Here is a 57,671-nt window from a genome sequence, read left to right on the forward strand (position 1 = left end):
AGCGGGTATACAGTATTGATCAATCAGGATCCTATCAATGGTGGTAATGAGACGGCGGTAAGTTTTACTTTTACAGCAGCCGAAGTAGGAGCTACATATAATTATTCATTCACCAGCAGTAGCGGAGGTACTCCGGTATCGGGCTCAGGTATTGTTGTATCAGCCGGAGAAACGATCTCCGGAAATGATCTAAGCGGTTTAGGAGATGGCACCATCACTTTAAGTGTTACCCTGACCAATATAAACGGAACAGGAGCACCAGCAACAGATACCGCTTCAAAAGTTACAATTAATATCAGTATCGATGATGTTACTCAGGTGGAGCTCGATGCGGGCACATCACTCTTCACCTTTACGGTAAGTGTAGACGGCGGTGGCAATGCAGCAAATAATATTGGTTTTACATGGAATACAGGGGATGGCTCTGCAAATGTTGCCGGAGGAGATTACGTTCAGGTAGTTGGAGCAAATGGAACAATATTAGCGGGAAGTAACAGCACAACTCTTGATGTCACCGTAAATGGTGATGTCAACACTGAAACGGACGAGACCTTCTTTGTAATTCTAAGCAATCCTGTGAATGCCGTTTTAAACGATAATTTAGGTCAGGGTACCATCATCAATGATGACATTCCTCCAGTCTGTGATGCAGGTGATACACCGCCGGCGCCTACCGGGATTTCAACGCTCTTTTGTGACGTGATAAATCAGGATTTGAATGAATATACCAACAGTACTCCTCCAGCGGGAACAAGTCTGACCTGGAGTGCGAATCCTGATCCACTGGTAACAAATGCTCATATAACAAATACCGTAGTTTCGATACCCGGAACATATTATGGTTTTTTCTATGACGACGTTAACGACTGTGCGAGTCCTTTATTAGAAATCACCCTTGTATTAAATCAGACTCCTGTTTTCGACTCTCTGGTTCCCGATGCTATTTGCGGTTCGGGATCTTTAACATTACAGGCTTTTGCATCCACACCGGATTCCAGCGACCCGGATATAAATTGGTTCGACGCTTCAACCGGGGGAAACCTTGTAGCTACGGGAGATACCTTTGTAACTCCTGTAATTAATACTACAACAACTTATTATGTTGAGGCAACAGCAAATGGTTGCACCTCCGAGCGGGAAGCTGTGACCGCCACTGTGAACAGCGTACCGAATACAGGTGTCCCTTCTAATGGTTCATCCTGTAATGATGCAATCAATGGTCCCACCACGCTGGACTTAGACAACCAACTCGACGGTGAAGATGAGGGATTCTGGACGATTACAACTGATCCATCCGGTGGCGCTATTGTAATCAACGGTCAGAATAGCGTTGATTTTCAAGGGCAACCTGCAGGGGATTATGAATTTACTTTTACCACCACAGGGGCACAGCCGCCCTGCCCAAACGATTTTGTATCAATTACGATTACGGTTACTGATTGTGCTGTGGATAGTGATAATGACGGCCTTACCGATGGGCAGGAAGGTGTCCTCGGGACCGATCCCAACGATCCTGACACCGATGATGATGGGCTTGAAGACGGGGAAGAAGTATTAAATGGTAGTGATCCACTGGATCCATGTGACCCTGTTCTGTCCTTAGATTGTAATCCTGATCCTATAGATCTTGAGATTGTTAAAACAGCAGACCGCACGGAAGCATTATCAGGGGAACAGGTAGTATTTACTATAGAAGTGAACAACCTTACATCAGACCGGGTGATTGATATTGAGGCGGAAGATCTCATCGACATTGATAGTGGTTTTGTCTATGTGTCTCATACCGAGTCTACAGGAACATATGATCCGGGTACAGGTATTTGGCAGATTTCTGAACTCCTCGACAGCGAAAGTGCAACTCTTATCATTATTGTGACTATATCAGAGGATCTGACCACCATCGTAACTTTAAGAAATACGGCTTCGATCAATACATCTGTGCCTCTCGACAATAATCCGGATAATGATAGCTCATTTGTTGAGATAGAGGCAAGTCCGGAAATACCTGATAATTGCGGACTGGAATTTAACCAGTTTTCTCCCAACGGAGATGGTGTGAATGACTTACTTGTTGTCAATTGTATCGAATTATTTCCTAATAATACACTCGAGATATTTGACCGATACGGGAACATGGTATTCAATGCTGCCCGTTATGATAATAGCTGGGACGGAACAGGAAAGAATGGTGATTTACCAAAAGGGACTTATTTCTATGTCCTCACCTTCGGAGAAGAGCAGGAAGTTCTCAAAGGTTGGATTCAAATTATAAGATAATGGGTAGAATGGCTGAGATGACATATAAACGCATTATTTTGTTCAGTCTTATTGGTCTGTGTACTTTGTTCAGCTATTCACAGCTCGAGCCGCAGTACACCCAATACATGTATAACATAGGCAGTTTCAATCCGGCCTACGTAGGTTCAGTTGACAGGGCAGAAATTACAGCATTGTATCGGGCCCAGTGGATAGATATCGATGGTGCTCCTCGTACTTTACGGTTTGGGTCTAATATACCTATGTCTAATGGAAAGAACGGGCTGGGTTTTAATGTGGTAAGTGATCAGTTTGGTCCTACCAGTCAGACCTTTTTTGATGTAGCCTATTCCTTTCAGGTAAACCTGTCCTCTGACACTTATTTGTCATTTGGTGTTGATGCCGGGGGTGGCATATTGGATATCGACTTTACGAAGGGGAATTTCGAGAATCCAAATGAGCCTCTGTTGAACACCACTGTATTTAATAAATTTTACCCTACGGTAGGAGCTGGTTTATTTTTATACGCAGAAGATTGGTATCTGGGTGCATCAGTTCCTAATTTCCTCACTGGCGTCACCAAAGACGAAGAAGTGGAAGCTTTTTTTAATGACAGGGTACAAGTCAATATGATCGGTGGAGTCGTTTTTGAACTGGGAGATAATTTAAAGTTTAAACCAGCATTTTTAGCAAGCTATTTTCAAGGCTTGCCTTTTAGATTTGATTTCTCAGCTAATTTTTTATTTAGTGATATAGTCACAGCCGGCGTAGGCTATCGTATCGACAACGCAGTGAGTGGATTGGCCGGATTCCAGATTTCCAAGGGTGTATTTTTGGGCTACTCTTACGATTATAACACGAACTCCCTGGGCCAGTACAATCAGGGTTCACATGAAGTCATAATGAAGTTTAATCTTGGGGATGGTGGTAATAGGAAAAGACCTGAAAAATCGAAAAGCAGAAAAGGTAAACCAAAACAGATTGATAGTCCGAGATTCTTTTAACTTAATGGATACTAAAGTGAGGCGTTTAATTCTCTTTTTATTTGTTCTATTCTCCCTGGTGTCTGCCGCCCAGGACGGCATGTCCAGAGCTGATATTCTGTTTTACGAATATCGATACCAGTCGGCAATTCAGCAATATCTCAGAGAAATGAGAGAAGGGCCATTGTCGGTAAAGCAATATTTGAATTTAGCAGAGTCCTATCAAAAGATAGGGCAGAATGACCGTGCTACCAGTACCTACTTAGAAGTTTACGAAAAAGACTCCGTTCTGTCGGGTTACCACCTGAATAAAATGTTGCAGAGTATGGGGCAGGCAAGAGGGTTGGAAGAAGTTAAATCCTTTCTAAATTCAAATACCTCCTCTTTCACCCCGGAAGTAAATGAAAATGCCCGGTTTAATTTTGATCTGCAGGCTGAGGTACAGGATAAAGGTGATCTGGCCCAGGTGTTCAATTTAAACGGCAATAGCCCACAAGCCGATTTTGCACCTTCGTTTTACAAAGATCAATTGCTCTTTACCAGTGCCCGCAGCCTTGATTCAAAAAAAACTTATGAACCTTCGGGTGAATCTTATCTGGATATTTTCGTGGCCAGGCTTAATCCCAAAGGTGATATCGTTGCTACAAGACCTTTTAGGGGGATACCGGTTTTCGATTACCATCAGGGGACACCTTATTATTCTGAAGAATTGGACATGGTATTTTATATCCGCTCCAATGAAGAAAACGGGAATCTAGTGTTCGACGAAAACGGAAAAAATGCCTTGTCCATGGGATCCACAGATAGAGGTGGAATTTTTCGATTTCTGTTAAAGGATCTCAGCACTTCTTTTTATTATCCATTCTATGATTCGACTAGCGGCAAACTCTACTTTGCTGCAAATTTTGAGGATAGCCTGGGAGGAACAGATCTCTACTATGTGTATACTAATAACGGGCAGATTATGTCATCACCAGTGAACCTGGGGCCAAGAATAAATACACCGGGAAATGAGATCGCTCCCTATATCTTTGAAGGCAGTATGTACTTTGCCTCAGATGTGTTTTACGGTATGGGTGGAATGGATAACTACAAATCAGAAATACTGGAAGATAACGTTTATAGTATCCCTGTAAACCTGGGAAAAGGATTGAATTCGGAGCAGGACGACTTTGGATTTATCCTTAAAAATTATCAGGATAATAGTCTAATAGGCTATTTCGCATCGAACCGGCCGGGAGGTAAAGGAAATGATGATCTTTATGGGTTTGTTATCGAAGAAAAACCCGGGATAAAGACCTTTACACTTAATGGCAGTGTATTGAATCTGAAAACAAACGACCGGATTCCGGAGGCAGAAATCAGATTGCTCGATCAGGAAGGAAATGTAATCAAGCAGGAGAAAACAGATGAAAAAGGGATATTTAGGATCGAAATTCCCTGGCAGGAAACGATCACCATTCAGGCAACTAAAAATCGACATTCTATCTTTTCCGATTCCTACACCGGAAGTGCTCTTGAGCAGCTTCAGAATACGAACTATAACATGGGTATCGTAAGTATTGACGACCTGGTGGAAGAAACCGAAGATCAGACCGTTTTAAAATTGAATAACTTTTATTTTGATAAAGGACAGAGCACTATTACTCCGGCCATCGCAACAGAACTGGACAAAGTAATTGATGCCGTTTCCCGTTTCCCTCAAATGCAACTCCGTATTGAATCCCATACCGACAGTAGGGGAGGTTCGGCTACCAACTTTAGAATATCTCAGAACAGGGCCGATGCAATTAAAAATTACCTCGAAAGTAACGGAGTGTCTTCTTCCAATATACTGTACTCTATTGGTTACGGGGAAGATAAACTTTTGAACGAATGTACCAACGGGGTTTTCTGTCTGGATACCTTTCACAAAAAGAACGAAAGGCAGCTGATCGTTGTCCTGAATTACGAGTTACTTTTCTAAAATAAGATCATCCAGCAGTAGTATAAGGCAAAGAGTGAGAGGAATAGAATACCTGCATAGGTGAGATATTGTAATCCCTTGCCAGGACGAAATTTTGCCGGCAGGTCTTTGCTCATTACATTTTTCAAATTCATATATCCAACCACCGGGGCCATGACAAATGAAATAAAAGTGGCCAGGGCAACCAGCATGCCCATATTGGCACTAAAAGCAGTTAGGACTATATAATTGACTATTGCCAAACCGATAATTCCTATGGCAAAATACTTTTTCCCCGAATAATCCTTATGCTCAGGAGTGAGGTGCTTTAAAATGTCGAGGCTCACCCTGGCTATGGCGTCATGCGCAGTCATACACGTGCTGAACATTGTGGCAAAGGCTGAAATTGCGATGAAAATATAGGCCCATTTTCCTATGTGTGTAGTAAAGAGTTGTACAACCTGATCGGCAAATGTCACTGCGTTGTCACTAAGTTCGGTCTGGGTTCCATAAAGCGTCATCCAGCCAATAACAAGAAAGAAAATGGCCAGTAAAGCGGTCATGTAGTAACCCGAATTAAATTCCTGCAATGCTTCATTCAGGGGTAGCCGGCGCTTTGTAACTTTTTGTTTCTCGAGAGTCCAAAGACTTATCCAACTACTGGCTTCAACGGCAGTAGGCATCCATCCCACCAGGCCGATCAGAAATAAAATACCAACTTCATTAAATACAGGTGAGGGAGTAAACTCAGGCGCAGGATCTACCTGTCCTTTAAATAATACCAGAATAGTAGTGACCAAAAGTGCCAGGAATAAAATAGAAACAACAAACTTCAGGGATAATTCAAGAAATCGGTATCGCCCTATGATCAGGACAGCAGATATAAAGGTGAAAAGCCCCAATGCAACGGTAGCTACCGATAATTCATCAATTTTAAAAAGGTTGATGAATAATCCGGCGGTTACCACATATAAGGCCGCCAGGATGGTAAAAGTCGTAACAAGGGTAATAATGGTATAAATCCATAAATAGGATTTCCCCCGGTTTTTGTACCCTTCAATCAGGGACGTATTGGTCACCGCAGTATAGCGTATGCCAAATTCAAAGAACGGATACTTCAAAATGTTCGCCAGAATAATAGGAATTACCATTACCCACCCATACTGGGCACCAGCTTTGGTAGACAAAACCAAATGTGAAGTACCAATAGCCATACTGGCAAACAGCAGGCCCGGCCCCAAATTTTTGATCAATGTTTTTACGCTTGGCATAAGCAGTGTGCTGCTCTAAAGTAGGATTTTTTGTGCAATTCTATTCCTTTCTGTGTATTAAGACTCCTTGGAGCGTGGCTGAGTGTTTAGAAGAAGGTCTACAAACACCTTCACCCTGGCAAAGTATTCGCGTACCTGGACTTTTAACCCCTGGGAGCCCTCCAGGTCCTGAGCGTTGTATCCTATAGCGTACAAGCCTTTTTTTTCGGCGAGATACACGGCTCTTTCATTCTGAAATTTTTGTGAGATGACGGTCACACTGTCAAGTCCGAAAACTTCCTTAGCCCGCACCATAGAATCCAAGGTTCGGAATCCTGAGGGATCAAGCATGATGCTATCCTCGGGTATACCTCCTTTAATCAGGTCCTTTTTAAATGTATCCGGTTCGTTGTAATACTTAGTGGCATTATCGCCACTCACAAGAACGCGATCTATCTTTCCGGCTTTATATAGGGAAATAGTTGCGCTTATACGATGCGTGTAGTAGGGATTATTACCCCCGGCAATAAGCCTGCTTGATGTTCCCAGAACAATACCTACTTTGTTTTTAGGTACAGATTGCACATTGTAAAATGTCTTCCCTCTTGCCCCACGATCAATAATGGCGTCACAGATTAGCAAAGTTGATAAAGGGAGGATAAATAAAAGGAGAAAAACAGTGCGCAATCTTTTTTTCATAAAGCGTATTAAGGTTGATAAAGGTAAGGAAATGCGGCAATTGGGCAGCATGGGGGAGAAGAATCTTCCAATAGATTTTTAGTATTATTCATAAACAATAAAAGCGGTACTCTCGTAAGAATACCGCTTTGTCCTGAATTAACCAATAATAACTCTACATCTGAATCATTTCCCTATATTAAAACTTGCACCTACCATAATCATTGACGTAGTCATATCATAAGAAACTTCACTACCTGGGATAGCACCGTAAGGAGGGAAGTTCTCTATGAATTGAGGATTTAATAATGGACCTGAGGTTGCATCCCCACTAGAACCATAATGATAGACGGCATCCAGTGAAATTTTGTCACTCAACTCGTAACTCAATCCAAATTGGAAGGCATTTTTTATAATAGCCGTTGCAGGAACGCTGTAGAAAGCGAGATCACTATTGATTGGGTTGGAGCTATACGTATATCCTAATCGTAAAGGAAGTTTGTTTACCCCCTTGTATTGGATACCTGCTGAGATAATACTGATATTTTCCCATCCAAATCCGGCAACGGAAAAAGTATTGGTCCATCCCCTTTCCTGGAACCCTTCCGTATTTTCATAATCTACCAGTCGGTAGTCAAGAGCAAGATCCACATTGCCCAGTGAATAGCCAAGACCTAGCGAATAGATGGCGGGATAATTGATCTTAAAGTCATTGCTGGATGTTGAATTATCGAGATAGGTATTATCCAGACTGAAATCGTTGAAAACTTGTTTGGTTTTATAGGAAGCACCTGCTTTAAAGCCGGTCGGACTCTGATAAAATAGTCCGAACTGGGCACCAAAACCTATGGCGCTGGCCTTGTCTGCCGACGGATAACCCGCCCCTGTCGGATTGGCTGTTGGATTGGGAATCAACTCCAGGGTAGCAAAATTGAAATTAGGTTCAACTCCTATTGAAAATTCCTCAGATACCTCATAAGCCCAGGTAAATCCAACCTGTAACAGACTGTAATCCGACTCAACCCTGCCGAAGCCTCCCATACTTTGCGGCATATTTATGGGGTTTGAGACACTTTCAGGAAAAGTAACCCCAAAACCACTGATCCCGAAAGCAGAAAGTCCAAAAGTATGCTTGCTTTCAGGTTTGCTCCAGACATATGCAACTGCGGGAAGAGGGGAAACACCCCGATCATCCTCGGTAGTTCCGCTGAAGAAATTCCCTGTTGGTTGTCCGTTGCTGTCAAATTCTGGAACGGTAGAGCTCAGCTCGGGGGAAGAGAAAAACAAACCGATATCGATCTTGAGCTGATTTTCATCAAAGACTGAAATTGCTGCAGGGTTCCATTGCAGTGCTCCGGAGATATCAAGGGGTTGTCCGGTGGCAGCTCCACCCATGGACATATTTACAGAACCCACTCCCTGCATGATGTGTCCGGCTTGCGAAAATGCCGCCGATGCAAGAATGGAAAAGGCGAAAGTAAGCAGATAGTTTTTCATCGAATTGTGAATTTAGCAACCCTTCAATCCACCGTAATAAAACTTCCGTGAATTTGCGGGCTTGTGTTACTTAGATTGGGATAAAGGTATACCTAAGAAAGCCTGGAAATACTGATGAAAATCATAGTTTGGTACTTGTGTAACTTGAGTTACAAAAGCCTTAAAATACTGATAATAAGCATGTTGTAGTTCATGAATCTATCAGATGACAAATAACCTGGATTTTAATGACTCTGGGGGCAGATTCCCGGTAAGTTCAGTAAGTTTTTTGTGGACATTAAAATACTCTATGTCGAATCGATGAGCCTCCCGGGTTCCTTCCAGTTTGCGTTTGATGGTATTAATACCTTCGAGCCGACCTTCCAGGTGTACAATATTCATCAATAACCTGAACTGGGTATCGCTCATGTTCGGCCTGCCGTATTGGGCAATTAAACCACTAAAATATTTTGTATATATCATGGAAAAAATCCAATAAATAGGAATATATCCAAAAGTACAAAGCTTTGTAGTATTAAAAAATTATTTCTTGGAAAGTGTTATCTTGAAAACTCATGCTTGCTTCTAATTACAATCTATGTTCCGATTTTTTCGTCAAATCCGTCAACAACTCCTCGGGGATGGAAAGAATACAAAATACCTGAAATACGCTGTGGGAGAAATTATCCTGGTTGTGATTGGAATTCTCCTTGCTTTACAGATCAATAATTGGAATGAAGATCGGAAAAGCAGAAATTTCGAAGTTGAGATGCTACAACAGATCCGGGTAAATTTATTACAGGATAGAATTGCTTTAAGCCAGATCGCAGAAAATGGGAAAAGGGCCCTGCGAGCTGCTGATTCAATTTTGAGTGTCACTAAAGAGCATGACAGTTTACCATTTTGGTTGGCTCGATTTATGCATTTCAGTCGATTCCAGCCGCTGACCAATGGCTACGAAGTTCTTAAATCTAAAGGACTCGACCAGATTCACAACAAGGAATTGAGATTTAAGCTAGGGACCTACTACGATGATCGCATCAAGTTTATCGGACAGGCTATTAAAGATATCGAATGGGAATTTATGAATGAGTGGTTGCCAATACTGAAAAGGAATGTGGTTAGCTTTACTTTTGGCGAAAGCGCAGTACTTAAGGATTATAGCATCTTTACCACAGAAGGATTAGAAAGAAATAATATTGTGATGAATAAAGATAATTATAGGGGCAGCGTGATGTACATTGAAGAAGGACTCCTGCTAATCGATTCTCTCTTGGAAATTATCGATCAGGAATTAAAAAAGTAGAAGCTTGCAATTTCACGAAGAAAGCAAATAGTGTAATTTATCTGCGGTAGTTCTGGGTATAAAACAAACTAAAGACCCCGAATTTATTTTCTATATTTACGAGAAGTTCTTAAATCCTTTTCAATGCAATACTCAATTAAATATTACAAAACAATCACCTTTCTTATAGTCGCCCTACTTGGTTTTAACCTTGAAGCTCAAGAAGTGCCTGAAGTCATTGGGCATTGGGACCTTGAGGTGCAATTAGGAGACCAATGGGTTCCCTCCTGGCTGGAAGTCAAGCAATCCGGATCAAAAGCCCTGGTGGGGTATTATGTTAGCTATGCGGGAAGTGCCAGACCTATTTCCGAAGTTCATTTTAAAGACAAGCTGGTCAGTTTTAGTATCCCCCCTCAGTGGATCGGATCACAGTATATGATGTTTACAGGAACTGTGAACGGAGATGCCATGGAAGGAAACCTTCTCGATCATACAGGAACGCCGCATGCCTTCAGGGGAGTAAGAGCTCCAAAATTACTTTATGCAGAACCTGAAAAATGGTCAAAACCTAAACCTCTCTTAAAAGAAAATGCCCTGGATGGGTGGATGGTACCTACAGGTAGTGATACCAATCAATGGTTTGTTAAAGACGGCGTATTGACGAGTCCTGCTTCCGGATCTAACCTAATGACTGAGGAAAAATTTATGGACTTTAAACTGCATATTGAATTCCGTTATCCCGAACATTCAAATTCCGGCGTTTACCTCCGCGGGCGTTACGAAGTACAGGTAGAGGACAGTTATGGGAAAGAACCCTCTTCGGTTTATCTGGGAGGGGTATATGGCTTTCTTACACCTAATGAAAATGTGGCTATGAAGCCCGGTGAATGGCAGACTTATGACATTACCCTGGTAGGGAGGCGGGTTACTGTTGTAGCCAATGGCAAAACAATTATCCACAAGCAGATCATTCCTGGGATTACCGGGGGCGCTCTCGATAGTAAGGAAGGTGAACCCGGACCAATATATCTTCAGGGAGATCACGGACCCGTAGAATATCGCAATATCACTATTGCCGTCCCTGAGAAATAAAGTATAAAAGATAAAACAAGAGTATATTAAGTAAATCCGTTATATTCTTACTTATGAAGTACCTACTGGCCTTCTTTATAGTTACCCTGTTTATTCTGAGTTGTAAGGAGGAAAAAGGGTACAGCTCTATTGACCCGGTGAATTGGGAAAAAAGGACGCTTGCACCTTCAGGATCAGATTCGATGATAGTAGGAAGTACATATTTGTCTGTGTATTCTCAAATTTACAGTCAGACCGAACATGTAACGCACGACCTTACCGCAACCGTAAGTATGCGAAATATCAATCGTGCCGATACCGTCTACCTTACCAGAGCTCAGTATTTTGATACCAAAGGAAACCTTATCCGGACGTATTTTAACCGTACCATTTATATTGCTCCCATGGAGACCATAGAAATTGTGATCGATGAGAATGACAAAGAAGGAGGTACCGGAGCGAATTTTCTGTTCGACTGGACAGCGGCTACCGATGTACAGGAACCGCACTTTGAGGCAGTTATGATTTCAACATCAGGCCAGCAGGGACTTTCCTTTGCTTCTCAGGGGATACGCCTGGAATAAAATTAAACCAGGACTATTGTAGAATATTTTCCTTTATTCTCGGGTTGTGAACAATTAGAATAATCGTGTCGGTATTCAGTTTAAATATAAATATATCATGAGACACATCCTGCTTGTTATTTTACTCCTCTTTTTGGGCTGTACCTCTTCTCAGCCTGAATCCTTTGGTACTTTATTAGAAGATAGTCCTTCTATTGAGGGCAAGTCGGCCTACCTTAATTCCCCATTTGTCACGGCCGGCAATCGTGTTTACCTGGTGGGGCATCAGGACGGAAGTTTTCCTGAGTTGGGCTGGCATATACAAAATGAAATGGGTGGCCTGTGGGATCATCCAATTAAGCTAATGGACGGATTTGAGATCGAGCTACAGCTGGAAGAAAAGAAGTTAAGCCTTGATAAAGCCGGTACCTTCACAAATTATCCCTTTGGCAACAGACACTCATTCATTTTTGAGAATGATGGATTAAAGATTGATCGATGGCAGTTTGTACCGGATGATAAGGAAGGGATTCTGGTTCAGTTTGTACTTACTAATGAAACTAATAAAGCCAGGGAACTGGATATAACCTTTACTGGATATGCTGATCTCCGTCCTACATGGTTGGGGGAGAGAACCGGGATGATTGACAGCAAGGACGAGGCTAATTTCAGGGAAAATACGGATACATGGGTCATGAAAGATCTCGAAAATCCATGGTTTGTGGCCTTTGGGGCCGATATTGCCTCAGAATCACAAAAGCAGCTACAAAGTCCTTATGGAGGGCAGGGGGTCAGTGGCAGTCTTACATATCTCTTTTCTCTTGGTGCAGGTGAAATCAGGACAATTACATTTGCCCTTGCAGGGTCCTATGTTTCCGAAGAAGCTACGATCAATACCTATAAATCGCTACATGGCAATTCGATCTCACTCCTGAAAGAAAAACAGGCCAGATATGCCCAAATAGCTGAAATGTCAAAACTGACGATTCCGGACAAGCATTTACAGCAAACTTTTGAATGGCTGAAATACAATTGCGACTGGCTGGTACGCGAAGTGCCTGAGATAGGAAGTGGAATAACCGCTGGTATCCCGGACTACCCCTGGTGGTTTGGTGTAGACAGTGAATACGCCCTCAAGGGCTATATAGCTGTGGGGCAGACGGAAGCTGTATACAACACAACAGCCTTGTTAGACAGCCTCTCGGAGGTGACCAATGGAAATGGTCGAATTGTTCATGAAGTTTCCACTAACGGTGCCGTTTTTAATGAAGGGAATATCAATGAAACTCCACAATTTGCTTCCCTGATCTGGGAAGTCTATCAATGGAACGGAGATAAAGCTTTCCTGAAACGCTACTTTCAAACGATTAAAAAAGGTTTGCATTGGCTGATGTCTGAAAAAGATTCAGACGGCAATGGTTTTCCCGATGGCTTTGGGATGATGGAAATACACGGACTCGACAGTGAGATGATTGATGTGGCAGTTTATACCCAAAGGGCCTTCGCCGATGCTTCAAAAATAGCAGCAGAACTTGAGGAGGCAGATCTGGAGAAAGAATACTCAGAAACAGCGGAGGCGCTCAAAGAAAAGATCAATTCAGAATTCTGGTCAGAAGAATTTAACTCCTATGCCGATTTTATTGGCACAGACCAACAGGCGTTGCATTTAATTGAAGACGCCATTATAAGGGCAGATACGCTTAACAAACCCTGGGCAGTAGAAGAATTAAAAGCCACAAGGAAGGCTATTTTGGAGAATCCATTCCAGGGTACACGGCCTTTTGTATTACATCACAACTGGGTGGTTAATACCCCCATGGAAATGAAGATAGCTGATCCGGACAAGGCACTTCGGGCGCTAGAAACTGCGGAGACCTTTGTTAATCCTTTTGGTGTATTTGTTACAGGCATCGACAGGGACGAATCTGCAGGCTCAGATGATGGTTCCTTTAAAGGATCTAAAATATTCTCCTATACAGGGGCGGTAATGACCTTGCCTACCGGGGTTCAGGCCGTAGCCGAAAACAACTACGGCAGACCGGATAAAGCCCTGAATTACCTTGAACGGATGGCCCGCACCTTTAGCTATGCCCTGCCTGGGAGTATGTATGAAGTATCCCCGGATTATGGGATGATGACGCAGGCATGGAACATCTATAGTTTTGCGATTCCCATCGTTCAGCAGTTTTTTGGAATACAACCTCTTGCCTCTGAAAAGAAAGTAGTAATAAGTCCGCAAATGCCCGAAGCCTGGCCTATGGCATCACTGGAGAACGTGGTCATTGCCGATAATGCTGTTTCTGTCTTTTACGAAACAATTGATAAGGGGTATAAAATTAAGATCACTAAAGAGAAGCCGGGATGGGAAATAATTTTGAAATTGAGGGAAGAAAGCGAAGATAAAGGATTTATGGTTATGACCTCCGAGGTAGAAGCAGAGCTGCAAGATGGAAGTTATCTCTTTCAGACCTTTGAGAATACTCTTGAGGTTACTGTTACTTTTGAACCTTAATTTATATTCGCAGATAACCATCCTAGACACTACATCTACCTCGTGTTTTCTATCTTTATAATCTTTCAAATTAAACTGACAAAGAATGAATTCCTATTTTAAACGCATTTCAACTTATATTTTAATTCTGGTTATAGCTCTTGGAGTTGTAAACTGTTCTGAAAACTTGACACCTGTCCTCAGCTCCCCTGATAATAATATCAGAGTGAGCTTTACACTTACCGATTCGGGAATGCCCGAATACAAAGTTTCCTATCGGGATAAGGCTGTGATTTTACCCTCAACCATGGGGTTCGAATTTAAAGACCAGGCACCGCTGAAAGACAGCTTTCGTATAGCTGAAATCAATTACAAAATGGAAGATGAGACCTGGCCCATGCCCTGGGGAGAACAGGACAGTGTGCGGAATCATTACAATGAGATGAGCATAGTCCTGGAAGAGGTAAAGTCGCCCAACAGGAAATGGAACATCGTTTTCAGGGCCTATGACGACGGGATTGGCTTTCGGTATGAATTTCCTGAACAACCTAATTTTAAAACCGCCCTCATCACCGATGAACATACACAATTTAATCTTAGCGGAGATCACCAGGTGTGGTGGCAACCGGGCGACTGGGATATTTACGAGCACCTCTACAGTCATACCAAATTCTCTGAAATAGATGCATTGGAATATAAGGACAATCCCAATCTGGCTGCAACCTATATTCCCGAAAATGCGGTGAATACGCCTGTAACAATGAAGACAGAAGACGGGGTCTACCTTAGCTTCCACGAAGCTGATTTGACAGACTATTCGGGAATGACACTTAAGGTAGACACTTCAAACAACAGCATGGTCAGTGAATTGGTAGGCTCTGAACGACTTCAGGGGAAGGCCGAGATCACAGCCCCTTTTAACACCCCATGGCGTACCATCCAGATTGCGGACCGGGCCGGTGATCTTATCGAATCAAAACTGGTACTCAATCTCAACGACCCGAATGCCCTTGGAGACGTAAGTTATTTCACTCCCATGAAATACGTGGGAATCTGGTGGGAGATGCATTTGGGCAAATCTACCTGGGACATGGAAGGCAGTCAGAGTATGAACACCTTTACCAATTCAGGCGAGATCAGACCCAACCACGGGGCAACCACGGAAAATGCGATGCGCTATATCGACTTTGCAGCCGAGAACGGAATAAAGGGCTTGTTGGTGGAAGGCTGGAATACAGGCTGGGATAAATGGATCAATACAGAGGACAGGGAAGGCGTCTTCGATTTTATGACACCCTATGTCGATTACGATTTTGACAAAGTAATGGCTTATGCTGAGGAAAAAGGAGTGGAGGTTATCATGCATCACGAAACCTCCGCAGCACCCCTTACCTATGAAAAGCAGATGGATGTGGCCTATAAGTTTATGAAAGACAATGGGATGAATAGTGTGAAGACGGGTTATGTAGGCAAGATCATTCCCAAAGGTGAATACCATCACGGGCAATGGATGGTAAGGCATTACCATAAAGTACTTGAAAAGGCCGCGAAGATGAAAATCGCGATCAACGCACATGAGCCGATTAAAGCCACAGGGAAGCGGAGAACCTATCCCAACGCTATCGCCAGAGAAGGGCTGAGGGGGCAGGAATTCAATGCCTGGGCTGAAGATGGAGGAAATCCTCCTGATCATCTGCCTACAGTAGCATTTACAAGGATGCTGTCTGGACCCATAGATTTTACCCCCGGTATCTTTAATATCAAATTTGAGGAGTACAAACCCGATAACCAGGTGAGCACTACCCTGGCACATCAGCTGGCCTTATATGTAGTGATTTACAGTCCTATCCAGATGCTTGCCGACCTGCCGGAACACTACACTGAGAATGGTAAACCCCACCCGGCCCTGCAATTTATCAGGGATGTTGGGGTCGACTGGAGTGAGAGTAAGGTACTCGATGGGGAGGTAGGAGAATATGTCACCATTGCCAGAAAAGAGCGAGGTAGCGGAAATTGGTTTGTCGGTGGGATTACGGGTAATGAAGGCAGGACAGAAACTATCACCCTGGATTTCCTGGAAACCGGTAAAACCTATGAGGCGATTCTCTATAAAGACGCCCCTGATTCACATTGGGACACCAATCCTCAGGCATATGAAATTGAATCAATGGAAGTAACCTCCGGGGATAAAGTTGAGCTAAGCCTGGCCCCCGGTGGAGGGTTTGCGTTGAGTTTGATAATCAATTAAGCCAAGCGTCCGGCCCAATTGTCACACTTGTTCCTTTTAAATTAATACGGTAATTAGGTTAATAATACACCGAAACTAAATATGATTGCATTCTTACGGCGATTTCGATATAAATTGATCACAAACAGGAAGGTGAGACAATACGTATTATATGCTTTAGGGGAAATTATTTTAGTGATGATCGGTATCCTTTTGGCGGTTCAGGTCAATGATTGGAGCACCTTGAGAAAGGAGCAAAAAGAAGAACAACAACTCCTAAGGCAACTGAAAACAGAGTTTGAAGTAAATAGGATGCAAATAGAGGATAAAATCACATTACACAGGCAAATAGTAAATAGTGGTAAACAGGTTCTAAGACTCGTAGACGGGCAGGATAGGACTTTATCGCTTGATTCACTTTATTCTCACTTAGGCTGGACAATTACGGCGCCTACTTTCGACCCTTCCCTGGGGGTGACCAATGACCTGATTAATTCGGGAAAATTGTATCTGATCAGAAATGACTCACTACGCCATCTGGTTTCGGGATGGAGCGGTTATATTGATTTTGCGACGGAAGAAGAAAAAATATGGTTGAAGATACGTGATGAATTCTACATTCCGTATTTAAAGGAATCTGTTTCTTACAGAAACGTTCTCCACGCGATCCAGCAGGGAGGTCATGCTAGGGCGATTATGAACTTCGGCGGGAAATATGAATTTTCAAACGCAGGTCGATCAAAATTGGCAAATGCTGAATTTCGAGAGTTTACGGTTGTTGAACTAATGGCGCTAGAAGACCAGGTTGCAGAACTTACCAACCTCAATGATTTATCAGTCACTCAAATGACGGTATTGCGGAACATGGCTGATCAAATTCTGGGTTTGATTGAAAAGGATATCAATTAGATTTCGTTGCTAATCATAATTTTAATGCTACGTATTAACGCTAGTTGCTGACTGACGGGAGTAGAATAAAAATAAATATTTCAGAGTCCTAGTTTACTCTTCTTCTCAGACTTTGTGATTCCCGCTAGAATTTGTTAAACATGAAAAAGACCGTTTTCTTTTTTTTTGCTCTGGAAAAGGTGGGTATCTCTTTATCGGCAGCAAAGGCGGGTTACTCCGGTTTTAATGTGACGCATTAAAATTGCCTCTCGATAAAGTGTCTTTTTCTTTGCTTCGTTTCTTTTATTCATGACGCTCTTATTTCCTTTTATAGGTATTCATGAATACTTCGCATTTGGACAAGTAAAAGAAATGAAGGGGAAAGGCGGGAATTACTCGTCCTGTCGGACTTCGTGAGTCCTAATTATTTTATTTTGAGAATAGTCATGAATTTCTTTACTGCATAATTAAAGAGGGTCAAGAATTATCATCAATAATTTGAAATGTATGATTTCTTTTTCCGAGGTGAGCGGTTTTTAAAATTATTTATTTTAAAAAACACATAGTGAAAAAGTCCCCTTTTTACATTCCTTTTTGGGGAAGCAAAAAGGAATAAAATAAAAACTTACATGGCGGAAATTACTTGTCCTGTCGGACTTCGTGAGTCCCGTGGCATCATCTTGAACAAGAAAAAGTCGGCATTTCATGCCGCTTTTACTCGAAAACAAATTGTTATCAGAAAAGTTAAGGTTAGGCGGGAATTAACTCCTTCGTCGTTGAGTCCCGCCCGAACATTTTGAACAAGAAAAAGTCGGCATTTCATGCCGGTTTTTTATTTCAGTCACCTTCGCTCAAGCGAGCTTGGCTTGGCGTCCTGAAATAAAAAAACCAGCGCTTTGCGCTGGCTTTTTCTTGCATCTGTACTCGAGGCGGGACTTGAACCCGCACGGCCATAATGGCCATTGGATTTTAAGTCCAACGTGTCTACCAATTCCACCACTCGAGCATGTCCTCCGTAGCTTTTCAAAGGGGGACAGAACAAAAAAACGCTGGTAAGCAGCGTTTTCGAGCGAAAAACGGGATTCGAACCCGCGACCTCCACCTTGGCAAGGTGGCGCTCTACCAACTGAGCTATTTTCGCATTTATAATGAACGTCACATCCCGTAAAGATGCGGACGCAAATTTAATACAATTCTATAAAACGCAAAGAACTTTAAAGGAAAAAGAACGTTGGGAATGCCAAAGATTTCCTATGAAGACGCTTTCTTGTTTTTGGTGAGCAATCGCTTGATTTCGTTGAGTTTCATAAGCGCTTCTACCGGAGTGAGAGTGTTGATATCCAGGGTAAGGATCTCCTCCTTAATTTCCTCCAGTAATGGATCATCAAGATGGAAAAAACTCAACTGCATCTCAGATGCCGCTGCCTGTAGCTTTCCGGTAAGCTCTTCGCTGGAATGGCTTTGCTCTAGTTTCTTCAGGACTTTATTGGCCCGGTTCAATACTTGTTGTGGCATCCCGGCCATCCTGGCGACATGGATTCCAAAACTATGGGCACTTCCGCCCGGACTAAGTGTCCTTAGGAAAAGAACCCTGTCTTTTAATTCCTTTACGGTTACATTGTAATTTTTAATGCGCTCAAAGGTGGTTGCCATTTCATTGAGTTCGTGATAATGAGTGGCAAAAAGGGTCTTGGCCCTGCTGGGATGTTCGTGTAAATATTCAGAAATTGCCCATGCTATGGATATTCCGTCATAAGTGCTGGTGCCGCGACCTATCTCATCTAACAAGACCAGACTGCGCTCTGAAAGGTTATTGAGTATAGATGCTGTTTCATTCATCTCAACCATAAAGGTAGACTCCCCCTGGGAAATATTATCACTGGCACCTACCCGGGTAAAGATCTTGTCTACTACTCCTATACTGGCGGCTTCTGCAGGCACAAAACTTCCCGTCTGGGCCAGAAGCACAATAAGGGCGGTCTGCCTTAAAATAGCCGATTTTCCACTCATATTGGGCCCCGTTATCATAATGATTTGCTGGGTTTCCCTGTTCAGGATAATGTCATTGGGGATATACAATTCTCCAGGCCGGAGCTGTTTTTCAATAACCGGGTGTCTTCCTTTGGTGATATTCAGTTCTGTGGAATCATTCATAGAAGGAGCCACATAGTGGTTCTCTATGGAAAGCTGTGCAAATCCACAAAGGCAATCGAGATTTGCAATGGTCTGAGCCGTATTCTGTATAGGAGAAATATAGGCCTGCATCCATAAGATAAGTTGTGAGAATAATTGCTGTTCCAGATCGAGGATTCTCTCTTCTGCTCCCAGGATCTTGGCTTCGTATTCTTTTAATTCTTCAGTAATATATCGCTCTGCATTGACCAGCGTCTGTTTTCTGATCCATTCTTCCGGCACCTTGTCTTTATGTGTATTCCTGACCTCAATATAATATCCAAAAACATTATTGGAAGCAATCTTCAGGCTGCTTATCCCCGTTCGCTCGGTTTCCCTGGCCAGCATCTGGTCTAAGTATTCCTTCCCTGAGGAGGCCAATCCACGAAGTTCATCTAGTTCTGCAGAAAACCCCGGGGCAATAGTTGAACCTTTTTGAACGCTCACTGGGGCCTCTTCACATAAGACTTCCTTGATCCTGTTCCTTAATTCTTCACAACTGTCCAGGGCCTCTCCCAGTTGATCAACAGCTTTGTTACCCGTATCGGAAACCAGCTGTTTTATCGGGACAATGGCCTCCATAGAATTCTTAAGCTGTACCGTTTCCCTGGGATTGATCCTGCCCGTGGCAATTTTGGCTACCAGCCGCTCAAGGTCTCCCATTTTCTTAAGACTCTGCTGCAGCCCGTTTAATAGTTTTTCACTCTCTGTAAAAAAGCCTATAACCCGATGCCTGTCTCTTATCTTTTCGAGATCTTTGAGAGGAAAGGCCAGCCAGCGCTTCAACAATCGCCCTCCCATAGGGGACTTAGTCTTATCTATTATATCGAGCAGGGTAACTGCTTCCGGATGAGGGGAGTGATAAAGTTCCAGATTTCGGATCGTAAAGCGGTCCATCCATACATGGTCATTATTCCCTATTCGGACTAATTTATTAATGTGCTGTAATCGTTTGTGCTCGGTTTCCGAGAGATAGTGCAGAACAGCACCGGCAGCTATAATTCCTAGGGTTAAATTTGAAACCCCAAAACCTTTGAGAGACGCTGTTTTAAAATGAGCGCGAAGTGATTCTCTGGCGTAATCCTCCTGATAGACCCAGTCCTCGAGAAAAAAGCTGTGATATTGTGTGCCAAAGGATTCCAAAAAATCTGTTCTGTGTTTTTTTGAAATCAAGACCTCGTTGGGGCCAAAATGCTGAAGAAGTGTATCAATTTCTTCCCGGTTGCCTTCTGCGGTAAGGAATTCCCCTGTGGAGATATCTACGAGAGCTATACCATAAGACCCTGAACCAAAGTGCAGGGCACACAGGAAATTGTTGCTCTTGGAAGTCAGGATATCATCGTTAAGGGCGACTCCCGGAGTTACGAGTTCGGTAACACCCCTTTTTACAATGGTTTTTGTTTGCTTTGGGTCTTCCAGCTGATCGCATATCGCCACACGCTGCCCGGCCTTAACCAATTTAGGCAAATAGGTATTGAGTGAATGGTGGGGGAAACCGGCAAGTTCTGTCCTGTCTCCTCCATTGTTACGCTGGGTGAGTATAATACCCAGTATTCTGGCAGCTTTTACCGCATCTTCTCCGAAGGTCTCGTAAAAATCACCCACACGAAACAATAACAAGGCATCAGGATACTTGGTCTTGATGGTGTTGTATTGTTTCATTAAAGGTGTTACCTTCTTCGGTTTTTTCATGCGAAACTATCGGATTTAGTGAGTTCAACCTATCTTTACAGCAGAAAACGAAGATACCGAATTGCTTCTGGAATTTAAATCGTTGTTGATATTTTGGGATAACTTCAAACCAAAAGCAATCTGCTCAAAAAGATGAAAAGAAAACTCTTAAATAAGGAATTAAATCGCCTCGATGTCAAGGCTTTTAAAGATGCTCCTAAGACACCTTTAATTCTGGTTTTGGAAAATATTAGAAGCCTGCACAACATCGGTTCCGTATTCAGGACTGCTGATGCCTTTCTCCTCGAAAAAATATATCTCTGTGGTATTACAGCCACCCCGCCTCATAAGGACATTCGTAAAACGGCTTTGGGAGCTACCGAAAGTGTGACATGGGAATATGAGAAAGACAGCCTCTCTCTTATAAACAGATTAAAAAAGACACATCATTGTATGGCGGTTGAGCAGGCCGAAGGCGCAGAGCAACTCGATACTTTCATCCCTTTCCCGGACAAGCCTTACGTATTTGTTTTTGGTAATGAAGTGAAAGGGGTCACTCAGGAAGTGGTTAACGCCTGTGATGGAGTACTGGAAATTCCTCAGTTGGGAACCAAACATTCGCTTAACATAGCCGTCAGCGCAGGTGTAGTCACCTGGGATTTCTGGACGAAATTAAATAGGCAGAAGAAAAAGTCTTAGGGTTGCTGAACTCCGGAAATAAAATCAAGGATACGATCCAGTACAAAGTGATAATCCTCAGCACTGTGTACAAAATCGATTGAACTCACATCAAGAATCAGTGTTTTTTGCTCCGGGTAGCTTTTAATAAAATCAAAATACCCCTTGTTGATCTTTTCCAGATAGTCCGGCTCAATCTGCTGTTCATAACTCCTTCCCCTTTTTTTGATGTTTTCCAGTAAACGATCGGTAGTCTGGTATAAATAAATATAGAGATTAGGTTTCCGAACTTCCCTGTACATCAGGCTGAAAACCTTGCGGTACAGCAGATACTCGTCGGGCTGCAAAGTAATCTTCGCAAAAATCAGGCTCTTATAGACGTCGTAATCGCTGACCATAAATTTCTTAAACAGGTCGAATTGAGTAGTATCCTCCGTAAATTGCTGATAGCGATCTGCCATAAAAGACATCTCAAGGGGGAAGGCGTATCTCGCCTGGTCTTCATAAAATTTTGGCAAAAAAGGATTGTCGGCAAAGCGTTCTAAAACAAGTTTTGCCTTGTAGTCTTCCGATATTTTTTGTGCCAGGGTAGTCTTCCCTGCCCCTATATTTCCTTCAATAGTGACAAAATTCAGGGCTGCAAACTTCTCCTCCCACTGGGCGTGTAAACTTATGTTTGTCTTCCGCAACTCCGATTTGTCCCTGCATTCCTGCAGCAGATTTCGAGTGTCTTTTCCCAGTACAGGATGGTAGAATTGCGGCGCTATGTCTGCCAGTGGCCTTAGGACGAATCGCCTTTTTGCGATTCCGGGATGAGGTAAAATCAGCCTGTCATCTTCCTGAATTAAATTGTCGAAGTAAAGAATGTCTATGTCTAGCGTTCTCGACTGATACCCTTCTTCTGATGACCGCTTCCTGCCCAGCAATTGTTCTATTTGAAGTACTTTTTCAAGCAATTCTGCCGGACTCAGCCTCGTTTCCAGTTCAATGCAGATGTTTAGAAAATCGCCGGCTTCAAACCCCCAGGAGGGGGTTTCATAGACCGGGGAGATTTTTTTTACAATCCCCGCTTTTTCCTGAAGCAGAAACAAGCCTTTCTGAAGGAAGTAAACTCTATTCCCTTCATTGCTGCCAAGGGATAAATAAGTTGTGTGAGAGGCCGCCATAACTTTGGCAAATTAATGAAAAAGAAATGGAATAAGGCGTCTATATCATCGCGCTTATTGAGGGATAACCCGCTAAAAATGACATCCGGACACATAGGGGATTCCTATTTCTTTATTTCCTTAAAATATCAGCCACAGACTCAGGGAGATATGCACTTTCACTATCTTTGAGCCTGTTAAACATCAGATATGAAATTTTTACGAAATCTTTTGGCTGCAATCCTCGGAACGCTGATTGCTATGGGAATACTTTTTTTTATGTTTCTCATCTTTATCAGTCTGGCTAATGTTGAAGAGGGTGTGGTTATAAAACGTAATTCAGTCTTAGAACTCGAATTTGAAGATCCTATCAATGACTATACAGGAAGCAATGAAGCCGATCCCTTTGCCGGACTCTTTGAAGAGTCCGTTGGCCTGGATGATATCTTGCACGCCATTGAAGTAGCCAAAAACGATGACAAGATAGAAGGGATAAGTATTAAGAGTCAGTTTGTCATGGCAGGTTGGTCTCAGGTTAAGGCCATCAGGGATGCCCTCCGCGATTTCAGGGAGTCGGGTAAGTTTGTCTATACCTATGCCGATCTCCTCATGCAAAAGGATTATTTCCTGGCAAGTGTGGCCGACAGCGTATTTCTTAACCCGGTGGGAAATCTCGATTTCAGGGGTTTGTCAGCAGAAATTTTATTTTTTAAGGAACTGCAGGAAAAGACAGGAGTAAAAATGGAGGTGGTAAGGCACGGAAAATACAAAAGTGCAGTTGAACCCTTCCTGCAAAATGAAATGAGTGATGAGAACCGGACACAGATCAAAGAGCTGCTCGAATCATTGTGGGGGAGCATGCTTGAAGACATGTCTGCCGATCGTAACTTAAGTATTGAAGATCTAAATGCCATTGCCGATTCGCTTGGAGGAAGAACACCTGAACTGGCTAAAAGGGCAGGCCTGATTGACGAAACCCTTTATTGGGACCAATATGAGGCGAAACTAAAACAGGCCATGGGCAAATCTGATGATCAGGGGATAAATTATGTAGAGCTTTCTGATTATCTGAAAGAGGCCAGGAAAAAATCGATCTATAAAGGCAGTGATCGTATTGCCGTGATTTATGCTCAGGGAGAAATCCTTTACGGGGAAGGCGGCCCTAACTACATAGGGCAGGGCCTGATTAACAGGGCACTCATTCGTGCCCGGGAAGATGATAGGGTAAAAGCAGTTGTACTACGTGTCAATTCTCCAGGGGGGAGTGCGCTTACTTCGGATTTGATCTGGAGAGAAGTTGTCCTCACAAAAAAAGAAAAACCAGTGGTGGTTTCAATGGGTGATGTGGCAGCCTCAGGCGGGTACTATATTGCCGCCGGAGCTGACAAAATCCTCGCTGAACCCACTACCATCACAGGTTCTATTGGCGTATTCGGAACCATTCCCAATATTAGTGAACTGGCCGGCGACATAGGTATTAACGCCGAACAGGTGGAAACCAACAGCAATGCAACGGAATACTCCCTTTTCGAGCCCATGACCCCTGAATTCAGAAGTGTTATTACAGAGAGTATTGAAGCAACGTACCAAACCTTCCTGACACGAGTCTCTGAAGGGAGGAACATATCTATGGAGAGAGCAGACAGCCTGGCACAGGGGAGGGTCTGGAGCGGAGCGGAAGCCCTGAGAATCGGTCTGGTTGACGAATTGGGCGGACTGGAAGATGCTATTGAAGAGGCAGCTAATTTGGCAGAAATATCTTCTTACAGCATCCGCAGATATCCCAGGTACAAGTCGAATTTCGAAATGCTCATGGAAGACCTATCAGGGACCAAAACCAGGGTAAAGGAAGATGTTCTTAAAGGGGAACTGGGATCTGAAGCTTACAACCTCTACAAGGAAGTTAAAAGGGCCACCCAACAACGTGGTGTTCAGGCCAGAATGCCATTCAGCATAACCATCAAATAGGCTCATGACGGATAAGGATAGGAAAGTAGCCTACAAGATTTATTTGTACCTGGGAGCACTTTTTATTACCTCTCTCGTTGTATCAAATTTAATCTTTCAGAAGTTCTTTTACTGGAAGCCTTTTGGAGAAGTTTCTGTTTACGGGGCGTCACTCTTTGAAATCTCCGTAGGGATTTTACCCTATCCTATAACCTTCCTGATTACCGATCTCATTTCTGAGGTCTACGGAAAGAAAAAGGCCAATCAGATTGTTACGGCTGGAATATTTGCCTCTTTTTTTTCCATGGGGATTATTCTACTTGCTGAAATGGCACCGGCAATTCCCGAATCACCAATAGGAGATGATCTTTTCAGTAAAGTATTTGCCCTTTCACCCATAGCAGTTCTCGCCTCCATGATCGCCTATCTTTGTGCGCAGTACGTGGATATTGCTATCTATCACTTCTGGAAACGTATAACTAAGGGAAGGTATCTGTGGGTTAGGAATAACTTTTCAACTTTTCTCTCACAGTTCATAGACACCTTCACCGTAGTTGGTTTATTGTGTGTATTCGGAGTGCTACCCTGGTCCCTGTTTACAGGTCTTGTTATCAGTGGTTTTCTTTTTAAGGTTTTTATAGCACTTATCGACACCCCTTTCCTCTATTTTTTCGTATATATTTTCAGAAAGCGATTTAATTTAAAAATAGGGGAAGAGATCGTATTGGATATCTGATCCATCTTCCATTCTCAAATCTAAGTTCATGAAGAAAAAAATTGTCAAAATAGTGGCGGGGATCTTTATCCTCTTTCTGGGAATTGCCATCGCCCTTCCATTTTTCCTCGAAGGAAAAATAGGAACCATCATAAAAAATAAAGTAAATAATAGTATAACGGGTTCGTTCGACTTTGCCGATGCCGATCTGAGCCTGATCAGGAGCTTTCCCAATGCTGAATTACGAATTACTGAGGCGGTATTGCTTACGGCTGAACCTTTTGAGGGGGATACGCTTTTTGCTGCGGGTGAAATCGACCTGACGCTATCGATTTTTGAACTTTTTAAAGATGCATCAGAGCCTATTCAGCTGAAGGAGCTAAACCTCAACAAAGCACTGATCAACATAAAATACAATGAAGAGGAACAGGCGAATTACGACATCGCCAGAAGTGCAGAAGGGCAGGGGGATAGCCAGGCTGAGCAAAGTAATTTTACCCTTGATCTCCAGGAGTATACTATTAGTGAGTCCCGACTGGTTTATGAGGATTTGTCCTCAGGCCTTTACGTTGAGGTAACCGATATAGAGCACAGCGGATCGGGAGATCTTTCTCTGAAGGAGTCGAAGCTTCAAACTATTTCCGAGGCACTGGTTAGTTTAAGTATGGACGGGACGAATTATTTAAACGAACAAAAAGTTTCTCTCGAAGCCTTGTTAGGGATAGACCTGGAAACAAACACCTATACCTTTTTGGAAAACGAAGGCTTTATCAATCAACTCCCCCTCATTTTTAATGGCTATGTTCGGGTAGAAGAAGAGTTCAACGAGCTGGACATCAATTTTAAAACACCTTCATCCGACTTTAAGAACTTTCTGGCACTATTTCCGGAAAAATATTCCAAAGATATTGCCGGGGTATCAACATCGGGAGATTTTACTGTTGAAGGCGAGATCAAAGGAAAAATGGACGATACACATATTCCACAATTCAGGGTGAATATCAGTTCAGAGAAAGCTGCTTTTAAATATCCCGATCTGCCCAAAGGAGTTGATAATATTGTGATTTCTACCGAGGTAGTGAATAAGACGGGCCTGGCTGAGGATACCTATGTAAATATAGAAAGGGCCTCCTTTAATATTGATCAGGATCGATTTGCGATGGAAGCCAGAATATCCGAGCTAAGTGGGAATACCAAAGTCAGTGCAAGGATCGATGCCGATATGAATCTGGCCAACCTCGCGAAAGCCTATCCTTATGCTGCTGAACAGGAGTTGAAAGGACTCTTAAAGGCAAATGTTTCCACGGCTTTTGATATGGCGTCTGTAGAAAAGAAACAATACGCAAAGACCCGTTCATCCGGGCAGGTTAAGGTTGATGGATTTGAATACAGCAATGAAGAACTTACAGCTCCCGTTCAATTCAAGACGATAGCGCTCGACTTTAAACCGGAGAGGATCACTCTTAACCGCATGCAGGGCAATTTGGGAAAAACCGATTTCGATGTCTCGGGGACACTCAATAACCTACTGGGTTTTATGTTTAACCAGGAAGAGGTGGAAGGAAATTTCAACCTCAATTCCAATACGTTTTCTCTAAATGACTTCATGGCTGAAAAAGTACAGGAGGAAGGAGTGGAAGGTCAGGTTGCCTCGGCAATTAAAATTCCATCTTTCCTGAATTGTACGATCAATGCAAAGGCACAAACCGTTTTGTATGATAACCTGACATTAAAAAATGTAGAAGGAACACTAAAGATCAAGGATGAAACGGCATCTCTCAGCAATTTCTCTTCCTCCCTTTTCAATGGTAAGTTAACCCTGGACGGTTTGGTCTCCACCAAAACGGAAACTCCCACCTTTGATATGAAGCTGGGTGCAGACCAATTTCAATTGGGTGAAGCCTTTAATAATCTCGACTTGTTAAAAACCCTGGCCCCTATTGCCTCTGCCTTGCAGGGAAAACTCAATTCAAAAATTTCGATCTCAGGTAATTTAAGTCCTGAATTTACCCCTGATCTGGAGAGTATTACCGGGAATATACTTGCCGAAATCCTCGAGACTAAGATCAACAGGGAAAGAGCGAACGTACTCAATGCCGTAGCTTCCCAACTTCAGTTTATCGACCTGGAAAAGCTCAACTTAAGTGGGTTAAAGACTGCCCTTTCTTTTAAAGACGGGATAGTGTCTGTAAAACCTATGACTTTTAATTACCAGGATATCGCCATTACCGTCGACGGAAGTCATAGCTTTGACAGAAAACTGAATTACACGGCAAGACTTGATGTGCCGGCAAAATATCTGGGTTCGGAAGTTAATGGCCTGATCACTAAAATAAATGACAATAGCCTTCAAAACCTGACGTTACCTGTAGGTGTTACCATAGGAGGGGAATACAATAACCCTCAGGTTAAAACTGATCTGACCTCAGGGGTAAAAAACCTTACAGCCAGCCTGGTGGAAGTTCAGAAACAAAAACTCCTCAATCAGGGTAAAGAAAAAGCTTCTACCCTGCTCGAAGGTTTGCTCACTGGCAAGAATAAAACAGACAGCACTGCAATTAAAACAACTTCATCAGAGGGAGTGAAAGAAACGCTGGGGAATATCCTGACATCGGGTACAAAAAGAACTGATACAGTAAATAAGGATTCTGCAGCAACTGCTTCTCCAAACGAGGCTGTTAAAGAGGCGGCTAAATCGGTTTTAGGTGGCCTGCTGAAGAAAAAGAAAAAAGATACCACTTCAGTTCGGAAGGATACTGTTAATTGATGGTAAGGGATACGTAATAGCCCTCGCTTCCCCGGATATTAAAGACTGTATTGTCCTCAAAAAGGAGGTACTGACCTTTAATCCCCATCAGCTTGCCTTGGTATTGAGGTGTCTTTTCCAGATTGAGACTTTTTACTTTTTCGGGATAGCTTAAAACCGGGAATTCTAATTCGGTTTCTTTGTTATTTTCTATAAAATAAGGAGCCGCCTCTGCAGGAATAAAGGGACGTAATCGATTCCGCCAGCTCTCCAGATTTTCATCGTCTACCTTGTTGGTGAGCATTTTTCTCCAATTGGTTTTATCTGCGACATGTTCCTTTAAAGCAACTTCTGTAATTCCAGCCAGGTATCTGTTGGGCACCTCTACAATTTCAATGGCTTCATGCGCTCCCTGGTCGATCCATCGGGTCGGTACCTGTGATTTCCTGGTGACTCCAACTTTTACGTTGCTCGAATTGGCGAGATAAACTATATGGGGTTGTAATTGTACTTTTTTTTCATATTCCAGATCCCTGTCCTCTTTTTCGAGGTGAGCGGTACTTAACTCTGGATGCATAATCCAATCGCCTGCAGAAGGAATCTCATAAAAGCAGCTCCGGCAGAATCCCTGTCTGAAAATAGGCCGTTCCAGACCACAATTAAGACATTGATACTTTAAGAATGTGATTTGCAGATTCTTATTCAGAACCTGATTGACATTGAGGAAATCTGCATCAAATAGTAAATAATACTGAATAGGACTTCCTATTTCAGTTTTCATTTTTCGTAAAACCCCTTCGTACTGCATATGCGCGTATTTGTAGAATATCCGCTAAATTTTGCTACCTTTCCTTTCAGTTTTTTAGCATGCCAAAGATACCGAAAAATGCCTATTCCACTATTTAACTCCATAGCTTCTTGGCTGCTTAAAAAGCGGTATCACCAGATAGAGCTCTTCCTTAAATATCCTGCTGAAGTTCAACAGGAAGTATTAGACCAATTGCTGGAAATAGCTGAAGACACTGAGTTTGGCAAGAAATACGATTTTGAATCCATTGAAAACTACAGAATTTTCAGAGAACGCGTACCCATAGTATCGTACGAGGAAGCAGAACCCTTTATTGAACGAAGCAGGAAGGGGGAACAGAATATATTTTGGCCCACTACTATAAAATGGTTCGCCAAGAGTAGCGGTACCACCAATGCAAAAAGTAAATTTATTCCTGTAAGCACAGAAGCCCTTGAAGACTGCCACTACAAGTCGGGGAAAGACCTTCTTTGTCTCTATTTGAATAACAATGAGAATTCACAGCTTTTTACGGGAAAAAGTCTGCGGTTAGGTGGCAGTAAGGAATTATATGAAGACAACGGGACCTTTTTTGGTGATCTCTCAGCCATTTTGATTGACAACATGCCCTTCTGGGCAGAGTTGAGCAGTACCCCCAGCAACCGGGTGTCTCTGATGAGCGAATGGGAAACGAAAATGAATGCAATCATACAGGAAAGTATACAGGAGAATGTCACCAGCCTGGCAGGAGTGCCATCCTGGATGCTTGTTTTGCTAAATAATGTCCTGGAAGAAACTGGAAAACAACACCTTTTTGAGATTTGGGAAAATCTGGAAGTTTATTTTCATGGGGGGGTAAGTTTTAACCCATACAGAGAACAGTATGATAAGTTGTTACCCCGCAAGAGATTTAAGTATTACGAAATCTACAATGCCTCAGAAGGATTTTTTGCGATTCAGGACAGAAACAACGCCGACGATCTACTCCTGATGCTAGATTATGGGATTTTCTATGAGTTTATCCCGATGGATCAATATGGGACGGAAGGACAGCAGGCAATTCCTCTATGGGAGGTAGAGATTGGTAAAAACTACGCCATCATAATTACGACCAATTCCGGACTATGGCGCTATAAAATAGGGGATACGGTAAGGTTCACTTCTACAGATCCTTTCAGAATAAAGATCACCGGAAGGACAAAACACCATATCAATGTCTTCGGGGAAGAACTCATCATTGAGAATGCTGAAAAGGCCCTGGAACAAATATGCCAGAAGACAGGAGCCCAGATAAAGGATTATACCGTAGCGCCCATTTTTATGTCGGGGAAGGAAAAAGGGGCCCATGAATGGATGATCGAATTCAGGAAGGCTCCCGAAAAACTTACTGTGTTTACGGAATCCCTCGACAGGGCACTCAAAGCCCTGAATTCGGATTACGAAGCCAAGCGCTATAACAATATGACCTTAAACATGCCAAAGGTCCATGTGGCACGCGAAAACCTTTTTTACGACTGGTTAAAATCGAAAGATAAACTGGGAGGACAGCATAAAATCCCCAGATTATCAAACGATAGGGCCTATCTCGATGAGTTGCTACAGATGAATAGTTAGGAAAATTACTACTTCTTACCCTCTATTTTTTGAAGCTACATCGATAAAATACCTACACTCGTCAAAAAAATAGCAGATATTCCTCGATTATACTCAAATTGAGGCTCTTAACTTAACCGACAACTTTAAAATCATGGCAGAAAAACTCGTTATCCTTTCCGATATGTGGGGCACTAAGAGGGGTCTTTGGATCACTTCTTACCTCGGATACCTCCAACAATATTTCGACATTCAGTTTCACGATACTCAGCAACTCGCCGATGTTGATTTGGTTGTTTGTACCTCCGAAAAGCTGTACGATGCATTTAAAAGTGGGGGAAGGGATTACGCGGTGTCACAATTACTCAATAAAGAAAAAGAGCCCTGTCACTATCTTACCTTCTGCGCCGGGGGTACTGTAGCCTGGCTTGCATCTCAAAAGGGGTTGCCTATGAAGTCACTATATGCGGTGTCTCCTACAGAATTACCTATGGATGGGCCTAAGCCAGATTGCCCCGTGAGATTACTCTACGGAGGAAATGACAAGGATATTCCGTCCAGTGATTGGGCTGATAAAAATGGTGTTTCGCTGGAAGTTATGCCACAATACGGGCATGAATTGTATTCAGATGAAATGATCATCCAAAAAGTTTGTTTGTCGCTTCTGGAATCCGCAATTCACAAAAAATTTCAACTTTAGGAGACTGCCTTTAGCTTTTTGATGGTCTCATAGGAAAGTTTTTCCTGAGCATAAGGTTTGGATACCTTGAATTCTGTTTCTTCACTGCTGGGAAGTTCAAACATAGCATCGGTAAACACAGCTTCGCACAGAGAACGAAGGCCCCGGGCTCCAAGCTTGTATTCAATCGCCTTGTCCACAATATAGTCCAGTGCCTGATCTGTGATCTCAAAAGTAATACCGTCCATAGCAAATAATTTCTCATACTGCTTAATGATGGCATTCTTCGGTTCTGTAAGGATGGCCCTGAGGGTTTTCTTGTCTAAAGGATTCATATGGGTGAGGACAGGCAATCGACCTATAATCTCAGGGATAAGGCCGAATTCCTTTAAATCCTTCGGAATAATATACTGCAGTACATTATCCTGGTCAATATGCTCTTCTTTGCGGGAGGCACTGTAACCGATTGCCTGCATATTGAGCCGTTTGGTAATAATACGTTCTATTCCATCAAACGCCCCACCGGCAACAAATAATATATTTTCAGTATTTACTTCAATAAATTTCTGATCCGGATGCTTTCTACCTCCTTTTGGAGGAACATTGACAACGGTTCCTTCAAGTAGCTTTAGTAAGCCCTGTTGTACCCCTTCTCCTGAAACGTCGCGGGTAATGGACGGATTGTCACTTTTACGCGCAATCTTGTCTATTTCATCGATAAAAACGATTCCTCGTTCTGCTTTTTCAAGATTGTAATCTGCCGCTTGCAAAAGCCTTGTCAGGATGCTTTCAACATCTTCTCCTACATAACCGGCTTCGGTAAGTACGGTTGCATCTACAATGGCTAAAGGGACATTGAGCATTTTGGCAATAGTTCTTGCCATCAGGGTTTTACCTGTACCGGTTTGACCCACCATGATAATATTGCTCTTCTGGATTTCAATTTCGTCTTCCTTGGAACTGGGCTGTAAAAGGCGTTTATAATGGTTGTAAACCGCAACGGAAAGAACTTTTTTCGTTCGTCCCTGCCCGATGATAAAAGTGTCGAGAAAATCTTTTATCTCCTTGGGCTTTTTCAGGGTTAGTTCTGAAGAGAGGTCATCGGTTTTAGACTGCTTCGATTCTTCTGCTACTATTCCATGCGCCTGTTCGATACATCGATCACAGATATGAGCATCCAACCCTGCTATGAGCAGGTTAGTTTCCGGCTTTTTACGGCCACAAAAAGAACATTCTAAATTTTCCTTCGCCATTTTTCTTGGTACTATCGGCTATTATAACGAAATAATTCCGTTTTTGGTTTATTTCACAGACTATTGACCCACTTTTACGAAAAAGTGTAAGAATGAGACTTAGGCCTTATCCCTTTCTAATATTTCATCAATCATACCATATGAGAGAGCCTCTTCAGCTTTCATCCAGTAATCCCTGTCACTGTCCTCATAGACCTTATCGAATGGCTGACCCGAATGCTCTGAGATGATATTGTAGAGTTCATCTTTGATCTTAAGTACTTCCTTAGCAGCAATTTCAATATCACTTGCCTGGCCCTGGGCCCCCGACATAGGTTGATGAATCATCACCCTGGAGTGTTTTAGTCCGCTTCGTTTTCCTTTTTCGCCTGCGCAAAGCAGCACAGCTCCCATGGAAGCTGCCATACCTGTGCAAATCGTGGCCACGTCGGGTTTGATGAATTGCATGGTATCGTAGATTCCCAGGCCGGCGTAAACACTTCCCCCGGGGGAATTGATATATATCTGGATGTCCTTTGAAGAATCAGCACTGGCCAGAAACAACAGCTGAGCCTGAACAATGTTCGCTACCTGATCACTTATGCCTGTGCCGAGGAATATAATCCTGTCCATCATAAGCCGCGAAAACACGTCCATGGCAATGGCATTGAGTTGTCGTTCCTCGATAATATTGGGAGTCATATTCACGGGATACATACTGCGAAGAACTTCATCGTAGTACATACTATTTAATCCCTGATCCTTTATTGCGAAATTTTTGAATTCTTTTCCGTAATTCATTTTATCAATATCGTTGTTTAAAAAAAAGGAGCCGAATCATAATCATTCGGCTCCGTAAAGATACTTATTTTTAGTGAAAATTGATGGCGGGAAAATGTATGTCATCAATTTTACAATAGTCTTAACACTCCCACTTAAAAGGCCCTAAACAGAGCAGTCATTCAGCAAACTTACCCGTATACTTCTTTTACAAAGTTCTCGTAAGTTACTTCTTTGACCTTTAAGTTTGCCTTTTCCTTATAAAGGCTGAGGAGTTTCTGACTCATCAATTGTTCAGAAAGGCGTTTAACTTCCTCCTGATTGCTCATTACCCTGCCGGCAATAGCCTCAAGTTCCTCTTCCTGTGGATTCATCTGCCCGTATTGAGCCATTTGCGATTTGATAAATCCTTTGGCGAATTCTTTTAATTCATCATAGGTGATTTCAATATTGTGATCTTTGATAATCTTACCTTCAATCAACTGGTACCTCAATCCCTTTTCTGATTTCTCGTATTCATCATTTGCCTCTTCCTCAGAAAGGGGTTTTTCCCCCGTCATCTGGATCCACTTCTTTAAAAAGGCAGTGGGGAGTTCAAATTTTGTTGTGTCAATGAGTCGTTCCGTAACGTCATTCAGTAGCTTTTGATCCGACTGCTGCTCAAATTGTTTTTCAGCATCTGTTTTAAGACGTTCTTTTAACTCCTTTTCAGAAGTGATGGCATCCTTTCCAAAAAGTTTGTCAAAAAGTTCCTGGTTTAACTCGGCTGGCTCCCTTTCGTTGATCTCCTCGATAGTGAATTCAACTTCGATGTTTAATTTGTCTGCCTTATCCCTGTTAATTCCAAGTGCACCTGAAAGCAGGTAGTCCTCTTTAAATAATCCTTTGGTTTTCAGTATAACTTTATCCCCAGGTTTTTTACCTAAAATGGATTCAAGAGCCTTCTTACTTTTAATTTTATCTAATTCTACAGTGGATTTATGCTCAATTTCTTCTGCCTCGTTGAAAAAAGTTCCTGTTACTTCATCTTTTTTTTCCGCCTCTTTCTTTGAGATTAACTTGCCGAACTGCTTTTGAATTCTCTCCAGCTGTTCCTCTATCATCTTCTTGTCGGCAACGATTTTATACTGGATAACAGGTTTCTTGGTTTTCAGATTGGCATCAAATTCAGGGGCAAGGCCCAGCTCAAATTCGAAGGAAAATTCCTCTTTATCCCAATCGAAGCTATCCTGCTGCTTGGGCAATGGATTTCCCAAAACGTCGAGTTTTTCTTCGTTGAGGTACTTGTTAAGATTGTCCTGTAGCAATTTATTTACTTCATCAACCAATACGGCGCGACCGTATTGTTTTTTGATAAGTCCCATAGGAACTTGTCCTTTCCTGAATCCTGGAATATTCGCCTGTCTGCGATAATCCTTCAGGATCTTTTCAACCTTGTCCTGGTAATCTTCTTTGCTGATATCGACCTTAACTACTGCGTTGAGGTCATCGATCTGCTCCTTGCTAATGTTCATGTATAATTGTGATTTACTTCCCTAAAAGGGAGGCAAAAGTAGTACTTTTTACACTGAGGAACAAGTTTTTAGAAGGTTGTGTACCCAGTCATTTATCTCGACTTCTCAGGGTCCTTTAAAACGGAGAAAAATATGGATTGCAGGAAGGAGAGCAATAAGCTAAACAAGAGTGCCCACCAGATATTATCCACACTAAATCCGCCTACCAACTGATCAGCCAGCAGGATAATAATAGCATTGATAACCAGCAGGAAGAGCCCCAAGGTCAGGATGGTTACAGGTAAGGTAAGTATGACCAGGATAGGCTTGACAATAAAATTGAGCAAACTCAAAACAACGGCCACAATAATGGCAGTGACGTAGGAGTCGACCTGTACACCGCCCAGGAGTTTGGCGAGCAGGACAACGGCTAAGGCGGAAAGTAATACCCTGAGAATTAGTTTCATATTCAAGAGGTTAGATTAATAAAAAAGGCACGCCTTTTTAGCGTGCCCTTAAAATAGTGATTTTATAGTTTATTGCAGATATAGACCTGTAAAATCCAATGGATCTACTCCAGGGAGATTTGAGCCGTATTTTGCATTTATTTCTTCTATAATCAAATTAGCCAGTAAGGCATAACCTCTCGGAGAGGGATGAACTCCATCTAAGGAGAACCCGCCTCCGGTTCCATAAGTAGCCGTAACGGTAGTTCCATCACTTAAAGGGAAGCCGGTTTCGGCAAAAGTGTTTAAAAAGGCATTCGCATCCACAAAGGCAACATCATATACCTGTGCAAGGGCTGATATAGTTTGGTTATAGGATGCCAGAGCCGTGGAAACAGACATTTGCTCTTCCGGAGTCAGTACCCATTTGTCTTCTAGTGGCAGAGATACCCCTTCAACCGAAAATTGTCCGGCTAGTTGTTGCGATAATCCCTGTCCGACAAAAGCGGTAAGAACATCGGTATTAACAGTTCCAATTACAGCACTACTCGGAAAGACGATCAGGTCGTCTTCTGTCGCCTGCCTTACCTGCCCATAAGAGGTCCCCAGTAAATTAGCCACCAGTGGAGCCGCCTGTGGCGGAAGTCCAAATTGAGCGATAAATGCCTCGAAAGTTGGAAGATCAGCAAGCAATGCTCCGGCTATGGTCGCCGATAAATCTGCCAGATTTTCGTCTTTGATGATCACCGGACTGGCTTCTGAATCTGAAAAAACTACGTTTCTTTCAGGTTGCCCTACAGCCGTGAAGATCTGATTGAGAGTTCCGAAAATAGTATTGAGTAATGGTATTTGAGGGCCGAAATCCGGATTTGTCGGATCCAACGGGTTGTGAGGTACCGTTGTAAAATAAGGTATAGAAGTAACATCAGGGATGTTAACTACCACCCCGTCAGCTCCATTGGCCGTCATTGTTTGCAATAAGCCATCATATACACTTGCAAATACATTAGGGTCTGTTATATCATTACCTCCATAGGTAGTTGGATCAAGATTTCCTGCCTGATCTACACCTGCACCACCCGAAGTAGCAAAACTCAGAATATCGTTATTCCCTATCCAGAGGGAAAAGAATGTGGGATTTTGCACTGCTGCATCGCCAATGACTGTCGCAGAGGCTGAAGTTGCAAAGCGGGCGTAATAAGGATTTGCAGCTCCTAAAGGTACGCCGGCAACATTCCCATATCCAGGAGCTGCTAAATGGAAACTCTTAGCTCCCGGCACTCCCATATTGTTAAAGGGACCCGTGAGTGTATTGCTGATCTCTGTTGCACCTTGTCCGGAAACAGGTACAGGTGCAGGAGATCCACTGGCAAAGGATAGAATCAATCTATTGCCTAGGATAGTCTGACCTCCCAGGGTTGCACCACCAAGGTTATCAGCCATAAATGGGATGGTAAAAGCTCCACCTCCGGCCAGGGCAAAATTCTCAGCCAGCATATTGGGAAAGGACGCAGTTTGCCCGTCGATGAAAAGTGCGGCGTCTGAATATCCGGCAGTAAGAGAATTCCCTACGGCTACATAATTTGAAAAATCGGCAGATCCACTGGTATAATTAACTGGATCTGGCGGAGGCGTTGTTGTCATAGTAGTGTCGTCATCACTACAGGAGATCAAAAGAACACCGGTGAAGGCAAGGAGGGCGAAAAACTTTTTCATGAAAGAATTTTTGAGTTGATAGTACAAATTGAATGTCAGTGGTCTCAAAATTAATATAAATTATGACACACGCAATTTTACCCCCTTATAAATGGGGTTCTTGCAGAAAAAATACCCGGATATTATCGATTTAAAAATAAGAGAGAATATTTTAAAAACTCCCTGGGGTTTTCCGCATGCAACCAATGACCCGCATCCGATACAGTTTCGAGAATGGCAGAGGGGAAGTGTTGTTTGATCATAGGCAGGTCCTCGTCAGAGATATACTCAGATTTGCTGCCCCTTAAAAATAAAGTGGGCCCATCAAAGGATTTGGTACCAGAAATTGAATCTCCGATTTCTTCCATCCTTTCCGCCAATACGTCCAGATTAAACCGAAAAGCTAGTCGTCCTTTTTCAACCCAGTGAAGGCTTTTTAATAAAAACTGCCTAATTCCCCAATCGTGCAGGTGTTTTGCCAGAAGGAAGTCGGCCTCACTCCTTGATTTTACCTTTTCTAATGGCAGGGCCTTTAGGGCATCCATGATGTATTGATGATGGGGAGGGTAGTATTTTGGAGAAATATCTGCTACGAGAAGGTGGGCTACCCTTTCCGGATTGTTGCATGCAAATTCCATGACCGTTTTACCCCCCATGGAATGACCCAGCAGTATCGCTTTCTCGATTTTATGGTGGTCCATATAGTTGCCGAGATCCCCGGCAAGCAGACTGTAGTCGAATTCATCAGACCAAAAACTCTTCCCGTGATTGCGCTGGTCAATCAGGTGTACTTCATACCCTCTTTCTGCGAATTGGCTCCCCAGGGTTTTCCAATTATCAGACATACCCAGAAAGCCGTGTAAAATCAGAAAAGGGTCTCCTTCTCCTATTATGTTAGAATGTAAGACAGGCATCATTTCAGGCGGTGTAAATACATGTTGACTACATTTTCCAGACCCAGGTAAATCGACTCGCATATAAGGGCATGGCCAATAGAGACTTCCTTGAGATGAGCTATACCTTTGCTGAAATATGCGATGTTTTCCAGGCTTAGATCGTGCCCTGCATTAATGTCCAAACCAAGGGAATGAGCCACTATGGCTGCTTCAGCATAAGGTTTGATCGCCTTCTCCGGATCTTTAGGATACATTTTGGCGTATTCTTCCGTGTAGAGCTCAATGCGATCTGTACCGGTCTTTGCTGCTCCTTCCACCATAGCCGGATCCGGATCCACAAAAATGGAAGTACGAATTCCTTTTTTCTTAAAGGTATCGATCATTTCCTTCAGGTAGGTTTTGTGCTTTAAGGTATCCCAGCCGGCGTTGGAGGTAATCGCATCCACAGCATCCGGGACAAGGGTAACCTGTGCGGGACATACTTCGAGTACCATCTCGGTGAATTTGGGATTGGGGTTCCCCTCGATGTTGAATTCTGTTTTTAATACCTTTTTAAGGGCGTAAACATCGGCGTACCTGATATGGCGTTCATCAGGTCTGGGATGCACAGTAATCCCATCTGCCCCAAATTCTTCTATGTCCTTTGCCACTGAGATAAGATCGGGAATATTCCCGCCCCTTGCATTTCTCAAAGTGGCAATTTTGTTAATATTTACACTGAGTTTCGTCATTTGGACTATATCATCGTTCATTCGTCGCAAAAATACAAATTAGGCATACCTTTTGATCTTTTTAATTATTAATTTGCGGTAATTTAAAGATCATGTCTATAGAATCACATATCATCCATTCAATCCCTGTATTTGACGTTCAGGAACTGCTGTCAGAACCTATTCATTTTTTTAAGAATAGTACCTACTCCCATGTGGCTATCACTGAAGACCAGAAATTATTGGGTTTGTTATCAGAAAATGATCTCGAAGCATTTGAGGAAGATCAGAAAATCTCCAGTTTTAAAACAAATCTGGAATCCTTCTTTGCTTTAAGAGAAACTTCCTGGCTTGATGTTCTTGAACTTTTTTCCAGAAATGAAGCCAACCTTCTTCCGGTACTGGATGAAGAAGCTCATGTGATGGGATACTACGATCTTCACGATTTTGTGGGGGTATTTATCGACACCCCCTTTTTTAAAGAACCGGGAGCTATTCTGGTCGTGGCTAAAGGGATTAAAGACTATTCATTCAGTGAGATCGCACAGATTGTCGAAAGCAATAACACGAAACTCATCGGTGCTTTTATTACCGATTCCAGGAATGAGGTGGTGCAGATAACCATTAAAATAGGCATGAATAACTTTAATGAAGTAGTGAACACTTTTCGCCGATATAACTACTCCATACTCTTTGGTAACAAAGCCGATCAATTTCTTGAAGACCTCAAAGAACGTTCAGATTATCTGGACAAATTTCTCAATGTATGAGGGTAGCCATTTATGGTCAGGCCTTTAAGGAAAACGGACTCAATTACGTCTTTGAGCTGCTCGAAGAACTAAAATTACTCAAGACCGAAATTTTCATAGAAGAAGATTTTTATAAACTCCTGCGTGTAGAAGATCCAGATTTATCCTGCCAGACATTTGATCACAATCACGGCCTGGATAAGGATTTCGAGCTTTTTGTAAGTTTCGGGGGTGATGGAACCATTCTGCGGGCGGTAACCTATGTCGGGGATCTTGGTATTCCCATTGTAGGTGTGAATACAGGGCGTCTGGGATTTCTCTCTACCTACAAAAAAGAAAATGTCAGGCGATTGATACACGATTTTATCAAAGGAGACTACATTGTAGTTGAACGCAGTTTGGTGTCTGTAAAATCCGTGCCTGAAATAGAGGAATTTAAAGAGCTCAATTTTGCTCTCAATGAGGTTACGGTGAGCAGGAAGGATACCACCTCCATGATCACAATTGAAACACATCTCAATGATGAATACCTCACATCTTACTGGGCCGATGGCCTGATTATCTCTACCCCTACAGGTTCTACGGGATATTCCCTGAGTTGCGGAGGACCGGTGATGACACCCACCGCACAGTCATTGGTGATTACTCCCATTGCACCACACAACCTAAATGCCAGGCCCCTGGTGATTTCGGATGACACTGAAATCAGGATCAAGGTCTCAGGCAGGGAAGATCAGCATATGGTTTCTCTCGATTCCAGACTGGCTACCATAGATAATGGTAAGGAATTAGTGATAAAAAAGACCGACTTCAGTATTAAAATGATAGAATACGCTTCCGAAAGTTTTTTAAAGACCATTCGGAACAAGTTATTGTGGGGTCAGGACAAACGCAATTGATCCTGAAAACAATAATTACAACATTTCCCTGTTTATTGAGAAAGCGAAAGTTCTTGAGTTCATCCAGACAATATAGCCTTAAGGAGTATATTTGCCCATTTTTGATGAAAATGAAAGCAATTCCTTATATCATCTTCCTTCTGCTGTTTATGCAGGCCAGGGCCCAAACCTATGAAGTTGGTTTTATGGGCGGTGGGCTGAATAATATCGGGGATGTGGGGAGCATGAATTTCATTTCTCCAACAGGACCGGCATTTGGAGGAGTATTTAAGTGGAACAAAAGTAAAAGATACGCCTGGCGTGCCAGCGCCTTGTATGGCAGTTTCACCGCAGATGACTCAAAATCGGACATGGCATCCAGACAACAGAGGGGCTATGTTTTGGATCATAATCTTTTGGAGATATCGGCCGGACTCGAGCTCAATTTCGTAGAGTACAACCTTCATTCACTTTCTCAGGCGTTTACACCTTACCTTTATTCAGGAATTGCGTATTTTCGCTATGATTTTAATTATTTTGATGCAGGATCATTGCAGGAAACCGGGCAAAAAGATGGTTCATTTGCCATTCCTATGACCGTAGGGGCGAAGATCAGGTTAAATCAATTCCTGATTCTCGGTGCCGAAGTAGGAGCACGGTATACCTTTACTGATAACCTGGATGCGAGTAACCCAACGGGATCAAATTTTGAGCAATTCCGTTTTGGGAACATTTTAAGTGACGATTGGTACGTTTTTTCAGGTATTACCCTCACCTACACCTTTGGTAGGGTAGTCTGTTCCGATTGTTTCGAGTAAAAAGTAGGATGAACACTATAGAAGAATTAAAAAAGGGCCCTTTGCCCAGGCATCTGGCTATCATCATGGATGGTAATGGCCGGTGGGCCAAACAACGTGGTAAATTGCGTATTTTCGGTCATGAAAATGGCGTTAAAGCCGTGAGAGAGACGGTGGAAAACTGCGCTAAAATTGGTATCGACTATCTCACCCTCTATGCCTTTTCAACTGAAAATTGGCAACGTCCTAAAAAGGAAGTTGACACCTTAATGAAACTTCTTGTCTCTTCTTTAAAAAGAGAACTTAAAACCCTCGACAAAAACAATATCAGGCTTAATGCCATAGGAAACATCTCCTCATTACCCTCTAAGGCGTATACAGAATTACAGGAAGTGATTGAAAAAACTTCTAAAAACACTGCTATGGTGCTTACACTTGCACTGAGTTACGGAGCGCGGGAAGAAATCAAACATGCAGTACGGGAAATTAGCACCAAAGTTAAAAATAATATAATTTCGCCGGAGAATATTGATGATGCCATTATTAATGGTCATCTTTACACGCATAATTTACCAGATGTAGACTTGCTTGTCCGAACCAGTGGAGAACACCGGATAAGCAATTTTTTACTTTGGCAAATTGCTTATGCCGAATTGTATTTTATGGAAGTATTCTGGCCCGATTTCCGGGTGGAACATTTAGCAGAAGCACTAAAGAATTACCAGAACAGAGAACGACGATTTGGAAAAACAAGCGAACAACTTAACTAGTAGTGTGAACGGACTCATATTGCGAATCTTCCTTACTACCTTCCTTTTTCTTTTAACCACAAGTTCAGTACTGTCGCAGGATATTCCTTATGATAATGGGAAGAAGTACGTTCTTAAAGGACTGGAAATTACCGGCTTGCAAAGTTATAATGAGCAGACCGTAAAAACATATACCGGACTCAGGGAAGGTCAGATCATTACCGTGCCCGGGGATGAGATTAGTGACGTCCTTAAAAAGCTCTGGGGCCTGGAATTGTTCAGTGACATTGCCTTTTATATCACTAACATCGAAGGGGAGGATATCTACCTCGAACTCAATATTAAAGAAAGACCTACACTTTCCAAGGTCACCATCTACGGTGTTAAAAAAAGAAAAGTGGATGAAATTATCGATGACACGGATCTTAAGAAAGGGAAGAAAATTACGGAAAGCCTAATTGCCAACACCAGGAATTATCTTCAGAACAAGTATAAAAAACAGGGCTATCTCAATGCCAGGGCTACCATTGTAACCTCACAGGACACCTCTGAAACCAATGCGGAAAGCATGGTGATAAACGTAAGCAAGGGGAATAAAGTAAAAATTTCCAATATTGTTTTTGAGGGGAATGAGGAAATATCTGATGGGAAATTGCGTAAATCTTTAAAAAATACCAAGCGTAAGAAACTCGGAAGGTTTTGGAAGAAATCGAAATATATTCCGGAAGATTACAAGGAAGATCTCTCCTCTCTGATCGACAAATATGCGGAAAACGGTTTTCGCGATGCGCGTGTAATATCAGATACGATTGAGAAGGTGGATGATGAAAATATTAAGATCACCATCAATGTAGAAGAAGGGAATAAATACTACTTCGGGGATATCAACTTTGTCGGAAACACCGTATATACCGATCGCCAGCTATCTCAGGTTCTGGGAATAAAGAAGGGATCTACTTATAATGGTGTCTTGCTCAGGGAGCGAATTGCAGATGAGACCAAGCCCGATGCCAATGATCTTACCAACCTGTATCAGAACAATGGCTATTTATTTTCTCAGATCAACCCGGTGGAAGTTTCAGCAGAAAATGACACAATCAACTTTGAGATACGAATCATTGAAGGGAAAGAGACCTTCTTAAATCACGTTACAGTAACCGGGAATGATAAGACCAATGACCATGTGATTTTCAGGGAGATCAGAACACGCCCCGGACAGAAATACAGCAAGGAAAATATTATCAGAAGTGTCCGCGAACTCGGGCAATTAGGATTCTTTGATGCAGAACAAATTGCCCCCGACATTCAAAACCCCGATCCTAATTCCGGAACGGTAGACCTGGCGTACAGCCTGGTAGAATCAGGATCGAGCCAGATAGAACTACAGGGAGGTTATGGCGGTGGAGGATTCATTGGAACACTGGGACTTTCATTCAGTAATTTCTCTATTCAGAACCTTTTTAATGGAGAAGCATATAAACCGGTGCCAATGGGGGATGGTCAGACATTTGCCCTCAGATTACAAGCTAGTAGAACTTTCAGGGTCTACAGCCTGAACTTTTCAGAGCCCTGGTTAGGGGGTAAAAAGCCGGTTAGATTCAATATGTCGCTTTCCAGAACTCAGCAGTTCCTGGCGTCATTCGGGACTAACGGTAGAGTAGAAGTAGATAAAGATCAGCAATTTTCGATCACAGGTGTTTCTCTTGGGCTTGCCAAGAGGGTGCAGTGGCCTGACGACTTTTTTACACTTTCCCATTCCCTGAGTTACCAGCTATACGACTTCAGGAATTACAGAACAGGCCTCTTTAATTTCGGAAACGGGCAGTCGAATTCACTTGCTTACACCTTTGGAATTTCAAGGAGCTCTGCAGGTCCGGGCCGAATCTATCCTATTACGGGGTCGATCTTTGAGGTAACCGCAAAGTTTACACCCCCGTATTCACTCTTTAGCAATAAGGATTTTGCTGCCTTAAAAGAAAGAAGCGAAGAGCTTACAGAATTACAAACTGATAGGAACCGTGCCGGTAGCGACCTTACAACCGCTGAAAGAAATGAATTGGAAAGCGTGGATCAGGAGCGATTTCGTTGGCTTGAATACTACAAGATTAAATTCAAAGGCGACTGGTATACCAGATTGGTAGATAAATTAGTACTCAGGACCAATGTTGAATTTGGATTCCTCGGGAATTACAACAGTGATGTAGGCCAGGTACCTTTTGAAAGATTCTTCCTGGGGGGCGACGGACTTGGTCGGAACTTTACCCTTGATGGCCGTGAGACTATACAGTTAAGGGGATACGAAAATAACTCCCTTACCCCTGTTGATCCTATTACCTTCGACCAGGAAGGTGGAATTGTCTATAACAAATACTCCCTAGAGCTCAGATATCCTCTAACCCTGAAGCCTTCTGCCTCCATTTACGGCTTAACTTTTTTGGAAGCAGGAAACTCATTTAACAATTTTAATGAGTTTAATCCGTTTCAACTTAAAAGATCGGCCGGAGTGGGCTTAAGAATATTTATGCCTGCCTTTGGTTTACTGGGGATAGATTTTGGCTACGGATTTGACGAAGACCTGAGACCACAATCTGCGGGTAATGGTCCGAGTGGATGGCAGACACATTTTATCATAGGTCAGCAATTCTAGAATTTTAACTTCCCGGAACAAAAGGTAAAGCACTCATTCTAAAAGTTTTAGTAATTTTGGCACGATATTTTCTATGTACTAAACCTGAGTAACATGAAGACAAAAGTTCTTTTAATAACTGTAGTGTTTCTGACCACATTGAATTCCTTCGCCCAACGCGGAGTAAGGATAGGATACGTGGACATGGAATATATCCTGGAAAATGTAGAAGAATACAGGGAAGCCAATGAGCAACTTGAGAATAAAGTGCAAAGGTGGAAACTGGAGATTGAGGAAAAGAAGGGGGTAATAGACCAGATGAAGAATGATCTGATGGCAGAAAAAGTACTGCTTACTGATGAGTTGATAGCAGAGCGAACTGAGGAAATTCAGATTCTTGAAAGGGAAATGCTCGAATATCAGCAGGACAGATTCGGACCGAACGGAGATCTGGTGCTACAAAAGCGAAGGTTGATTCAACCTATCCAGGACCAGGTGTTCAATGAAGTACAGGCGATAGGAGCTAATAAAAAGTACGATTTTATTTTCGATAAATCTGCGGATGTCGTAATGTTGTACTCCGAAAAAAGGCACGATATCAGCGAATTAGTGTTGAGAGGTATCGCCAGAACAAGGAGGGTTAGCAAGCCCAATAAAGCAGCTGAAAAAGCCCGATTGGCAGCATTTGAAAAAGCAGCAGCAGAGGAAGATGAAGAAATGACCGATGCGCTTAAAGAGCGACTTGAGAAAGCTGAGGAAGCCGAAAATATCCGAAAGCAATCAGCAGAGGAAAAAAGGGCAGAGCAGTTAAAACTTCGGGAAGAACGCCGGAAGGCATATGAAGAACGCAGAAAGAAATTATTAGAAGAACGCGAGGCCAAACGCAAAGAAAAAGAAGCCGAAAGAGCTAAGCAAACTGAAAAGAAAAAAGACACAATAGATCAATAAATTAGAATTCAATAATAACACTCAAATAGTAAATTTAAAGTCATGAAACACGTGAAGAAAGTAGCAGTAGCCCTTGTATTGTTCGTTGCCGCTACAGGGTTTGTAAATGCACAGAGCTCAGTAGCTCACATCAATGTAACCGAACTTTTATCGGAAATGCCGGAGATGAAGGCAGCCCAGGCTGAATTAAAGAAATTACAGGAGACCTACAAGGCCGATATAGAAAGCTCAATGACCGAGTTGCGAAACAAGTATACACAGTATCAAAGTGAGGCATCGGCAAAAACCAAAGAAGAAAACGAAAAAAGAGCCGTTGAACTTCAGGGATTTGAAAGGAATATTGGAGAAGCCCAGCAAGCAGCTCAACAGGAACTTGCCAAAAAACAGGCCGAATTGTTCCAGCCAATTTCCGAAAAAGCCATGGCCGCTATTGAAAAAGTAGCTGCTGCACAAGGAATAGAATACGTAATGGATTCTACCCAGGGAGGCGGACTTATAGTAGCAAAGGGTAAAGACCTGCTGCCGGAAGTTAAACAGGAATTGGGATTTTAATCTGAAATAAATCCTTATAAAAAACCGTCCTCACAAGGACGGTTTTTTTATTTTTATACACCTTTACATTAAAATAAAAACGCATTGGATCGCAGGCCGATTGGAATTTTTGACTCGGGAGTTGGTGGGATTTCCATCTGGAAAGAGCTCAGAAACAAGATGCCATTTGAAGATACTATCTATCTGGCCGACAGTAAGAATGCACCTTACGGGGAAAAATCACCAGAAGTCATCCTCGAACTCAGTATCAAGAATACTGAATTGCTTTTACAAAATCATTGTAAACTCATCGTCGTAGCCTGCAACACCGCTACTACTAATGCAATAGACCACCTCAGAAAGAATTATACTGTTCCCTTTATTGGGATAGAACCTGCTATCAAACCGGCCGCCCTGCAATCCGTTTCTGGAAAGGTAGGGGTGCTGGCAACCCGGGGTACCCTCACCAGTGCTTTATTTCACAGTACGGCTAAAAATCACGCAGCAAATATTGAAATTCTTGAGCAGGTGGGTACCGGACTCGTGGAACTAATTGAGAAAGGGCAGGCACATTCCCAGGAAGTGAGGAACTTATTGAGAAAGTATATTCAAACCATGACAGCAGCAGGAATAGATCATCTCGTGTTGGGATGTACTCATTATCCTTTTCTGATTCCTATCCTGAAGGATGAACTGCCTGCACATGTAAAGATCATCGATTGCGGCGAAGCCGTGGCTAAACAAACACAAAAGGTATTAGAGCAACATAAATTGTTGAATACAGGTAAGAGAGAACCCTCATACAAATTCTTCAGCAATACCGATGCTGAATTGTTATCCCGGTTTTTAAAAGATGAACAAGGGGAGTTGGAAATTGAGTATCTCGACTTTTAACGTCGTTTATAGGTAAGGTAGCTAAAGGATACTTTGTGCTTCACATCAGACGGATGGAATTCTTCTCTTAGGAGTTCCCATTCTTTCAGGTCGATTTCAGGAAAATAGGTATCTGCTTCATACTTCCCGTGCACGCGTGTAAGCTCAATCATATCTGCGTATTCCATGGCCTGGGTGTAAATCTCTCCTCCTCCAATAATATAAGCCTCTTTATCTTTATCCACCACCGTAAGGGCTTCCTTCAAAGAATGGACAATTTTACAGTTCCCGTACGAAGTGGAATAGGATAAATCCCGGGTGATGATGATATGAAATCTGTTGGGAAGGGGCTTTGGAAAACTTTCAAAAGTTTTTCTGCCCATTATAATAGGATGACCGGTAGTGATGGCTTTAAATCGTTTAAAATCATCAGGTAAATGCCACAGAAGTTGGTTGTCCTTTCCCAGCTCGTTGTTTTCCGCCGCTGCTGCAATTATGATAAGAGTACTCAATCCACTTTTTTTTTTGGAGGTCCGGGATGGGGAAATTCTTTTTCCAACTGTTTTTGAAGCTCCGCTATTTTTTCTTTTTGTTTGAGAACCAGCTTCTCACGCTGTTCCCTTTCCCAGTCGCGTCCCATAAACGTACTAAGGATAAATACATTGACCAGATGAACTAAAAGGAGCAGGCTCCAAAACCCTATAGCCCAGTAGGCCCAATCATAGGCTTCTCCGTACTTAAAAACTTTGTTCATCAATACAAGTCCCACGCTGCCAATCAGGAACCAGACAAAATGACGATACAGATTCTTTTTCTGCCTTATTCGTTCCTGGGCGTATTCGATTTGCTCGTGTTGTTCGAGGTCTATTCCGGAGCCCTTTTTCGTTTTGGAGAACATCTGAATCCTTATCTTTAACTACAAAGATAGATGAAATCGGATTTTAAGAGCCTGCGAATTAAAAGTAAAATCTTCAAATATTTCGTAGACAAGGGATCCACTGTATATCCTCAATGTATACCTTAAAAAATACCAAATAATGGACATAAATAAAATCCGGAAATCATTCCCGCTTGTAAAACAATCTCTTTATGCGAACACAGCGGCTATAGGGTTGATGTCTGAAGAACTCCAGGAATGGAGGCAAGAACACGATCTCGATTTTTTAATCGGAGGGAGTGAGATGAAAATGGATAGTTTTCATATGATCTCCGGCGTCAGGGATACACTTGGAGAATTCCTTGGATGTGATCGCAACAGAATTTCACTTAGCCCTAATTTTTCCCTGGCATTAAATACAGTACTTGAAGGTTTGCCAAAAGAAAATAATGTCCTCTTGTTACAGAGCGATTACCCATCTGTGAACTGGCCTTTTGAGAGCAGGGACTTTAATTTGACCTATGCAAAAATCGATGATAAAGTAGAAAGCCATATTGAGGAGCAACTGAAGAATGGAAAAATCGACGTTTTTGCTTTTAGCCTTGTGCAGTGGGAGAATGGGTTAATGATTTCGAGTGAATTTATCAGGTACATAAGAGAACAGTATCCCGATCTGTTGATGATAGCTGATGGAACTCAGTATTGCGGAGCTTTTGATTTTAACTTCGATGATTCAGGGCTCGACATCCTGGGCGGCAGTGGTTATAAATGGCTGTTGGCGGGGACGGGGAACGGGTATATGTTATTTTCCGAACGGGCCTCGGAACGTCTTTCCCTAAAATCGGTTGGTTTTAATTCAGTGAATGGGAATATAGAGGCGAAAAATGATATTCGACTTGCCAAACGATTAGAACCCGGCCATCTGGACAGTACGTGTTTCGGGAGTCTCGATTTTTCGATTAAAAAACTCATGGAATGGGATATCAAGGTCATTGAAAAGCACAACAAAGCTTTGATAGAGAAGGCCAGGGAATCACTGCTTGGGCTCAACTTGCTGGAGGAAGCGGTTGCAAAGCGTAAGACTCATGGTGCCATCCTGAATATCAGGGGAGGAGATAAGCTGTTTTCTTATTTAAGCGATAATAATGTATGTTGTTCCCAGCGTGGTGGAGGAATCCGACTTAGTTTTCATCTATACAACTCAGAATCTGATTTAAACACCATTGTGGATATCCTGAAATCAGCCCCATCTTCCTTAGGTTCTTATAAAAATTAAGGGGGTAAAATTACCAATGTTGATATTTTTTACTGAATAATTATGAATTTGATAATAATTCGTTAAACGTTGTAAATGAGATATTTAATACATTAATTTTGCCTCGAATTTTAAAACCTAGTAAGATGGCAATTTCTAAACAATACTTAAAAACTAAACCTGTAGTTAAAGTAACCTTTACTGTACCTGCAGAAGATGCAAAAAAAGTAGCCGTAGTTGGCGACTTTAACAACTGGAACCCAAAAGGGAGCATGTTGAAAAAACTTAAGAACGGAAACTTTAAAGGAACTTTTGATCTTCCAAAAGAGAACTCTTATGAATTCCGTTACCTAGTTGATGGGGCTTATGTAAATGAAGCAGAAGCTGATCGTTATCAGTGGAACGATTTCGCCGGTGCTGAGAACGCCGTACTGGAGCTTTAATCCAGGAGGTTAGAAAAAATTAGAATCCGGAGTCTGTAAAAGGCTCCGGATTTTTTTTTGTTCATATATAATCAAAGGATGAATTCTCGGACTTAAACCGCTACCATTCCTTTAATATGGGGATGAGGGTCGTAGTTAAGGAGGGTAAAGTCTTCAAATTTAAAATCGAAAATATCTTTTACTTCCGGATTCAGGACCATTTTAGGAAGTGGCCTGGGGGTCCTGCTCAGTTGTAGTTCGATCTGCTCCATATGATTGTTGTAGATATGGGCATCCCCAAAGGTGTGGATGAATTCTCCTGGTTCGTAACCGCAGACCTGGGCAACCATCAATGTGAACAAGGCATAAGAAGCAATATTAAAAGGAACTCCCAAAAATATATCGGCACTTCGCTGGTAAAGCTGGCAGGAAAGTTTTCCATCGGCCACATAAAACTGGAAAAAGGCATGGCAGGGAGGAAGCGCCGCCTTGCCTTCTGCAACATTCTCAGCAAAGGACTTTGAGGAGTCTGGCAGAACACTGGGGTTCCAGGCGGCAACCATCATCCTGCGGCTGTCAGGGTTGTTTTTTAGCTTGTCGATAAGGTCCTGGATCTGATCGATTCCATCTCCATTCCAGTTCCGCCATTGATGCCCATAGACGGGCCCCAGATCTCCATTTTCGTCCGCCCATTCATTCCAGATACGCACTCCGTTCTCCTGGAGGTACTTCACATTGGTATCCCCTTTAAGGAACCACAACAATTCGTGAACAATGGATTTTAAATGCAGTTTTTTTGTGGTGACCATAGGGAATCCCTCATTGAGGTCGAATCGCATCTGGTAGCCAAAAACAGAAATGGTCCCTGTCCCCGTGCGGTCACTTTTTTTATTTCCTTTCTCCAGGACGTGTTTGAGCAGGTCGTGATATTGTCTCATAAATATGTCAAATATGATGTTGTTGTAAAATTAGAAAATCCCTGCCTTAGATTAAATCAGTGAAGCATGGTTCTTTTTAAAACTTATCAACGAAAGCAGGGCCGACACTACCCCAGGATCATTCCGGCAAATGTGGCGGAGAGAAGTGATGCCAGGGTTCCTCCTAAAACGGCCTTCATCCCGAATTCAGAGAGCGTTTTACGCTGTCCCGGCGCCAGGGAACCAATCCCACCAATCTGAATACCGATAGAGGCAAAGTTGGCAAACCCGCAAAGCATATAAGTTGCCATGATAATCGACTTGTTAAAAGAGAAATGGGTGCCACTGCTGAAATCCTTAAGCTCAGCCAGCTGTATATACCCTACAAATTCACTGGCGGCCAGTTTTACTCCCAACAATTGTCCCATGAGTAAAACATCCTGTGAATTAACCCCTATCAACCACATCAAAGGCGCAAATATTACACCGAGAATAGCTTCCAGCGAAAGCTGTTCATAAACAGAATTTTCACTAATCCAGCTATTGATGGCGGTAAGATCGCCTGCCCAGCCCAGAATACCGTTAATCATGGCGATAAAGGCTACAAAGACTAATAGCATGGCTCCAACATTAACAGCCAGTTTTAAGCCTTCTGTGGTTCCGTTTGCAATGGCATCGAGGATATTTGCGCCAATTTTTTCCGTGGAGACCTGGATTTCCCTGTTTACATTTTCCGTTTGGGGATAGAGGATTTTTGAGATCACAATAGCCCCCGGGGCGGCCATAACGGATGCCGCAATAAGGTGCCGGGCAAATTCGAGTCGGAGCTGTTCGTCATTTCCTCCCAGGAAACCAATATAGGCTGCAAGTACGCCCCCCGCAACGGTAGCCATTCCACCGATCATCACTAAAAGGATTTCAGATTTATTCATCTTCTCCAGGTAAGCCTTGATCAATAAGGGGGCTTCGGTCTGACCCAAAAAGATATTTCCTGAAACGCTCAGACTTTCAGCTCCCGAGATACCCAGAAATCGGGTAAGCAACCAGGCGAGGCCTTTTACAATCTTTTGGATGATACCGAGATAGTAAAGAACTGACGTTAGAGCAGAAAAGAAAATGATTGTCGGCAGGATCTGAAAGGCAAAAATATAGCCTATGTTGGGATTGTCGAGATTGAGAAGGCCACCGAATATAAATTCGCTGCCTGCCATTGTATATTTCAGGATCTCATTAAAAAACTGCCCCAGTTTATTAAAGAACCATTGTATTGCAGGTACTTTGAGAATTCCTATGGCAAGGGATAGTTGTATGCCCAGGCCTATGGCTGTTGTTTTCCAGTTTATCGCCCTGCGGTTAGAAGAGAACAGATATGCGATCAGGAGGAGGGCCAGCATGCCCAGAGCACCACGCCAGAGACTATCGAGGGAAAAACCCTGATTAGCAATGATCGGACTCACTATATCAGGAGTAACTTCCTGTACAGACAAAACAGAGACTTGAGCCGTACTATCCAATTCCACGCTGTCTATTGTGGGAATCTCTTGACCAAAGCCATGGAAAAACAGTAACATAAAAAGGGAAAGGATCCAAATTCCTGGCTTCATACAGAGAGGTCTAGTAAATCATTTGCGTTTGGAAATTTCGTCCCGTAGCCTGGCTGCCTTTTCATAATCTTCGTTGGCAACCGCTTTGTCGAGCTCTTTGTGAAGTTCATCCATGCTCAATTCCTTATACGGGGCAGATGAACCCGGATCAATCTCCACGGTTTCACCTTCCTGTAAAATCTCATCTACGACTATACTGTCATCAACTTCGTCTTTATCCTTTTCCTTGGAAGAGAATTTGAGAAAAATACCCGCTTTATCAAGAATAGTTTTATATGTAAAAATGGGAGCGTTAAACCGAAGGGCAAGGGCGATAGCATCAGAAGTACGCGCATCGATTATCTCCTCCACCTTCTCTCTCTCACAGATGATACTAGAATAAAAAACGCCATCAACAAGCTTGTGGATGATCACCTGTTTGACAACAATATCGAACCTGTCGGCAAAATTTTTAAACAGGTCGTGAGTGAGAGGCCTGGGGGGTTTGATCTCTTTTTCAAGAGCAATGGCAATGGATTGTGCCTCAAAAGCTCCAATCACAATGGGAAGTTTTCGATCTCCGTCAACCTCATTTAAAATAAGGGCATATGCCCCATTTTGTGTTTGACTGTAAGATATTCCTTTAATTTTTAATCTAACTAGACTCATAATCACTCAAATACCAAAAAAAGCTGTTTAAATAGTAAGGATTGTCCCTGGTATTTAAACAGCCCTTTAAAGGCACAAATTAACAAAAATTAGGCGTTCTGGGCCTTAAATTCCTTTAATTTTTCGATGAGTTTCGGGACTACTTCAAAGGCATCCCCTACGATTCCGTAATCAGCTGCTTTAAAGAAGGGAGCTTCCGGATCGGTGTTGATCACTACTTTGACTTTGGAGGCACTTACCCCGGCAAGGTGTTGAATGGCACCTGAAATACCAATGGCAATATAAAGATTGCTGGCCACGGGTTTCCCAGTCTGCCCAACGTGTTCCCCATGCGATCTCCATCCCATATCACTAACTGGTTTTGAGCATGCTGTTGCGGCTCCCAGTACTTCAGCCAGTTCCTCTATCATACCCCAGTTTTCCGGTCCTTTAAGGCCACGACCTGCAGATACTACAATGTCGGCATCGGCAATAGTTACCTCACCAACCACTTTATCTACTTCTACTGACCTGGTTGCAAAGTCCTTTTCACCCGCTTCAGGACTAAAAGATTCTTCCTGCAGACTGGTAGAATTTTCAATTATTCCGAACGCATTGTTAGACACACCGATAATTTTAATATCTGTATTGATTTCGGTATGAGCAAAACCTTTATTACTAAAGGCCATTCTCTTAACTACCATGGGTTGAACGCTGTCAGGTGCGGCAACTGCATTGGGTACATATCCGGCCTTAAGCATCCCGGCAAGCAATCCTCCCAAATATTTAGAATCGGTACTGGAGCTGAGGATCACCACCTGTGCTCCCACCTTTTTAACCGCTTCGGCAATCGCACTGGCGTATGCTCTGGCATGAAAAGTCTTTAATTTTTCATCCTCCACCTTTAATACCTTGCTTACTCCGTATTTCCCAAGGTCTGAGTTATCAGAGACATTAAAGCTGATAGCGGTTACCTCTGTTCCCATTTCCCCTGCCACTTTATAGGCGTAAGAGGCAGCTTCAAAAGCATTCTTCTTTAACTTTCCGCTCTCGGCTTCTGTATAAACTAATATGGACATATTCTTTATATTTTTTTAGGAGTACTATTAAATTACTTTTGCCTCGTTATGCAACAAATCAATCAATTCTTCTACGTTTTCCGCGTCGACAAGTTTAACCGGGCCTTTCGGCGCAGGCTTGTCGAACGACTTATCAGTAGTGGCATGATCAGAGTCGACAGGCTCCAGAACATTCAATTTTTTCTGTCGCGCCATCATAATACCCCTCATGTTTGGAATTCTCAGGTCACTTTCCTCTACAAGCCCTTTCTGCCCGCCAATGATCAGGGGTAAAGATGTTTCCAGGGTCTCCTTTCCCCCGTCTATTTCTCTTATGGCTTTCACATTTTCACCTTCGATTTCTAAGCCGATACAAGTGTTGACAAAATTTATGTCGAGAGTGGCTGCGATGATTCCCGGTACCATTCCGCCGTTGTAGTCGATGGATTCCCTGCCTGCGATGATTAAGTCGTACCCGCCGTTTTTTATTACTTCGGCGAGTTGTTGAGCCACAAAATAACCGTCGGTAGGCTCAGCGTTGATTCTTATTCCTTCATCGGCACCAATTGCCAGGGCCTTTCTCATTGTAGATTCTACATTGGGGCCTCCCACAGTGGCCACATGTACCGTAGCACCCTGCTTTTCCTTAAACCACATAGCACGGGTAAGACCAAATTCGTCATTGGGGTTGATCACAAATTGAACACCCGTAGGATCGAATTTAGTATTGTCCTGGGTAAAATTGATCTTGGAGGTCGTATCTGGAACATTACTGATACAAACTAATATATTCATATGAGGTATTTTTTGAAATAATAAGGCCTCAAAGATAACCAATAAAATTCAAAAATACTATGCATGCATAATAAAAATTTAAATTGATTTTCCTTTTTTGTAAGGTCTTTTTGAAGGATATTTTCCTATTTTTGTTGGCATTTTGATCACAATTCAGGATGAGAAATACAAGCATATGAAGACAATTCAATTTCGGGAAGCTATTGCAGAAGCCATGTCTGAAGAAATGAGGAGAGACGAGTCGATTTACCTGATGGGGGAGGAAGTGGCTGAATACAATGGTGCTTATAAGGCATCAAAAGGGATGCTGGATGAATTTGGCCCTGAACGGGTTATTGATACTCCTATTTCAGAATTAGGTTTTTCAGGGATAGGCGTTGGTTCTGCCATGATAGGTAACCGCCCTATTATTGAATTTATGACCTTCAATTTTGCTCTTGTAGGAATTGATCAGATCATCAATAATGCGGCTAAAATCAGACAAATGTCTGGAGGGCAGTTCAATTGTCCTATCGTCTTCAGAGGACCTACGGCCTCTGCGGGTCAGCTTGCCGCTACGCATTCACAGGCCTTTGAAAGTTGGTATGCCAACTGCCCCGGTCTTAAGGTTGTAGTACCTTCAAATCCTAAAGATGCCAAAGGATTGCTCAAAGCATCTATTCGTGATGACGACCCGGTAATTTTTATGGAATCTGAGCAGATGTATGGGGATAAAGGGGAAGTGCCCGAAGGTGAATTCACTATTCCCCTGGGTGTTGCCGAAATTAAGAGAGAAGGAAAAGACGTCACAATAGTTTCGTTTGGCAAGATCATTAAAGAAGCTTATAAAGCTGCCGAAGAACTTGAAAAAGAAAGAATTCAATGTGAGATTATTGACCTCCGGACCGTAAAGCCTATGGACAGTGAAGCTATCCTGAAATCTGTAAAAAAGACTAATCGTCTGGTGATTCTGGAAGAGGCGTGGCCCTTTGGGAATGTAGCCACAGAGATCACTTACCAGGTGCAGTCCAAAGCGTTTGACTACCTGGATGCACCCATAGTAAAGATCAATACGGCAGATACTCCAGCCCCGTATTCCCCGGGATTACTGGAAGAGTGGTTACCCAATCACCAGGATGTTATCAATGCTGTTAAAAAGGTGATGTACAAATAATTGAGACCTTAATAAAACTTTTTAAAACTTCGTCACTCCGGTGCTGGCGAAGTTTTTTTTATCCGTATTTTTTCCGGAAGATGTAAAACCCAAATAAGAAGGGAATTAAGAATAGAATTTAAAATAGTTCCCGGGATTACGCCCTTTATCTATGAGGATAATCTTGATTACCTTATTATTTTTTATCACAACCCTTTGTTTTTCTCAAACGAAGGTAAGTGGTATTGTTGTAGATGAAAATGGAGATCCTGTGGCCTTTGCCAATGTCATTTTTCCAAACTCAACGGAAGGGACGATCACCAATGACAATGGTAGATTCTATCTCGAATCAGACCAGAGCTACAACGCCATTCAGGTATCATTTATCGGGTATCAAACGAGGGATATTGAACTTGTCTCTACCGTAAACTACGACCTCAGGATTGTTTTATCTGAAGGCGAGCAGCTCGATGAAGTAGTGGTCTATATAGGAAAGCGGTCTAAAAAAGACAATCCGGCCATCGATATCCTTAGAAAGATATGGGCCAAGAAAAGGATAAACGGACTTCGCAAATTTAAACAATACGAATACGACAAATACGAGAAGGTAGAATTCGATCTCAATACTATAGACAGTGCCCTGATCAAAAGCAGGGTGTTCAAGGGACTCGAATTTGTCTTTGCAGACCTCGACACTTCACGAATAACCGGAAAGACCTATTTGCCCATTTTCCTCAATGAGGTTTTTTCAAAGGTCTACGGGAACAACGAGATCCAGAAGGAACGGGAAGATGTGCTGGGGAATAAGAATTCTGGATTTACAAACAACCAGGCGATAACCGCCTTTGTTCAGGACCTGTATTCCGATTATGACGTATATGCCAACTACCTTAAGTTTTTTGATAAGAGTTTTACCAGTCCGCTGTCACGCACCGGAATCGATGTATACAATTACGTCCTTTCAGACAGTGCCTATATCGACAACAAATGGTGCTACCATATCATCTACTATCCGAGGCGAAAGAATGAACTTACTTTTAAAGGTGATTTCTGGGTGAATGATACTACATACGCCTTGAAGAAGATCAACCTCGAAGTAACAAAAAGCGCCAATATTAATTGGGTAAAGGAGATTTACATAGAGCAGGATTTTGAAGTGGTTAGTGATTCGGTTTTCCTCCTGAAAAGGGATTATATGTTATCCGACTTTGCCCTGAATAAAAAGGAATCGTCTAAAGGTGTTTACGGAAAGCGAACCACTGTCTATGACAATTATAAATTTGACCAGGCAAAACCTGAGGAATTTTACAGAACAGCTTCTGATCCCTTCGATCCACAGGTCTTCCAACGCGATAGCCTATTCTGGAGCAATAACAGGCTGGAATCCCTGAATAAAGACGAAAGTGGAATATACGCTTTGCTGGATACTCTTAAAACTGTTCCGAAATTTAAGACGTATTACAATCTGGTAAGCATCCTCAGCTCAGGCTATGTGGAGATCGACAAATGGAACATGGATATCGGAAGCATCTACAGCACTTTTGGCTATAACGATGCAGAAGGTATACGTCTCCGGGGAGGGATGCGTACCTATTTTGGACAGAACGATCCCTGGCGGCTGGAAGGGTACATGGCTTATGGCTTTATGGACAAAAAGGTTAAACACGGTTTTTCGGCCAAATTCCTGTTAGATAAGAAAAGCAGACTGATTATCTCCGGTGGAAACCGCCGCGATATTGAACAGTTGGGCCTAAGTCTCACAGCAACGAATGATGTTTTGGGAAGGAGTGTAGCCTCCTCATCGGTCCTGACGGTTGGGAATAATGACCGCCTTACCAGTATAAATCTCAGCACGCTCAACCTCGAAGCCGAACCCTTTAAGAATTTCAGAATGAGATTCGGTGGTTCCTTCCGAACCCTGAGATCAGCCCTGCCTCAGGCCTTTAACCTGGATTATATTGACCCGGAATCTCCCACAGGGATATCTTCAGAGATAAAACAATTTGATCTTACAACTACGCTAATTTATACCCCGGGGAAACGGACCATAGGGTATGGAGTGGAACGACGGAATGTCAACGATGAATACGCAACACTGCTACTTAATTATACCAGGGGGTTAGAAGGCTTTCTCGAAAGCGATTTCAGTTATGCCAAATATCAGTTTTCCTACACCCAACCCTGGCAAATAGGTGGATTTGGCCGACTCCTGAGTACTGTGGAAATGGGAAAGACTACAGAGGCCGTACCTCTTAGCCTGCTTAATGTAATCCCAGGAAATCAAACATTATTTACCTTGTACAATACCTTCCCAAACCTGGATTTCTATGAATTT

The 57,671-nt window shown here is 42.6% G+C and carries 49 protein-coding genes and 2 tRNA genes (1 of these 51 running past the window's edge); 28 read left to right on the forward strand and 23 right to left on the reverse strand.

Annotated elements, in window-relative coordinates; translation table 11 throughout:
- The 3 genes from ACA086_RS09785 to ACA086_RS09795 all read left to right on the forward strand — a co-directional run.
- On the forward strand, window positions 1-2,277 hold a 2,277-nt coding region (locus ACA086_RS09785), incomplete at its 5' end, for a gliding motility-associated C-terminal domain-containing protein (protein ID WP_371003120.1).
- On the forward strand, window positions 2,277-3,260 hold the full coding sequence (locus ACA086_RS09790; RefSeq protein WP_371003121.1) for a type IX secretion system membrane protein PorP/SprF: 984 nt from the start codon (window positions 2,277-2,279) through the stop codon (window positions 3,258-3,260). The genes ACA086_RS09785 and ACA086_RS09790, both read left to right, overlap by 1 nt.
- A gap of 4 nt (window positions 3,261-3,264) precedes the next feature.
- Window positions 3,265-5,205 (forward strand): OmpA family protein, encoded by a 1,941-nt coding sequence (locus tag ACA086_RS09795; RefSeq protein WP_371003122.1) that lies wholly within the window; start codon window positions 3,265-3,267, stop codon window positions 5,203-5,205.
- On the opposite strand, the gene ACA086_RS09800 is transcribed toward ACA086_RS09795, so the two are convergent.
- From ACA086_RS09800 to ACA086_RS09815, 4 genes are all read right to left on the reverse strand, one after another.
- Window positions 5,202-6,455: an NRAMP family divalent metal transporter gene (locus ACA086_RS09800; protein ID WP_371003123.1), complete on the reverse strand. Its 1,254-nt coding sequence runs from the start codon at window positions 6,453-6,455 to the stop codon at window positions 5,202-5,204. The two genes, ACA086_RS09795 and ACA086_RS09800, sit on opposite strands and share 4 nt — an antisense overlap.
- Before the next feature lie 57 nt (window positions 6,456-6,512).
- Window positions 6,513-7,133 (reverse strand): vancomycin high temperature exclusion protein, encoded by a 621-nt coding sequence (locus tag ACA086_RS09805; protein WP_371003124.1) that lies wholly within the window; start codon window positions 7,131-7,133, stop codon window positions 6,513-6,515.
- Window positions 7,134-7,298: 165 nt separating this feature from the next.
- Complete coding sequence (locus tag ACA086_RS09810) at window positions 7,299-8,609, reverse strand: OmpP1/FadL family transporter (RefSeq protein WP_371003125.1); 1,311 nt, start codon at window positions 8,607-8,609, stop codon at window positions 7,299-7,301.
- Between the two features lie 201 nt (window positions 8,610-8,810).
- Window positions 8,811-9,071, reverse strand: a complete 261-nt coding sequence (locus ACA086_RS09815; protein ID WP_371003126.1) for a hypothetical protein — start codon at window positions 9,069-9,071, stop codon at window positions 8,811-8,813.
- Window positions 9,072-9,186: 115 nt separating this feature from the next.
- Here ACA086_RS09815 and ACA086_RS09820 point away from each other — a divergent pair, with 115 nt between their 5' ends.
- The 6 genes from ACA086_RS09820 (at window position 9,187) to ACA086_RS09845 (ending at window position 17,134) form a co-directional block, all read left to right on the forward strand.
- The gene (locus ACA086_RS09820; protein ID WP_371003127.1) at window positions 9,187-9,894 is read left to right on the forward strand and encodes a DUF6090 family protein; all 708 of its coding nucleotides are present in this window, start codon (window positions 9,187-9,189) and stop codon (window positions 9,892-9,894) included.
- 123 nt (window positions 9,895-10,017) lie between these two features.
- Window positions 10,018-10,965, forward strand: a complete 948-nt coding sequence (locus ACA086_RS09825) for a DUF1080 domain-containing protein (RefSeq protein ID WP_371003128.1) — start codon at window positions 10,018-10,020, stop codon at window positions 10,963-10,965.
- A 53-nt stretch (window positions 10,966-11,018) separates the two neighbouring features.
- Window positions 11,019-11,528: a DUF3124 domain-containing protein gene (locus tag ACA086_RS09830; protein WP_371003129.1), complete on the forward strand. Its 510-nt coding sequence runs from the start codon at window positions 11,019-11,021 to the stop codon at window positions 11,526-11,528.
- 97 nt (window positions 11,529-11,625) lie between these two features.
- Window positions 11,626-14,019, forward strand: coding sequence for a glycogen debranching protein (locus ACA086_RS09835; protein WP_371003130.1), 2,394 nt, complete (start codon window positions 11,626-11,628; stop codon window positions 14,017-14,019).
- Between the two features lie 85 nt (window positions 14,020-14,104).
- Window positions 14,105-16,246: a glycoside hydrolase family 97 protein gene (locus tag ACA086_RS09840; protein WP_371003131.1), complete on the forward strand. Its 2,142-nt coding sequence runs from the start codon at window positions 14,105-14,107 to the stop codon at window positions 16,244-16,246.
- Between the two features lie 81 nt (window positions 16,247-16,327).
- Window positions 16,328-17,134, forward strand: coding sequence for a DUF6090 family protein (locus ACA086_RS09845; protein WP_371003132.1), 807 nt, complete (start codon window positions 16,328-16,330; stop codon window positions 17,132-17,134).
- Window positions 17,135-18,034: 900 nt separating this feature from the next.
- On the opposite strand, the gene ACA086_RS09850 is transcribed toward ACA086_RS09845, so the two are convergent.
- The 3 genes from ACA086_RS09850 to mutS all read right to left on the reverse strand — a co-directional run bounded on the left by ACA086_RS09850 (window position 18,035) and on the right by mutS (window position 20,977).
- A tRNA-Leu gene (locus ACA086_RS09850) sits at window positions 18,035-18,119 on the reverse strand.
- Window positions 18,120-18,181: 62 nt separating this feature from the next.
- A tRNA-Gly gene (locus tag ACA086_RS09855) sits at window positions 18,182-18,254 on the reverse strand.
- Window positions 18,255-18,364: 110 nt separating this feature from the next.
- The gene (gene mutS / locus ACA086_RS09860; protein ID WP_371003133.1) at window positions 18,365-20,977 is read right to left on the reverse strand and encodes a DNA mismatch repair protein MutS; all 2,613 of its coding nucleotides are present in this window, start codon (window positions 20,975-20,977) and stop codon (window positions 18,365-18,367) included.
- Window positions 20,978-21,109: 132 nt separating this feature from the next.
- Here mutS and ACA086_RS09865 point away from each other — a divergent pair, with 132 nt between their 5' ends.
- On the forward strand, window positions 21,110-21,655 hold the full coding sequence (locus tag ACA086_RS09865) for an RNA methyltransferase (protein WP_371003134.1): 546 nt from the start codon (window positions 21,110-21,112) through the stop codon (window positions 21,653-21,655).
- Here the strand turns inward: ACA086_RS09865 and folK are convergent.
- Window positions 21,652-22,800 (reverse strand): 2-amino-4-hydroxy-6-hydroxymethyldihydropteridine diphosphokinase, encoded by a 1,149-nt coding sequence (gene folK, locus ACA086_RS09870; RefSeq protein WP_371003135.1) that lies wholly within the window; start codon window positions 22,798-22,800, stop codon window positions 21,652-21,654. The two genes, ACA086_RS09865 and folK, sit on opposite strands and share 4 nt — an antisense overlap.
- Window positions 22,801-22,815: 15 nt before the next feature.
- Here folK and ACA086_RS09875 point away from each other — a divergent pair, with 15 nt between their 5' ends.
- From ACA086_RS09875 to ACA086_RS09890, 4 genes are read left to right on the forward strand one after another with little or no spacing between them, the layout of a single operon-like run.
- Complete coding sequence (locus tag ACA086_RS09875) at window positions 22,816-22,971, forward strand: hypothetical protein (RefSeq protein WP_371003136.1); 156 nt, start codon at window positions 22,816-22,818, stop codon at window positions 22,969-22,971.
- Between the two features lie 18 nt (window positions 22,972-22,989).
- Window positions 22,990-24,747: a signal peptide peptidase SppA gene (gene sppA, locus ACA086_RS09880; RefSeq protein WP_371003137.1), complete on the forward strand. Its 1,758-nt coding sequence runs from the start codon at window positions 22,990-22,992 to the stop codon at window positions 24,745-24,747.
- Window positions 24,748-24,751: 4 nt separating this feature from the next.
- Entirely contained in the window at window positions 24,752-25,462 is a 711-nt protein-coding gene (locus ACA086_RS09885) for a queuosine precursor transporter (RefSeq protein WP_371003138.1), read from the forward strand.
- 28 nt (window positions 25,463-25,490) lie between these two features.
- A complete protein-coding gene (locus ACA086_RS09890; RefSeq protein ID WP_371003139.1) occupies window positions 25,491-28,208 on the forward strand; it encodes an AsmA-like C-terminal region-containing protein in 2,718 nt (905 codons plus the stop codon).
- On the opposite strand, the gene ACA086_RS09895 is transcribed toward ACA086_RS09890, so the two are convergent.
- A complete protein-coding gene (locus ACA086_RS09895) occupies window positions 28,201-28,995 on the reverse strand; it encodes a DUF2797 domain-containing protein (protein WP_371003140.1) in 795 nt (264 codons plus the stop codon). The genes ACA086_RS09890 and ACA086_RS09895 overlap by 8 nt on opposite strands.
- Before the next feature lie 78 nt (window positions 28,996-29,073).
- Here ACA086_RS09895 and ACA086_RS09900 point away from each other — a divergent pair, with 78 nt between their 5' ends.
- Both ACA086_RS09900 and ACA086_RS09905 read left to right on the forward strand, forming a co-directional pair.
- A complete protein-coding gene (locus tag ACA086_RS09900) occupies window positions 29,074-30,588 on the forward strand; it encodes a GH3 auxin-responsive promoter family protein (protein WP_371003141.1) in 1,515 nt (504 codons plus the stop codon).
- 133 nt (window positions 30,589-30,721) lie between these two features.
- Window positions 30,722-31,267, forward strand: coding sequence for a hypothetical protein (locus ACA086_RS09905; RefSeq protein ID WP_371003142.1), 546 nt, complete (start codon window positions 30,722-30,724; stop codon window positions 31,265-31,267).
- Here ACA086_RS09905 and clpX read toward each other — a convergent pair.
- From clpX to ACA086_RS09940, 7 genes are all read right to left on the reverse strand, one after another.
- Window positions 31,264-32,499 carry an ATP-dependent Clp protease ATP-binding subunit ClpX gene (gene clpX, locus ACA086_RS09910; protein WP_371003143.1) on the reverse strand — a complete coding sequence of 412 codons (1,236 nt, stop codon included), beginning with the start codon at window positions 32,497-32,499 and terminating at the stop codon, window positions 31,264-31,266. The genes ACA086_RS09905 and clpX overlap by 4 nt on opposite strands.
- A 99-nt stretch (window positions 32,500-32,598) precedes the next feature.
- Window positions 32,599-33,279, reverse strand: a complete 681-nt coding sequence (gene clpP / locus ACA086_RS09915; RefSeq protein ID WP_371003144.1) for an ATP-dependent Clp endopeptidase proteolytic subunit ClpP — start codon at window positions 33,277-33,279, stop codon at window positions 32,599-32,601.
- Between the two features lie 170 nt (window positions 33,280-33,449).
- Entirely contained in the window at window positions 33,450-34,772 is a 1,323-nt protein-coding gene (gene tig, locus ACA086_RS09920) for a trigger factor (protein ID WP_371003145.1), read from the reverse strand.
- 92 nt (window positions 34,773-34,864) lie between these two features.
- Complete coding sequence (locus ACA086_RS09925; RefSeq protein ID WP_371003146.1) at window positions 34,865-35,218, reverse strand: phage holin family protein; 354 nt, start codon at window positions 35,216-35,218, stop codon at window positions 34,865-34,867.
- A gap of 69 nt (window positions 35,219-35,287) precedes the next feature.
- A complete protein-coding gene (locus ACA086_RS09930; RefSeq protein ID WP_371003147.1) occupies window positions 35,288-36,913 on the reverse strand; it encodes a G-D-S-L family lipolytic protein in 1,626 nt (541 codons plus the stop codon).
- A 122-nt stretch (window positions 36,914-37,035) separates the two neighbouring features.
- Entirely contained in the window at window positions 37,036-37,806 is a 771-nt protein-coding gene (locus tag ACA086_RS09935) for an alpha/beta fold hydrolase (RefSeq protein ID WP_371003281.1), read from the reverse strand.
- Window positions 37,806-38,519 carry a pyridoxine 5'-phosphate synthase gene (locus tag ACA086_RS09940; RefSeq protein WP_371003148.1) on the reverse strand — a complete coding sequence of 238 codons (714 nt, stop codon included), beginning with the start codon at window positions 38,517-38,519 and terminating at the stop codon, window positions 37,806-37,808. Before ACA086_RS09940 ends, ACA086_RS09935 begins: the two co-directional genes overlap by 1 nt.
- Window positions 38,520-38,611: 92 nt before the next feature.
- Between ACA086_RS09940 and ACA086_RS09945 the strand changes: the two genes are divergently transcribed.
- From ACA086_RS09945 to murI, 8 genes are all read left to right on the forward strand, one after another.
- On the forward strand, window positions 38,612-39,268 hold the full coding sequence (locus tag ACA086_RS09945; RefSeq protein ID WP_371003149.1) for an acetoin utilization protein acuB: 657 nt from the start codon (window positions 38,612-38,614) through the stop codon (window positions 39,266-39,268).
- The gene (locus tag ACA086_RS09950; RefSeq protein ID WP_371003150.1) at window positions 39,265-40,146 is read left to right on the forward strand and encodes an NAD kinase; all 882 of its coding nucleotides are present in this window, start codon (window positions 39,265-39,267) and stop codon (window positions 40,144-40,146) included. Before ACA086_RS09945 ends, ACA086_RS09950 begins: the two co-directional genes overlap by 4 nt.
- Window positions 40,147-40,256: 110 nt before the next feature.
- Window positions 40,257-40,943 (forward strand): DUF6089 family protein, encoded by a 687-nt coding sequence (locus ACA086_RS09955; protein WP_371003151.1) that lies wholly within the window; start codon window positions 40,257-40,259, stop codon window positions 40,941-40,943.
- An 8-nt stretch (window positions 40,944-40,951) separates the two neighbouring features.
- On the forward strand, window positions 40,952-41,692 hold the full coding sequence (locus tag ACA086_RS09960; RefSeq protein ID WP_371003152.1) for an isoprenyl transferase: 741 nt from the start codon (window positions 40,952-40,954) through the stop codon (window positions 41,690-41,692).
- 4 nt (window positions 41,693-41,696) lie between these two features.
- Entirely contained in the window at window positions 41,697-44,318 is a 2,622-nt protein-coding gene (locus ACA086_RS09965) for an outer membrane protein assembly factor (RefSeq protein WP_371003153.1), read from the forward strand.
- A 93-nt stretch (window positions 44,319-44,411) separates the two neighbouring features.
- Window positions 44,412-45,245 carry an OmpH family outer membrane protein gene (locus ACA086_RS09970; protein WP_371003154.1) on the forward strand — a complete coding sequence of 278 codons (834 nt, stop codon included), beginning with the start codon at window positions 44,412-44,414 and terminating at the stop codon, window positions 45,243-45,245.
- 42 nt (window positions 45,246-45,287) lie between these two features.
- Window positions 45,288-45,797, forward strand: coding sequence for an OmpH family outer membrane protein (locus ACA086_RS09975; RefSeq protein ID WP_371003155.1), 510 nt, complete (start codon window positions 45,288-45,290; stop codon window positions 45,795-45,797).
- Between the two features lie 84 nt (window positions 45,798-45,881).
- Window positions 45,882-46,670 (forward strand): glutamate racemase, encoded by a 789-nt coding sequence (gene murI / locus ACA086_RS09980; protein WP_371003156.1) that lies wholly within the window; start codon window positions 45,882-45,884, stop codon window positions 46,668-46,670.
- Here the strand turns inward: murI and ACA086_RS09985 are convergent.
- Together ACA086_RS09985 and ACA086_RS09990 are read right to left on the reverse strand one after the other, a co-directional pair.
- A complete protein-coding gene (locus ACA086_RS09985) occupies window positions 46,667-47,161 on the reverse strand; it encodes a dihydrofolate reductase (protein ID WP_371003157.1) in 495 nt (164 codons plus the stop codon). The two genes, murI and ACA086_RS09985, sit on opposite strands and share 4 nt — an antisense overlap.
- Window positions 47,158-47,547 carry a 2TM domain-containing protein gene (locus tag ACA086_RS09990; protein ID WP_371003158.1) on the reverse strand — a complete coding sequence of 130 codons (390 nt, stop codon included), beginning with the start codon at window positions 47,545-47,547 and terminating at the stop codon, window positions 47,158-47,160. The genes ACA086_RS09985 and ACA086_RS09990 overlap by 4 nt, the downstream gene beginning before the upstream one ends.
- A gap of 139 nt (window positions 47,548-47,686) precedes the next feature.
- On the opposite strand from ACA086_RS09990, the gene ACA086_RS09995 reads away from it, so the two are divergent.
- Complete coding sequence (locus tag ACA086_RS09995) at window positions 47,687-48,802, forward strand: aminotransferase class V-fold PLP-dependent enzyme (protein WP_371003159.1); 1,116 nt, start codon at window positions 47,687-47,689, stop codon at window positions 48,800-48,802.
- A gap of 125 nt (window positions 48,803-48,927) precedes the next feature.
- Window positions 48,928-49,224 (forward strand): isoamylase early set domain-containing protein, encoded by a 297-nt coding sequence (locus ACA086_RS10000; protein WP_371003160.1) that lies wholly within the window; start codon window positions 48,928-48,930, stop codon window positions 49,222-49,224.
- A 92-nt stretch (window positions 49,225-49,316) separates the two neighbouring features.
- Here ACA086_RS10000 and ACA086_RS10005 read toward each other — a convergent pair whose 3' ends face one another.
- The 5 genes from ACA086_RS10005 to ACA086_RS10025 all read right to left on the reverse strand — a co-directional run bounded on the left by ACA086_RS10005 (window position 49,317) and on the right by ACA086_RS10025 (window position 54,204).
- Complete coding sequence (locus tag ACA086_RS10005; protein ID WP_371003161.1) at window positions 49,317-50,141, reverse strand: thymidylate synthase; 825 nt, start codon at window positions 50,139-50,141, stop codon at window positions 49,317-49,319.
- Window positions 50,142-50,248: 107 nt separating this feature from the next.
- A complete protein-coding gene (locus tag ACA086_RS10010) occupies window positions 50,249-51,724 on the reverse strand; it encodes a NupC/NupG family nucleoside CNT transporter (RefSeq protein ID WP_371003162.1) in 1,476 nt (491 codons plus the stop codon).
- 18 nt (window positions 51,725-51,742) lie between these two features.
- Complete coding sequence (locus tag ACA086_RS10015) at window positions 51,743-52,372, reverse strand: bifunctional nuclease domain-containing protein (RefSeq protein WP_371003163.1); 630 nt, start codon at window positions 52,370-52,372, stop codon at window positions 51,743-51,745.
- 89 nt (window positions 52,373-52,461) lie between these two features.
- Window positions 52,462-53,430: an electron transfer flavoprotein subunit alpha/FixB family protein gene (locus tag ACA086_RS10020; protein WP_371003164.1), complete on the reverse strand. Its 969-nt coding sequence runs from the start codon at window positions 53,428-53,430 to the stop codon at window positions 52,462-52,464.
- Window positions 53,431-53,457: 27 nt separating this feature from the next.
- Complete coding sequence (locus ACA086_RS10025) at window positions 53,458-54,204, reverse strand: electron transfer flavoprotein beta subunit/FixA family protein (RefSeq protein WP_371003165.1); 747 nt, start codon at window positions 54,202-54,204, stop codon at window positions 53,458-53,460.
- Between the two features lie 175 nt (window positions 54,205-54,379).
- Here ACA086_RS10025 and ACA086_RS10030 point away from each other — a divergent pair, with 175 nt between their 5' ends.
- Together ACA086_RS10030 and ACA086_RS10035 are read left to right on the forward strand one after the other, a co-directional pair.
- Window positions 54,380-55,357 (forward strand): pyruvate dehydrogenase complex E1 component subunit beta, encoded by a 978-nt coding sequence (locus tag ACA086_RS10030; RefSeq protein WP_371003166.1) that lies wholly within the window; start codon window positions 54,380-54,382, stop codon window positions 55,355-55,357.
- Window positions 55,358-55,508: 151 nt separating this feature from the next.
- Window positions 55,509-57,671, forward strand: the 5' portion of a protein-coding gene (locus ACA086_RS10035) for a DUF5686 family protein (protein ID WP_371003167.1). Its footprint extends 330 nt past the window's final position; 2,163 of the gene's 2,493 nt are visible here — the first part of the coding sequence; the start codon lies at window positions 55,509-55,511; the stop codon falls past the right edge of the window.

Origin of the sequence: Muriicola sp. E247 (assembly GCF_041358175.1) — a bacterium.
Lineage (GTDB): Bacteria > Bacteroidota > Bacteroidia > Flavobacteriales > Flavobacteriaceae > Muriicola.

Coding starts and splice junctions, on each gene's coding strand:
- ACA086_RS09970 (WP_371003154.1), top strand. CDS start 44,412: ATGAAGACAAAAGTTCTTTTAATAACTGTAGTGTTTCTGACCACATTG.
- ACA086_RS10010 (WP_371003162.1), bottom strand. CDS start 51,724: ATGAAGCCAGGAATTTGGATCCTTTCCCTTTTTATGTTACTGTTTTTC.
- ACA086_RS09790 (WP_371003121.1), top strand. CDS start 2,277: ATGGGTAGAATGGCTGAGATGACATATAAACGCATTATTTTGTTCAGT.
- ACA086_RS09950 (WP_371003150.1), top strand. CDS start 39,265: ATGAGGGTAGCCATTTATGGTCAGGCCTTTAAGGAAAACGGACTCAAT.
- ACA086_RS09975 (WP_371003155.1), top strand. CDS start 45,288: ATGAAACACGTGAAGAAAGTAGCAGTAGCCCTTGTATTGTTCGTTGCC.
- ACA086_RS09995 (WP_371003159.1), top strand. CDS start 47,687: ATGGACATAAATAAAATCCGGAAATCATTCCCGCTTGTAAAACAATCT.
- ACA086_RS09875 (WP_371003136.1), top strand. CDS start 22,816: ATGAAAAAGAAATGGAATAAGGCGTCTATATCATCGCGCTTATTGAGG.
- ACA086_RS09895 (WP_371003140.1), bottom strand. CDS start 28,995: ATGCAGTACGAAGGGGTTTTACGAAAAATGAAAACTGAAATAGGAAGT.
- ACA086_RS09900 (WP_371003141.1), top strand. CDS start 29,074: ATGCCTATTCCACTATTTAACTCCATAGCTTCTTGGCTGCTTAAAAAG.
- ACA086_RS10020 (WP_371003164.1), bottom strand. CDS start 53,430: ATGTCCATATTAGTTTATACAGAAGCCGAGAGCGGAAAGTTAAAGAAG.
- ACA086_RS09960 (WP_371003152.1), top strand. CDS start 40,952: ATGAACACTATAGAAGAATTAAAAAAGGGCCCTTTGCCCAGGCATCTG.
- ACA086_RS09810 (WP_371003125.1), bottom strand. CDS start 8,609: ATGAAAAACTATCTGCTTACTTTCGCCTTTTCCATTCTTGCATCGGCG.
- ACA086_RS09865 (WP_371003134.1), top strand. CDS start 21,110: ATGAAAAGAAAACTCTTAAATAAGGAATTAAATCGCCTCGATGTCAAG.
- ACA086_RS09890 (WP_371003139.1), top strand. CDS start 25,491: ATGAAGAAAAAAATTGTCAAAATAGTGGCGGGGATCTTTATCCTCTTT.
- ACA086_RS09935 (WP_371003281.1), bottom strand. CDS start 37,806: ATGCCTGTCTTACATTCTAACATAATAGGAGAAGGAGACCCTTTTCTG.
- ACA086_RS09940 (WP_371003148.1), bottom strand. CDS start 38,519: ATGACGAAACTCAGTGTAAATATTAACAAAATTGCCACTTTGAGAAAT.
- ACA086_RS10015 (WP_371003163.1), bottom strand. CDS start 52,372: ATGAGTCTAGTTAGATTAAAAATTAAAGGAATATCTTACAGTCAAACA.
- ACA086_RS09825 (WP_371003128.1), top strand. CDS start 10,018: ATGCAATACTCAATTAAATATTACAAAACAATCACCTTTCTTATAGTC.
- ACA086_RS09990 (WP_371003158.1), bottom strand. CDS start 47,547: ATGTTCTCCAAAACGAAAAAGGGCTCCGGAATAGACCTCGAACAACAC.
- ACA086_RS10005 (WP_371003161.1), bottom strand. CDS start 50,141: ATGAGACAATATCACGACCTGCTCAAACACGTCCTGGAGAAAGGAAAT.
- mutS (WP_371003133.1), bottom strand. CDS start 20,977: ATGAAAAAACCGAAGAAGGTAACACCTTTAATGAAACAATACAACACC.
- clpP (WP_371003144.1), bottom strand. CDS start 33,279: ATGAATTACGGAAAAGAATTCAAAAATTTCGCAATAAAGGATCAGGGA.
- ACA086_RS09820 (WP_371003127.1), top strand. CDS start 9,187: ATGTTCCGATTTTTTCGTCAAATCCGTCAACAACTCCTCGGGGATGGA.
- ACA086_RS10025 (WP_371003165.1), bottom strand. CDS start 54,204: ATGAATATATTAGTTTGTATCAGTAATGTTCCAGATACGACCTCCAAG.
- ACA086_RS10030 (WP_371003166.1), top strand. CDS start 54,380: ATGAAGACAATTCAATTTCGGGAAGCTATTGCAGAAGCCATGTCTGAA.
- ACA086_RS09835 (WP_371003130.1), top strand. CDS start 11,626: ATGAGACACATCCTGCTTGTTATTTTACTCCTCTTTTTGGGCTGTACC.
- folK (WP_371003135.1), bottom strand. CDS start 22,800: ATGGCGGCCTCTCACACAACTTATTTATCCCTTGGCAGCAATGAAGGG.
- ACA086_RS09840 (WP_371003131.1), top strand. CDS start 14,105: ATGAATTCCTATTTTAAACGCATTTCAACTTATATTTTAATTCTGGTT.
- ACA086_RS09805 (WP_371003124.1), bottom strand. CDS start 7,133: ATGAAAAAAAGATTGCGCACTGTTTTTCTCCTTTTATTTATCCTCCCT.
- ACA086_RS09800 (WP_371003123.1), bottom strand. CDS start 6,455: ATGCCAAGCGTAAAAACATTGATCAAAAATTTGGGGCCGGGCCTGCTG.
- ACA086_RS09925 (WP_371003146.1), bottom strand. CDS start 35,218: ATGAAACTAATTCTCAGGGTATTACTTTCCGCCTTAGCCGTTGTCCTG.
- sppA (WP_371003137.1), top strand. CDS start 22,990: ATGAAATTTTTACGAAATCTTTTGGCTGCAATCCTCGGAACGCTGATT.
- ACA086_RS09885 (WP_371003138.1), top strand. CDS start 24,752: ATGACGGATAAGGATAGGAAAGTAGCCTACAAGATTTATTTGTACCTG.
- tig (WP_371003145.1), bottom strand. CDS start 34,772: ATGAACATTAGCAAGGAGCAGATCGATGACCTCAACGCAGTAGTTAAG.
- ACA086_RS09945 (WP_371003149.1), top strand. CDS start 38,612: ATGTCTATAGAATCACATATCATCCATTCAATCCCTGTATTTGACGTT.
- ACA086_RS09815 (WP_371003126.1), bottom strand. CDS start 9,071: ATGATATATACAAAATATTTTAGTGGTTTAATTGCCCAATACGGCAGG.
- ACA086_RS09830 (WP_371003129.1), top strand. CDS start 11,019: ATGAAGTACCTACTGGCCTTCTTTATAGTTACCCTGTTTATTCTGAGT.
- ACA086_RS09795 (WP_371003122.1), top strand. CDS start 3,265: ATGGATACTAAAGTGAGGCGTTTAATTCTCTTTTTATTTGTTCTATTC.
- ACA086_RS09930 (WP_371003147.1), bottom strand. CDS start 36,913: ATGAAAAAGTTTTTCGCCCTCCTTGCCTTCACCGGTGTTCTTTTGATC.
- ACA086_RS09905 (WP_371003142.1), top strand. CDS start 30,722: ATGGCAGAAAAACTCGTTATCCTTTCCGATATGTGGGGCACTAAGAGG.
- ACA086_RS09955 (WP_371003151.1), top strand. CDS start 40,257: ATGAAAGCAATTCCTTATATCATCTTCCTTCTGCTGTTTATGCAGGCC.
- clpX (WP_371003143.1), bottom strand. CDS start 32,499: ATGGCGAAGGAAAATTTAGAATGTTCTTTTTGTGGCCGTAAAAAGCCG.
- ACA086_RS10000 (WP_371003160.1), top strand. CDS start 48,928: ATGGCAATTTCTAAACAATACTTAAAAACTAAACCTGTAGTTAAAGTA.
- ACA086_RS09845 (WP_371003132.1), top strand. CDS start 16,328: ATGATTGCATTCTTACGGCGATTTCGATATAAATTGATCACAAACAGG.